Consider the following 56,944-nt stretch of genomic DNA (forward strand, 5'->3'; position numbering starts at 1 on the left):
GCCTGCGTATCGGCAACTACTGGAGTGGGAGACCCTCTGGGAACGTCGGTTCGCCGCCCCACTCATACTTCATTTCCACCCCCCGACAGCAACCGCTGTCGAGGGGTGGCTCACATTGCAACCGGGGTGTGGTGACGCTCCCTTCCGTCCTCGAGAGTGACAACCCGTCTCGAGAGGAATGGATCGCCCCGAGAGCGGAGCAGTTCGAAGCGGACGACGGCGATGTACCGTCGAAGATCACGGTTCGAGCCGGTGGGAAGCGGAGTACTCGATCGCCGCGTCCCGATCACGAGGGTTCGGTTTCGCGTCCGCACGCGTGATCACCTGCCACCGTTCCAAATATTTTTGGCATGAATATTATTCAACTGTGTCGTCAGGCTATACTATGGACGAATGCGACGGCGAGTGGTTGAACACGGTTTTCGAGCTGTTGGCATCCTCGCGTCGACGGTGTCTGTTATACTACCTCAAGGACGTCGAGTACGCGACGGTCGACGAACTGGTTCACGAGATCGCGGTCGACGAGGAAGGGATGGTTCCCGAGTCCGTCGACGACACGAACGAAATAGAGCTGTCGTTGGTTCACAACCACCTTCCTCGTCTCGACGCCCACGACGTCGTCGCATACGAAAACGACACGAGGTGCGTGGTCGTCGATGACGGATTCGACGACGTTCGAGAGACGATCGAACGGAGCATCGCGATCGAGGACGGGAGCGTCGCCGCGTCCGAGTCGTAACCGGTCTCGGATCGGTGGCCGACTCGAGCGGTGTCTGCAACCCGTTCGGGCGGCCGAGAGTAGTCGCGCGATAGCGAGAGTGACGGTGGACGGTCAGTCGGTTCGCCGCGATCCGTCGCTCGCCGATTCGCCCCGTTCGTTCGGCGATGGAGAAACGCCGTCGAGCGACGCGGTCGCGTCGTCGGATCCGTCGTGACGTATGGCTCAGTTCGTCGCACGCGTCGGTCCGGGACAGGTGTTTTTCTTTCGATCGGAAACGACCGGATGCGCCGATCGCCGCTTTCAGAATCGCCGTCGGCGTAGCGTCGGCTCCGTGACGAGGCCGGTTCCGGACGAAAGCGTAACGCGATCGCTCTCAGGTATCGAAGGTGTCACCCGGAACACTAACGTCCAGCGTCATCCCGTGGCGGCGTGCCGCGTCGGCTGGCTAACCCTCGTGCCGGGCGGGGGAACTGATCGGTTCCCCGGCGATTGTGTCGCGCGCCCGGGTTCGCCGTGCCGTCATCGCACCCGAATGGGTCAGCTCGGACGGGGACTAGAGGCGCGCGTTCCCTCTAGGGATGGGGTCCGTTTAACGCTTTCAGTCGCCGAAGGAATGCGATTCGAGGACGGTCCCTCCCGATCGGGCGAGTCACGGTATCGTCGACGCCTCGGGGTTGTCTTATCACGGTAAACGACTATACCGCCGCGGATAGTCCACTCGATTGGCGTGAGAGCCAGGCGGGGCGAACAACTCGCAGCCAGAGCGCACGTATCGAGTGTCGCCGACCCCGACGGCGGCGTTCGCCCTTTTCGCGTCGTCGTTTCGAAACCGACAGCGGGCGGGCCGTTCGAGTCCGGGGTTTATTCGGCTGGACGACGTACGACCCCATCTCGAGGTCATTTCCGTGGACGGCGAGAACGAGCGCGCTGCGGCGAGATGTACGCGGTGTGGAGAGATCGGTATCGTACTGGTCGGTCCCGACGGGACGTTCGAGCCGATCGGTCAGCCCGAACTCTGTTCGTGTGACGGACGGACGCTCCGGATACTCGAGCGGACGCTGGACGATCCCGACGACGGTTCGTAATCCGAGCGAACGGGGGTCAGTAGACGTACTCGTCCTCCGCGAGCTGAACGTAGCGTCCCTTTCGGTACGCGAACTTCCGTCGCTTGTACGCGGCGAGGATCTTCGTCGCGTCGATGCCGGCGGAGTATCGCTTCGATACCAGGACGTTGTCCCCGTTGTCACCCTGCATGTCGTTGACGACGCCGAACGCCCAGTCCCAGTCGTCCGGCTCGTAGTCGGCGACGATGTCCGCGAAGGCGACGTTCCGGAGAACTTCGTCACCGATGGCCTCCTTCCAGCGGCGATTGTACCGTCCGATCGAATCGGTCGCCGCGAGTCTGCCCGCGATCTTCCCGGATCGAACGGCGACGTGATAGCCGCCCTCGTGAAACGCGGAGGTCGTCCCCATCGCGCCGCCGACGACCGCGATGTTCGCGCCGACGGGGGAGTCGATCGGTCGAGTCGAGGAGATCGGATAGGTTTCGGTGCCCCGTGATTTCCCGCGATCCTCGACGAGCGGAAAGTCCGTCTCGACGTCGTACTCGTCGCCGTACTCGAGTTCGAGAAGCCGGGAAACGTACTCGGAGCCGGACGGAATCCCGTCGTCGGTCGGCTCGAGGAGTTTGTAGGCGTCGGGGTTGTCGACGTCCGCCAGGTCCATGCCGATCGGCATCGTCAGGCCGACGCGGGCGACGGTGCCGTCGTTCGGAAACACCCAGGGGTAGGCGGTTTCGCCGGGCATGTACCCCCACCAGAATTCGAGCCAGTCGGAGTCGAAGACCTCCTCGGGAAACTCCCGATACTCCTGGTAGGCGATGTGGTTGGCCTCCGGGGGTGAGAGATAGTCGGAGACGCTCCGGCCGGGTGCCGTGAACTGATCGAGCGCCTCGAGCGTGATCCGTCGTTGCGGGCCGTCCGCGAGGACGACGTACTGCGCTTCGAGCTGGTCGCCGTTCGAGAGCGTCAGCGTGTGCGTCGGTCCCCGAGACCCGGAGGCGCGGAGATCGGTCTCGAGGTCGGAGACGCCGGTTCCGACGCGGAGGTCGGCTCCCGCTTCGGCCGCACGCTCGTGGAGCCAATCGTCCATCCGGGCGCGATGGAAGGTGTAGCCGAAGTTCGGATAGCTCGCGTCGATCCCGGTCGTCGTCAGTTCGACGGCGCTGTTGGGGCCGACGAATCTGGTCCCCTCGAGTTCCTGGAGGATAACGTCGTCCGGGATCTCCTCGTAGTCGAAGTCCATGATGTCGATCCAGTAATCGAGCATACCGGCGGCGTCGGTCGAATCCGGACCGAGTGCTTCCCGATCCTCTCGAGGGACGCCCTGTTCGAAGAGGACCGTCTCGGCACCGTAAGCGGCGGCCTGTTCGGCCGCCGACGTACCCGCCGGGCCGCCACCGACGATCGCGACGTCTACGCGTTCCATACACCGTGAGCACTCAGCCGGCCGTATTAAACCGCATGAAATTCGTGCCGGCTCACAGTTGCCGTTCGGCGAGGCTCGTGCGGCGGCCGATCGGACGCCGAACGCGCGGGACGAACGCTTTTGGCGCGTCCGCTCGAGGAGCCGAACATGACGGAACGCGAAGATCCCGTCGAGTCGGACCGGAACGCGAGAGCCGACGGCGGCGACGCTGGCGACGTGCTGGTGCTTCGAAAGGGAACGCACGGAATGCCGATCGAACGGTACGCGGACGCGCTTCGCGAGCGGCTTCCGGATCAACGCGTTCGGCTCGCGCGCACGCCGGACGCGGAACGCGAAGCGATCGCGAACGCCGAGTTCGTCACCGGGATGGTACTCGAGGAGCGAGTCCTCGAGGAGGCGACGGAGCTTGCGGTGTTCGCGTGTGCCTACGCCGGCACGGGACACCTGCCGCTTGATCGGCTCGCCGAACGAAACGTAACGGTGACGAACGCCTCGGGGGTTCACGGACCGAACATCGGCGAACACGTGGTGGGGGCGATCCTGCGGTTCACTCGACGATTTCACGTCGGTGCGCGACGCCAGCGCCGCCGTGAGTGGCGACACTATCAGGCCAACGAACTCGAGGGCTCGACGGTTACGATCGTCGGACTGGGTGCGATTGGCCGCGCGGTCTGTGATCGGCTCGAGCCTTTCGGCGTCGAGACGATCGGCGTTCGGTACTCGCCGGAGAAGGGCGGTCCGACGGACGAGGTCATCGGCTTCGAGGACGATCCGTTTCACGCTGCGCTCGCGCGAACCGACTACCTGGTGCTCGCCTGTCCGCTCACGGAGACGACGCGGGGACTGGTCGACCGGGCGGCGTTCGTCACGCTCGACCCGGGCGCGGTGGTGGTGAACGTCGCGCGCGGGCCGGTCGTCGACACCGACGCGCTGGTCGACGCACTCCGGTCGAACTGGATTCGAGGCGCGTCGCTCGACGTGACCGACCCCGAACCGCTCCCCGAGGAGCACCCGCTGTGGAACTTCGGGAACGTCCAGATCACACCGCACAACGCGGGCCACACGCCGATGTACTACGAGCGGCTGGCGGACGTCGTCGCGGAGAACGCTCGCCGGTTCGCGGCCGAGGGTGCCGACGCGACCCTCGAGAACCGGGTTCGACTCTGAGGCGAGTCGAGTTGCGCTCGCGTCGGTCGTACGACCGTTCGACACCGAAATCTCGCGCAACCGGCGGGGAGGCGGCGTACACTTTTTCAAGTGCTGTCCCGAATCGGCTCGCATGGACGCGATGGATTCGCACGCGCACACGCTCGAGTCGACGATCGACGATCGAACGACCCCGCTGACGGAGGGGGTACTGTGACGTTGACGTTCGACGGCACGGTGGTCGTTCCCGTCGCCGATCCGGACGACGGCGAACGGACGACGGCGTCGCTGGCTCCGTATCTCACCGAGACGAGCACCGTCGTCGTCGTCAACGTCATCGAGAAGGCGGGCGGTGGGATCGACAAAGCGCCGATGGGACAACGAAAGGAGTACGCCGAAAAGATCTACGAACGCGCACAGCGCTCGCTCGAGGAGTCGCCCGCGTCGGTCGAGTACGACACGCTGTACGGAACCGACGTCGTCGAGACGGTCTTCGACGAGGCGACCGACAGAAACGCCGATGCGGTCGCGTTCACCCCGCGCGAGGGAAACCGGCTGGCGGAACTGCTCACCGGAGACGTGGCACGCCGGATGGTGAAGGAGGCGACGATTCCGGTCGTCGCACTCCCACAGCAGTGACGACCGAAAACCGATTCGCGAGTCGAAAACGCGGGTAGCTAGAGGTAGCCGTTCTCGAGCAGCAACTCGCCGTTGAGCACGCTCGCGCCGGCTGCGCCGCGGATCGTGTTGTGTGCCAGACAGTTGTACTGGAGGCCGAACGTCGACTCGCGGAGGCCGCCCGCGGCGATCGCCATCCCGTCGCCCAGCGTCCGGTCCATCCGCGGCTGCGGGCGGTCGGGTTCGTCGAAGACGTGGATGAGTTGCTCCGGCGACGAGCGGAGGTCGAGCGACGGGTACGCCCGCATGGCGTCCGCCGCGTCGTCGACGGAGAGGTCGTCTTCGGTCTCGACCCAGACGTTCTCGAGGTGGCCGTCGATCGTCGGAATCCGGTTACACGAGGCGGCGACCTCCACCTCGTCGTGGGTGAGAGATGCGCCGTCGAACTCGCCGAGTAGCTTCCGGGATTCGGTCTCGAGTTTGTCCTCCTCGCTGCCGATGTAGGGGATCGCGTTGTCGATGATCTCCATCGACGTGACGCCGTCGTACCCCGCGCCCGACACCGCCTGGAGCGTCGCGACGTGGACCCGCTCGAGGCCGAACTCGGCCAGCGCCGCGAGCGTGGGGACGAACGTGATCGTCGAACAGTTGGGATTTTTCACGAGCGCGCCGTCCCAGCCGCGCTCGTCGCGCTGGACCTCGAGCAGATCGAGGTGTTCGGCGTTGACTTCGGGGATGACCAGCGGCACGTCGTCGGCCATTCGGCTGTTCGAGGAGTTCGAGGAGACGACGTAGCCGTCCTCGCAAAACGCCGGTTCGACCGCCGATCCGACGCTCGAGGGAAGCGACGAGAAGAGGAGATCGACGTCGTCGGGAACCTCGTCGGGGTCGGTCGCCGTGACGGTCATCTCCGCGATTTCCTCGGGGATGGGGCTGTCGACGCGCCACTTCGCCGCCTGTCCGTACGTCTTGCCCGCGCTCGATTCGCTCGCGGTCAGTGCAGCGATCTCGAACGCCGGGTGGGGCTCGAGAAGCTGAATCAGTCGTTGTCCAACGGCACCGGTTGCGCCGAGTACGCCTACTCGTACTGCCATTTTCCGCCATTCGGAGGCGTGCGCGCAAAACCGTTTGGATTTCCGCCGAAACGCGACGACCCCCGCGTCGGCGCGACCGTCGGCCGGAACCGACCTCGATGCCGATACCGATTCCGACGGCGTTTCGGCGACCACCATCGCAGGCGACGAGCGCCACGGCGCGGATAGAAGGGATTAAGAAAGCGGAGCGGAACATAGCGACCGATGATCACTCGACAGCTTCGACGGAGCGTCCGTTCGGAACCGGCCGAACGCGCCTCGACCCGAATCGCTCGTCGACCGCACGCCGTCGCCGACCGCACGGGGTGGACGCGATGACGAGCACCGCAGCGAACCCAGGCGAGTCGGAAACGGGACTGCTCGAGACGCGATTCAGCATCGGTGCCACGGTGCTGGCGGTGATCAGCGTCCTCGTCGCGATCCTCATGGCCTGGACCGGCTTCCAGGGTGACGAACTCCTGATCGTCGGAACGGAGATGAACGTCGTCACCGGAATGGCCGGCTCGATGCTGGCGCTGTTCGTCGCCGTCGTCGCGCTCGTCGCCGCGGTGTACATGGAACCCGGCTTCGACCACTGATACGGCCTCCTGTAACGATGCACCGGTGGCCCCGCGCCCCGTCTGCGGCGTCACCGGCAACGTCGTACACTGGTCCGTGTGACCGACTCGTCCGACGTTCGTTCTCGCCGCGACGCACCGCCTAACGCCGAGTCGCGTCACTCGAGGCGGTCGCATTCCGACGACGCGAACGCCGTCGCTGCTCGCGATCGACGAACTCGAGAGCAAGAGTCGTACTACGCCGGAATCTGCGCGCTTTTCTTTCGGGTGACGTAGCCCGCGATCCGGTTGCGGACGCCCTTGGATTCGACGTTGGTGAGCTTGGATACGCTGTCTTTGTTCTGTTCGAAGTCGGTCGTGAACGCGTCCGGGTACCGCTCCAGGAGGAGGTTCCCGGTCTTTTTGACGTAGGCCGGTTTAATTGCCATACAGAACGGTTCCGTCCAGAGGCTCTTAATCCCTTTCTCTTCGGCGTGCGCCCGCGAAGTCGCCCGAACGGTGTCGCCATCGTTCCGGCGGGCCGCGGTTCGCCGAGGACGGGGTAACGGCCCGACGTCCGTCCGATCTCACCACTTCACCACTCGGCGTGCTCGCGCACGCGCTCGAGGGCCGTCCGTTCGCGCGGTCCGCCCGCCCGCTCGACGACGGACGCGCAGTACTCGAGACGATCGCGGAGGTGCGCGTCGTCGTAGCCTTCGACGCCGAGCCTGGAAGCCGCGACCGTCGCCTCGACGACGGCGCTGAACCCGCGGTCGATCGTCGGAACGCGCTCCGCGACGACCGCGGTCTCGACCGGCTCGAGCGTCCACGTCTCCCACTCGGTCCCGTCCTCGCTCCCCGAGTCGATGGGGGAAACGGCGACGCGGACCCAGGCGCTCGCGCTCTCGAGAACCGGCTCGTCGACCTCGTGAATCGACAGCGCGGCGTCGGTGAAGGTGACGGGATCGTCGACGAACTGGACGAACCCCTCTCCCCGTCGGTGGAAGTTTCGCCGGGTGCGGGTGTTTCCCCACGTTCGCGCGGTGACGGGATCGCCGGCGAACACCCCGAGCGCGGCGGCGTTCCACCGGTCGTTGGGACCGAGCGTCGTCACCACGGTTTCGGTGACGCCCGAGAGCGCGACGGGCCACGCCACGGTCTCGGCGGCGTTCGTCCCGTCGGCCTCCCGTTCGTCGCCGGTTGCGACGTCGTCGTCGCTCCCGTCGCCGGTCCCCGCGTCGTCCTCGCGTGCGCCGCCGGTCACACCTCGAGCACCTCGCGTTCGAGCGCGACGAACAGACCGGCGGCGGTGACGTCGGCCGTGGTTCCCGGGTTGATCCCGCGCTCGACGAGTTCGTCGGCGAACGACTCGACGGCCTCGCGATCGGTCCGGACGGCGTCGCGCTCGGACAGGTCCGCGGCCCGGCGGCTGACCTCTCGGGCGACGTCCCGGCCGTGCTGTTTCGCGACCAGCGTGTCGGGCCGATCCGCAAGCAGCGAGAGAAAGACCGCAGCCGACCGGTCGAGCGCCGTTCCGTCGGCCGACGCCAGCCGCTCCGCGGCGGTGAACGATCGCTCGAATCCGCGAACCCACTCGCGGGCGACGTCGTCGCCGGGCACGCCCGCCGCGAGGACGTCCAGCAGCGTCAGACCGCGCTCTTCGAGCGCCGGGATCGCGTCGGCCCCCCGTCGGACGTCGAGTGGCTCCATCTCCGCGGGCGGCTCCGAGACGAAGACGTCGACGCGTTCGAACGCGCTGTAGAACGCGGCCGCGTCCGCGACGGTCGTCCCCTCGACGACGGACTCGACGACCGGCGGCGAGAGATCTTCGGCGGCGGCCCGGACCAGCGGAACGAGCAACAACAGCGCGCCGAACTGGGTGTTTCCGCCGCGCTGGTCCGCCATCCCCGCGACGGCTCGCTCGAACGCCGGTCCGACCGCCGCTCCGTTTTCGGCCATCTCGAGGCCTCGCTGTGTGCCGATCGTTCCGGCGAGGAAGTGTTCGAACCGCAGGTCCTCGAGGTCGCGCCGCCGGTCGACGTTTCCGGGTTTGGGCGTGCCCGCGACCTCGAGCAGAAGCGCCAGTTGCGCGTTCTGTGCTGGCGTTCGCATGTGTACCAGTGGGATGGCGGGGGGCTTAGCGTTGGGGATGTACGCACCGGAAGCGACCGCCGCCGGCTCGTCGGGTCGACGCTCGACCACCACGGCTAAAGGGTCGCCATCCCAACCACCGTCGATGACCGACGACGGCGACGCGTGGGCGCTTCCGGACGACCTCGAGGCGGTGCGGGAGCGACTGATCGAGTGGTACGAGGACGACCACCGGGAGTTTCCCTGGCGTCGGACCGACGACCCGTACGCGATCCTCGTCAGCGAGGTGATGAGCCAGCAGACCCAGCTCGGCCGCGTCGTCGAGGCCTGGTCGTCGTTCCTCGAGCGCTGGCCGACCGCCGCGGCGCTCGCGGCGGCCGACCGGGCCGACGTCGTCGGCTTCTGGACCGATCACAGCCTCGGGTACAACAACCGGGCGAAGTACCTCCACGAAGCGGCCGCGCAGGTCGAATCGGAGTACGACGGCACGTTCCCCGAGACGCCCGCGGAGCTCCAGGAGCTGATGGGCGTGGGACCGTACACGGCCAACGCGGTGGCGAGTTTCGCGTTCGACGCGGGCGATGCGGTCGTCGATACGAACGTCAAGCGGGTCTGCTACCGGGCGTTTTCGATCCCGGACGACGACGCGGCGTTCGAGACGGCGGCGAACGAGCTCATGCCGGAGGGGCGTTCGCGGGTGTGGAACAACGCGATCATGGAACTCGGCGGCGTCGCCTGCGGACAGACGCCGCGCTGTGACGAGGCGGGCTGTCCGTGGCGCGAGTGGTGCGACGCCTACGCGAGCGGCGACTTCACGGCCCCAGACGTTCCCACCCAGCCCAGCTTCCAGGGGAGTCGACGGCAGTTTCGCGGCCGCGTGATCGGGACGCTCCGGGAGTACGACGAACTCGAGATCGATACGCTCGGTCACCGAATCCGGGTCGACTACGCGCCCGACGGCGAGTACGGACGCGAGTGGCTCGAGGGGATGCTCGCGGACCTGGCCGACGACGGCCTCGTCGACGTCGAAACGCGGGACGGCGAGACCGTCGCGCGGTTGCGACGGTAGCCGCCGGTACGGTTCGAAGTCGGCGTGCAGAGACGCGATCGAACGATCCGAGCGGTCAGACGAGGAGAAACGCCGCGATCGCGACGGCGATGAAGACGGCCTTCAGTCCGGTGTTGACGAGGATCACTTTTGTTCCGAACTCGGCTCCCCAGATGCCGTACTGGAACGGAATCGAGCGTTTGACCGTTCCGACGGTCAGCGAGATCAGGCTCCCGATCAACAGCGTGACGACCGCCTCGGCGGGCGTGAACACGTCGCCGATCATCGGGGCGATCGCCACCGCGCCGCTGGTCGGGTCGACGGTCGCCACGAGAACTACCGCCACCGCAGCACCCGGCAGCCCCACGAGCGAGGTGAGCGGCTCAGCGACCGCCGTCATTCCCTCGAGATCGACGTACTCGAGGGCCAGAAAGACCAGCGAGTAGACGATCGCCAGCCGCGGCAGAATCGATCGAAGCCGGTCGACGGTCTTCTCGCCGGCGCGACGAAGCGTTTCGCGGTTCGTCCGGGACTCGTCCGCGGGTTCGTCCGGCTCGAGCGCGCCTGCGTCGTACTCGTACCCTCGCAACAACACCATCCCCGCGAGCAGACCGACGACCGAGATGGCCAGCGAGATGCCGGCTCTCGCGCCGACGTACATGAGTCCGGCGTGGAGGCCGAGGATCGGAATCAGAACCGGCCCGTAGTAGGTGAAGACGTGCTGGACGAACCCGAAGAACGTGTTGACGACGACGGCGATCAGCGTCGCCCGATCGTCGAGCAGCCCGGACTCGCGAAACTCCGCGAGCATCCCGTAGCCGGCGGTGACCGAGACCGCGTTCGTGAGGATGGCCGTTCCGACCTCGTCCGGCAGGTTGGCCGGTTCGGTGAGGTATCGGCCGGCGCGGGCGACGGTCTCGACGAGTCCGAACGCCACCGCGACGTTGGCGATCCCGACGCCGATTCCGATCAGCGCGGAAATCGTCAGGATCCGGGGGACCGCCTCGGTCAACAGGACGGACGCGATCGACTCCACGCGTTCCCGTTTCGATCGCCGATCGAAAGATCCACCGACTCGTCGCCGACTCCCGTCGACTCGAGCCGATCGGCCGCGGTTCGATCCGCGGCGAGCTGACACCACCGGCGTTTTGTCGCTTCCCGTCGACGTCCGAGCTATGACCGACGTTCACGTCGCCGCACTGTGTGGGAGCCTCCGAGACGACAGCGTCACGCGGACCGCGCTCGAGCGGGCGCTCGAGGCGGCCGACGACGCGGGAGCCAGCACCGAGTTGATCGACCTCCGGGAGTACGACATCCCGACGTTCGACGCCGACCGAAGCCGGGAAGACGCCGGCGAGGCGGCGGTGCTCGCCGAGCGTCTCCGGAAGGCCGACGCGATCGTCCTCGGCACGCCGATGTACCACGGCTCGTACGCCTCGCCGCTGAAAACCGCCCTGGATTACTGCGGTTTCGACGAGTTCGAGGACAAGACGGTGGGACTGCTCGCGGTCTCGGGCGGTTCCTTTCCGGTGACCGCGCTCGAGCATTTGCGGTCGGTCTGTCGATCGTTGAACGCGTGGGTGCTCCCCCACCAGGCGGCGGTTCCGAACTCGAAGTCTGCCGTCGACGGCGACGAGTTCGCCGACGCGAAACTCGAGCAACGGGTCGTGACGCTCGGCCGACGGGCGGTCCAGTACGCCTCGATCGAGCCGGATCCGGACTCGTTCGAGAGCGACCAGAACGTCGGCGCGGCCGGCAAGTAGTCGCCGACGCGGAAGCCGCCCGGCGGCGGGCGGATCGCGGTCAGGTTTCGATCAACCGACGGAATCGCCGCTGATGAGCGACGAACGCGAGGAGTCCGAACACCACCGCGCCGAGCTGGACCGGCTCGATCCGGAGGACGACGGTCGTGATCTCGAGGGAGATCGGCGGCGAGACGATCGCCGCGTCGACGAACCAGACGGAGACGAGCAACACGGCTCCGCCGACGGCCAGCAACGTGGCCGAGAGCACCGACGCGACGGAGGGGCGGACGGGCGACCGGAGCTCGAAGACGCGCCGTTCGAAGACGAACTGGGTGGTGAGAACGCCGACGAGGATCAGCGTGGCGATCGCGACGCCGGGGACCCCGCCGATCCACTCCGCGACGTACAGCCAGACGATCCACCCCGCGGTCAGCGCGAGCGCGGCGCCCAGCCGGTGCGGTCGCAGGAGATCGGCCGGCTCGTCGATCGCGACGCCGACGACGCCCGTTCTGAGCAGCGAGCCACAAAAGAGGATGCCGAGGCCGGCGAGAGCCGTCGACGTCGAGCGGGATCCGACGACGAGGCCGAACCACAGACCGACGGCGATCGTTTCGATCAGCGCGGCCGTAAGCGCCACCGTGACCCCTACGACCCGGTGACGGGTGGTTCGGCCCATGATCCCTGGCTGTCGGATAACGCTCATTGGCGCGGTATTCGCGCACGTACCGTTTCGTTATGCAATTCGTTACCAGTGCGAACTCCTCCCCTTCGTGACTTTATACCGCGTTAAGACCCTGTTTCTTCGCGCGCTCGCGCCGACGGCGATCGACTCGGCGTCGTTCGGCCGCAGCCGGAACCGAAGGGGCAGATCGCCCGCCTCGATCGGGTTCGGTCGCCAGCGCCGCGTCCGCGCGCGACGAAATACCGTATTTCTATCCGAAGCGTTCGGGTAACCGGACTATACTCCAGGCTGACAGGCGACGGTTCGTCGAAACGTTGGACAGAATTATGTACGGCGATGTGGTCGTGGCGGATTATGCCCGAAACGGAACAACAGGACAAGACGCTGTCCGAGCTCATCGTAAAGGAAGCGGTCGGAAAAGGTCTCGACACGCCGCTGCGTGACTCCATTCTCGAGGCCGTCGAGGAGGAAGAGTCGGGTCGAGCCGGCGGTCGGCTGTCGATCGCGGGGGCGGTGTTCGGTCTCGGTGCGGCGATCGGATTCCTCGCCGGCCGGCACGCGCCCGCGCTCGAGGAGACCTCGATCGAGGAGATCGAGGAACCCGAGATCATCGAAACGATGGGCGGAGACGACGAGAGCGAGGAGGTAACGGAGGTGTCGGACGAGAAAGCGGACGCCGACGTCGAAGACGACGCGGGCTCCTCGAGCCGCCTCGTCCGGCTGCTGGTCGCGCTGGGCGTTCTCGTCGGGATCGCGCTCGCCCGCCGCCGGCTGATGGGCGAAGAGGAAGACGAGTGGGAGCCGATCGAGGAGTTCGAGCCGGCGACGACGATGGAAGCGGACGACGAGTCGGAGGCCGACGCGGAGTCCGAAACGGAAGACGAATCGGGAGCCGAAGCCGACGTCGAGACGGAAGAAGAGTAACCCGTTTTCGGATCGAGTCCGGGGAACTCGTCCCGTTTTTTCGCTTGAACCGTCGGACGGAATCCGGCGAAAACGACCCCTCGGTACCGGTGGCTGGAAACGAGCCGTCGGTACCGGAGGCTAACGAACTGTCAGTACCGGTGGGTATCGATCGAGCCGTTTCGACGCTCCGCTGGCGGTTTTTCGGCTCCGTCGCGAGCCGAATCCGCTGACGAAGGAGCTAAGGAGCCGACGCCGACAGTGTGAATCCAATGGAGACGACCCATCGCGTCTTCGTCGAGGACTCGCGCGACCTCTCGACGCTCGAGGACGATTCCGTCGAACTCGTCGTCACGTCGCCGCCGTACCCGATGATCGAGATGTGGGACGACCTGTTCACCCGGCTCGATCCGGCCGTCGAAGACGCCCTCGAGGCGGGCGACGACCGCGGCGCGTTCGAGGCGATGCACGCCCAGCTCGAACTCGTCTGGGACGAGCTCGAGCGCGTGCTGGTTCCGGGCGGAATCGCGTGTATCAACGTCGGCGACGCTACCCGATCGGTCGACGGCAGCTTTCGCGTGTATCCGAACCACGCCCGCGTCCTCGAGGCGTTCGAGTCCCGCGGGTTCGATCCGCTCCCGGACGTCCTCTGGCGCAAGCCGACGAACAGCGCCGCCAAGTTCATGGGCAGCGGGACGCTGCCGCCGAACGCCTACGTCACCCTGGAACACGAGTACGTGCTCGTCTTTCGAAACGGCGGCGAGAGCCGGGACTTCGAACCCGGGGCGGACCGACGGTACGAGGCAGCCTACTTCTGGGAGGAGCGAAACCGCTGGTTCTCCGACGTCTGGACCGACGTCCGCGGGGAGCTGCAGGACCTCACGGAGGACGCGACGGACGACCTGCGCGATCGATCGGGTGCGTACCCGTTCGAGATTCCCTACCGGCTGATCTGTATGTACTCGGCGTACGGCGACACCGTCCTCGATCCGTTCTGGGGCACCGGAACGACGACGCGTGCAGCCATCTGTGCGGCTCGAAACTCGGTCGGATACGAACTCGAGGAGGCGTTTCTCGAGGCGTTCGACGACGGCATAGGCGAGATCGCTGCGCTGTCGCGTTCGGTCGGCCGCGCTCGCCTCGAGCGCCACCGATCGTTCGTCGAGCGTCGACGCGAGGCCGGCGACGTACCGGGCTACGACGCGGAGCACTACGACACGCCGGTCGTCACGAAGATGGAACGATCCCTGCGGCTTCGGGAAGTCTCGTCGATCGAGGGGGAGTCGGGACGCTACCGGGTCGAACACGAGCCGCTCTCGGTCTCGAGCGACTGACGGCGGGGAGCCGGTTCGTCGAGGCGGTGGATACCGAAAAGGCGGTCGAGACGAACGGACGTCGTCGGAACGGTCGGGCGGACGATCGCACGCGAGCGCTTTTGTCGATCGGCGAGAGTAACGCGGGTATGGACGATCCGTACGATCTCGACCGGTTCGACTCCCGACGCTCGACGGTGTACGCGAACCGGGGGATGGTCGCGACGAGCCAGCCGCTGGCCGCGCAGGCGGGGGTGTCGATCCTTCGGGCGGGTGGAAACGCCTTCGACGCCGCCGTCGCGACGGCCGCCGCGCTCAACGTCGTCGAGCCGACCTCGACGGGACTCGGCGGCGACGTGTTCGCGCTGTATCGGACCGCCGACGGCGACGTCGGCGCGATGCGATCCAGCGGTCCAGCCCCGCAGGAGGCGACGATCGAGAACGTCACCCGGGCGCTCGAGGACGTGGACGATCCGGGGCGGTACTATCCCGACTCGCGCGGGTACGCCGTCGACGGCGACGATCCCGAGTCGTCTCTCGAAATGCCGTTTCTCGGTCCGCACGCGGTGACCGTTCCCGGTACCGCCCGCGGGTGGGAGGCGACCGTCGGCGAACTCGGGCGGCTGACGCTGGCCGAGGTGCTCGAGCCCGCGATCGAGTACGCGCTGGAAGGGTATCCGGTCTCGCCGGTGATCGCTCACTACTGGCGGACCGCCGAGGAGCTGTTCACCGACGAGAACGCCAGGGAAGCGTACCTGTTCGACGGGCGGTGTCCGAAGCCGGGCGAGACCGTGACGCTGCCGCTGCTGGGCAACAGTCTGCAGACGATCGCCGACGAAGGAGCCGACGCCGTCTACGAGGGCGAGATCGCGGACGAGATCGTCGAGACGATCAGATCGAGCGGCGGGTTCATGAGCCACGACGATCTGGCCGACTTCGAACCCGAATTCCTCGATCCCGTCAGCTCGAGCTACAACGGCGTCGAGGTGTACGAACTGCCGCCGAACAACCAGGGACTGATCGCGCTCGAGGCGCTGAACGTCGCCGAAGCGATCGACGCGGGCGAGGAGGCCTACGACTCTCCCGAGCGCGTGCACGCCTTCGCCGAGGCGACGAAGCTCGCGTTCGTCGACGGCCACCACTACGTCGCCGATCCGGAGTACGAGACGGTTCCGCCGCTCGCGTCGAAAGCGTACGCTCGAGAGCGCGCGCGAGCGATCGGCGACGAGCCGATTCGAGATCCGCAAGTGGGCGTTCCGAACGCGAACGCCGAAGACGCGGACACCGTCCTGTTGACCGTCGGCGACGAGGAGGGGAACCTCGTCTCGTACATCAACTCCCGCTTTGCGGGCTTCGGCAGCGGGCTCGTCGCCGGCGACACCGGAATCGCGCTGCAAAACCGCGGCGCGTCGTTCTCGCTCGATCCAGACCATCCGAACAGCCTCGAGCCGGGGAAGCGGCCGTTCCACACGCTCGTCCCGGCCGTCGCGAAGCTCGCGGACGACGACTGGCTGGCCTTCGGCGTGATGGGTGGTTACATGCAGCCCCAGGGCCACGTCCAGGTGCTTTCGAACCTGATCGACTACGACATGAGCCTGCAGGCCGCACTCGACGCGCCGCGGTGGCGCTACCGCGAGGACGGCGCGCTCGCCGTCGAGGAACGCCTTCCGAACGCGGCGGCGCTCGCGCGGATGGGTCACGACGTCCGCGTCTCGCCGCCGGTCGTCTTCGGCGGCGCACAGGCCGTTCGCCGGCGCGACGGGACGCTCTCGGGGGCCACCGAGCCCCGAAAAGACGGCGACGTGATCGGCTACTGACCGGGGCGAAGCTTTTACCGCTCTCCGAACGCAGCGGACGTATGAACCGCAGCCCCGGGACGTCCGAGCAGTCCCCGATTCGCGCGCTCGTCGTCGGCACGCCAACGTGGGCGCGGGCCGTGACGACGACGCTCGAGGACGGTGCAGTCACGACGGACGGCGGAGTCCGGTCGCTTTCGGAACTCGGTCGCGGCGCACTCGAGTCTGCCGACTGTCTCGTCACCGACGACCGCGACGTTCTCGCGGCCCTCGACGGTCGCCTTCCGGTCGTCTACGCCGCCGACGAGCGCGAACTCGCGGACGAGGCGGAGTCCGGCGGCGTCGATCGGCTCGTCGACGCCGGGGCGGTCGAGATCGTTTCGGCCGAACCGGACGGTCGGCCGTTGCTCGAACACCGCATTCGACGCGCGATCGAGTGTGCACCGGGAGGATCCGTCGCCGATCGCCGCGCCGACTGGTACCGGACGCTGCTCGGTCACTCGTCCGACGCGATCGTCGTTCTCGACGACGAGTACCGGATCACCGCGACGGGGCCGACGGTCGAGTCGGCCGGGCCGTACGGGGACGAAAAGCGAGTGGCGGTCGCGGTCGACCAGCTTGCCGTCCTCCGCGCGCAGCCGGGCGACGGTCGCGGACTCGCCCTCGATGGCGGCCCCCAGGACGTCGACGGCGCGCTCGTCGCCGACGGACTGGACCGCCTCGCCGCCCTCGCCGTGGAAGGCCTGGACGGCCTCGAGTCGGTCCCGGAGGTTCGCCGCTCGTTCGAAGTTCTGTTCCTCGGCGGCGGTCTCCATCGCCCGGCGAAGCGGATCGGATAGAATCCCCGTTTCGCCCTCGAGAAAGCGCTCGACCGCGGTGACATCCTCGCGGTAGCTCTCGCTGTCGATTTCGCCCGTACAGGGGGCGCTACACAGGCCCATCTCGTAGTCGAGGCAGGGCCGATCCCGGTTGGCGTACTTGTGGTCCGAACAGCCCCGAACTTCGTAGCTCTCCCGGAGGGCCTTCACGACCGTCTCGACCTGTCCCATGCTGGTGTAGGGACCGAAGACCGTCGCGGACTCGGCCGGATCGCGCGTCACCTCGATCCGCGGCGCGTCGTGGTCGGTGAGCTGGACCATCGGGTAGGACTTGTCGTCCTTGAGCCGGACGTTGTAGCGGGGCTGGTGGCGCTTGATCAGGTTCGCCTCGAGCAACAGCGCCTGCGTTTCGGTGTCCGTGACCGCGATCTCGAGGTCGTCCGCCCGGTCGACCATCCGCCCGATCCGCGCGCTCCGCGGGTCGGCGTACGATCGGACCCGACTCCGGAGGTCGACGGCCTTCCCGACGTAGAGGGTGGTTCCGTCCTCCCGGAACTGGTAGACGCCGGGCTCTCGCGGCAGCGACCGTATCCGGTCTCGAACCCCGTCGGCGTTCATCGACGGCCCTAGGGCGTCGGCGGCTTTCAGCCTGACTCATCGCGGTCGGAGTCGAGTCGAGAGTCGGCAGGATTCGACTCGAGTCGGGAACCGTCGACGTCGGGGCTGGGGTCGGACGGCCCACGGAACTCGTCGGCCTCGCGTCCGGGCTCGAGTCGGTCTCCGCCTTCGCGTTGGAGTCCCGGGTCGTCGAACGGATCGTCGGAACTGCGCTCGTCGCTCGCGAGCGAATCGGCCGAGGGCTCCGGTCGGATCGCCTCGTCGAGTTCGATCGCGACCCCGCCGACGTCGTCGACGCGCGAGACGGGGAGTTCGACGTCGTCGTCGCCGTCCACCTCGATGACGAGACGGCGGGAACGCGAACGAACGTAGAGCGCGGCGAAGACCGCGGCGAGCGCGAGGGCGAACGCGCCGACGAGGACGACCGCGAGATCGACCAGTGCGAGCGTCGCCTCGATCGTCTCGAGCGCGCCGCCGACGGGACTCCCGTCGTCTCCGGTCGCACCGTCTCCGTTCTCGAAGCCGGCGTCGGGGACGAGGTCGGCGAAGCGAAACAGTCGGCTCACCGCGAGCGCGCCGATCCCGACCGCGCCGGTGACGACGGCCCGAATGAGGTGGCGTCGAGCCGCGACGGTTCTAACGGCCACCGTCCGCACGTTCGGCCGATCGATCGTTCGAAACGCCGGTCCGGAGCCACGGGGCGTGAACGCGAGCACGCGGTGGGTCGTGACGACGAGCGTCGCCGCGCCGCACTCGACCCGTCGCTCGACGGCCTCGCCGTCGTACAGCAGCTGATCGACGCGGGCTGTCCAGGACATCGGCTTCGCTTGCCGATCGGCGTTCGAACGACAAGTACGTCCGGGCCGACTCGAGGGGGCGGCGGGCGAGCAGACTCGAGGACAACTGGCGCGGGCCGACTCGAGGACGATCGTCACCGGGGCGACGGCTCGAGGGGACGGGCGACCGATCGGGGTCGAGGCCGCGGGTCGGCCCGACCGACTCGAGATCGCTCGATTCGGATCGAAACGGCGATCGGTTGGCTCACGGGCGTCGAACGACGGAGATGTTGTACAGCGTAAACCGAGCCCCGCCGTCGCGTCCGTCGACGACGTCGACAGTCCAGCCGTGGGCGTCGGCGATTGCTTCGACGATCGCGAGGCCGAACCCGGTTCCCTCCGTCGAAGTCGTGTAGCCGTGATCGAAGACGTCCTCGCGCTGGTCCGGATCGATGCCGGGGCCGTCGTCTTCGACGAAGAGGACTCCCTCGTCCCAGCCGATTCGGATGGTCACGGTCGCGTCGTCGCGTCCGTGCTCGATCGCGTTCCGAATCAGGTTCTCGAACAGCTGACAGAGTCTGTCGCCGTCGGCTTCGATCGTCAGCTCCTGCGGGTACTCCTCGACGAGGCGCGCGTCGGTCGTGTCGACGTAGTGCCAGGCGTTCGAGACGACGGTTCCGAGCCGGACGGGGCAGGGGTCGTCGACTGTCCGGCCCTGACTGGCGAGCGTCAACAGGTCCTCGACGAGCGACTCCATGCGACGGTGTGCGGCCACGACCTCTTCGACGTGATCGGCGACCTCGGGGCTCGAGGCGAGCTCTCGCGCCAGCTCCGCGTTTCCCTGTGCGACGGTTAACGGATTGCGGAGGTCGTGAGAGACGACGCTGACGAACCGCTCGAGCTGTTCGTTCTGTCGGGTGAGTCGACGCTCGCGGCGTTTGCGATCGGTGATGTCGGTGTAGATGCCGTACCCTTCGACCGCGCCGTCGAAACTCGAGACGATGACCGGCTGAAAGATGAACGTTCGTCGCTCGCCGCCTGCGGTCAGCCGTTCGATCTCGACGCCGCCGTCGGCGTCGGACCGAAACCAGACGTCTGTCGCCTCCGAGCGCGCCTCCGCGGGGGCGATCAGTTCCGGCAGCGATCGGCCGATCGCCTCGTCGCCGTGGCCGAACGTCTCCGTGAACGCCGGATTGATCGCCGTGACGGTCGGCTCGGCCGCCTGGAACGAGACGGCGACCACCGGATCGGCGATCTCCTCGACGAACGTGTCGAACCGTCGCTGGGCTTTCTCTCGGACCTGAATCTCGTTGGCGACGATCTCGAGGTAGCCGTCGGTGTTCCGGGCGATCGTCTCGCAGATGTCGGCGATTTCGTGACTGGAGTACGACGCCGACGGCTCGATGTTCAACTCCGTCAACGCGTCGTCGACCAGCGACCGCGCTTTCTCGACGCCGACCGTCTGGCCAAACGTCGAGACGAGTTCGTCGTGATCCATCACTCCGGAAAGAGGAGGGCGACGGTCGTCGTGTTGTGGTAGCCGCTGAACTGGCCCGGACCCATACAGATCTCGCCGTACGTTTCGAACCCGACGAACGGCAGCGAGAGTTCGGTCGCCATCTCCTCGACGGCCGCGTCGAACTCGTCGCCGAGGACGATCCGCCGGCACGCACAGTCGTAGATGAAGCCGCCGGCCATCGTCACGTCGCCGGCGTCGGCGAGCGCGCGTCGAATCGTCTCGCCGGCGGACTCGATCTGGGCCTCGGGACGTCCGTGCATCACGCGCAGAACCGTTCCTTCGGGAACGTCGACGGTGAAGTGCATCGCGCCGTCTTCGTCCTCGATCCACGGCCAGCGCATCTTGTACTGCGTTCCCTGATTGATGCCGAACTCGAACTCACAGAGGATCTCCTGTAACAGCGTCTCGCTGGCGTCGAGTTCGTCGATCTCGAGATCGAACTCCGACCGAACGGTCTCGCGGACGGCGTCCTTCCAGACCTCGAACGCCGGCTCGCCGTCGAGTTCGTAGACGGTTGCCCCGTCCGCACGCGTGACCTCGACCGGCTCGGAGAGCGGTTCGTGTCCGTGTGCCACCGCGACCGCGGGCCGTTCTTCCGCGCCGATCAGCCCCAGGACGACGCCGTCCTCGACGACCTCGTCGTCGTGAAAGACGTACGTCGCCTCGAGCTTGTGGTCGTCGGCCGCGGAGCCGCCCGCGATGGACACTTCGGGACCGAGCTTCTGCTGGCTGATCAACGCGAGCTTCTCGCCGACGCCGCTCAACCCGTCGTGGAGCGTAATCGCGGCGGCGTACGGATGATCGTCGAGCGCGTCCGGCAGCTCCCCGATCGCCTCGCGGACGGCTCGAGAGACGTTCTCTCTGAGTCCGGTTCCGAGCCCGGTGTAAAACGAGAGCGTCTCGCTCGCGACGAGTCCGACGGCGACGCCGTTGCCGACGGCGTTCTCGGTGAACGAGCCGTTGGCCGAACAGCCGATGAGCTTCGCGTCGGGGCCGATCACGGAACGCACGTCCGCGAGCACCCGATCGAAGTCGTAGTCGACCGGACAGAAGACCTGGCAGAAGTCCACCCGTCCCCCCGGAAGTTGTGCCAGTGCCTCCGTCGCGGCCCGTTCACCCGGATTTCCTTCCGAGTCAGTTACCAGTGCGGTACCAACGGATGTGGACATGACCACAATTGGGTCGGCTCGCTAATTGAATGTTTGGTTGGTAGACAACTTGATCGAAACGATGAACGTCAGGGCCGCGTTACAGCGGTAGCGAGAGATCCCGCCTCGAGTCGACGCGGTACTTTCTCGGCGATCGCCGTCCAACGACCGGCTATGAGCGACTCGACGGAGCGATGCTGGCTCGTCGAACGCGAGTTCGGCCAGCGGAACGTGGTGAGGATCGTGTACGCGACGACCGACGGCTCGCGCTATCACCGCCGGGAGCGATCGACGACCGCGCTGCAGACCGGGTCACCCGTCACCGCCGCGGTCGACGTTTCCGAAGCCGACCTCCAGCCGGTGGAAGACGACGACACCCGGGACCGGTACGCGACGGAGGCCGAACGAACCGCCCGACAGTACGATCCCGACGAGCCGATCTAGCCGATTTCGGTTTCTTCCCCCGCCCGAAAGACGTATATTATCGAGCGCGAGTGACAAACCTTATCGGGAAACGGCGTGTCCTCACAGCCATGCCCGCTATTCGAGTCGACGGACTGACCAAATCGTACGGTCAGACGCTCGCCCTCTCGGACCTCTCGTTCGAGGTGCACGAGGGCGAGGTGTTCGGATTTCTCGGACCGAACGGTGCCGGAAAGTCGACGACGATCAACGCGATCCTGGATTTTATCCGCCCGACGGCCGGTCGGGTGGAAGTGCTCGGAATGGACGCCCAGAGCCACAGTCGCGACATTCGCGCGCGAACCGGCGTCCTCCCCGAGGGAGTCGAAACGTACGACCGCCTTACCGGTCGCGAACACCTCCAGTTCGCGATCGATTCGAAAGGGGTCGGCGACGATCCCGAAGCGCTCTTGGAACGGGTCGGTCTGCTCGACGCCGCCGACAAGAAAGCCGGGGGCTACTCGAAAGGGATGTCCCAGCGGCTCATGCTGGCGATGGCGCTCGTCGGCCAGCCGGAGCTGTTGATCCTCGACGAACCCTCCACCGGACTCGACCCCAACGGCGCACGCGAGATGCGACGCATCGTCAGCCAGGAGAACGAGCGAGGCGCGACCGTCTTCTTCTCGAGTCACATCATGGAACAGGTCGAGGCGGTCTGTGACCGCGTCGGTATCCTGCGCGACGGCGAGATGGTCGCCGTCGACTCCGTCGAAGGCCTGCGAGACTCCGTCGGCGGTGGCGAGAGCCTCCGGGTGACGGTCGATCGAATCGACGACGACGCCGTCCAGGCCGTCCGATCACTTTCCGACGTCTCGAGTGCCGCCGTCGACGGGAAGGAGCCGCCGACGCTCGTCGTCCAGGTCGACGGCTCGAAGACGGCCGTCCTGAGCGAACTCGAAGAGCGCGGCCTCGAGGTGCGGGACTTCTCGACGACCGAAGCGTCGCTCGACGACGTCTTCCAGTCGTACACCACGGATCGGGAGGTGAAAGCGCGATGAGTTCCGAAACCGAAACGGGAGCGGCCGCCGGATCGACGGCGGACTCGCCCTCGAGTTCGATCAACCTCGAGAGCGTCCGCACCGTCGCGAAGAAGGACTTCCAGGACTCCATGCGGTCGTGGGTGTTCTGGGGCCTGAGCGTCTTCTTTTTCACGCTTTTGGTGACGATCACGGGCGTCATCGCCTACTTCGGGGAGGACATCGCCGCCCAGGGTGCAACGACGGACGTCCTCGTGGGCCTCGTCAGCGAGATCACCAGGCTCATCATCCCGCTGATCGCGCTGGTGCTCGGCTGGAAGGCCATCGCCGGCGAGCGCGAGACCGGCAGTATCAAGATCCTCCTCTCGCTTCCCCACTCCCGAAAGGACGTCCTCCTCGGGAAGCTGATCGGCCGCTCGGCGGTGTTGGCGATCTCGCTGACCGTCGGCTTCGTCCTCGCCGCCGTCGTCGTCGCCGCGTTGCTCGGCCAGTTCGACGTCGCGGACTACGCCGGCCTGCTCGCGATGTCGATCCTCTACGGAATCGCGTACACGAGCATCGCCGTCGCCCTCTCGTCGCTGACGCGCTCGACGACGATCGCCGGCGCGGCGATGTTCGGCGTCTTCGTCCTGTTTTACGTCGTCTGGAACACCCTGTCGAACGTCGTCTGGCTCCTGGCCAGTCGGGAGATCCTGTTTTTCGACACCGTCACCTACACCACCGAGATCCAGGGCCAGTCGGTCGAAGTCGAACGCCACCAGGACTGGGTGTACTTCCTCGTCAACATGGACCCCGGCGAAGCGTTCCGGAGAACGCTGACGCTGATCACCGACGCCGACCTCATCGAGCTCCAGGTCGAGCTAAACGCGGAGATGTTCGGCGGCGAGTTGCCGTTTTTCCTCCAGGACTGGTTCTCGTTTCTCATCCTGCTGTTCTGGATCGTCGTTCCGATCGCGATCGCGCTCTACCGGTTCGATCGCGTCGACCTCTGAGGAGCGCGATCTCGGATCGAACCTCCGTGATTTCGACGTGACCGAGATGTCGTACGTCGTCGCCGGTGCGACCGCGGACGGGCGCGGCCACACCGAGAACCAGCGGTAGCGTTCCGTACGAGAGGACGCGACGACCGGTCGTACGCGGCATCGACGCGCGATTCGACGGAGACGACGATCGAGGCGACCGAACGGTCACGAACGGCGACCGGTGGTGAGGAATTTACGGCCGCGCCTCGAGTGGACGCCCGTGACCGACTGCATCTTCTTCGGCGGCAAAGGCGGCGTCGGGAAGACGACCTGCGCGGCGGCGACCGGAGTTTCGCTCGTCCGGTCGGGCGACGAGACGCTCGTCGTCTCCACCGATCCGGCGCACTCGCTCGCCGACTCGCTTTCCGTCGCCGTCGGGTCGGAGCCCACGAACCTCGAATTCGACGACCAGTTCGGGACGGACTCCGACGGCGAACTGTGGGCCGTCGAAATCGATCCCGAGACGCGCCGAGACCGCTACGAACGGCTGGCACGGGCGTTCGCGGCCGACCTCAGGAGCGCCGGCGTGCGTCTCGAAGACGCCGACGTCGAGCGTCTCTTCGACACCGGAACGCCGGCCGGCGGCGACGAACTCGCGGCGCTCGATCTCCTCGTCGAGTACGTCGACGACGGTCGCTGGGACGTCGTCGTCTTCGACACCGCGCCGACCGGCCACACGCTCCGGCTGTTCGAGACGCCGGCGGTGATGGGGTCGACGCTCGAGACGCTCCGCTCGCTCGGCGGACAGGCGCGGCGAATCGGAAACGCGGCTCGGACCGCGGTGTTCGGTCCGATGTCGATGGTTCGCGGACGCGACGACGACCTCGCCGACTTTCAGGCGCGTCTCGAGCGCGCCCGCGAACTGCTCGTCGATCCCGGGCAAACGGAGTTTCGCGTCGTCACCGTCCCCGAACGAATGGCGATCGCCGAGACGGAGCGCCTCGTTGCCCGTCTCGGCGAGGCGGGCGTTCCCGTCGAGCGCCTGATCGTAAACCGGGTGTTCGAGGGGCCGGCGGACGGCTGCTCGCGGTGTGCGTCGCGTCGCGACCGCCACGAGCACCGCGTCGGCGAGATTCGGGAGTCGTTTTCCGATCTTGAGATCCAGACGCTCCCGGACCTCGAGGGGGAAGCGCGAGGAATCGAAGCGGTCGCGACGATCGCCGATCGGCTGGCGACGTAGACGCCGGAACGTTTCGTCCGTTCACCGGCGACGGCCACTTACGCACGGTCCACGTCGAGCCCCCGCTCCGCGAGCAACTCGCGGAACTCGTCTTCCTCGAGTATCGCCACGTCGTTCGCCTCGGCGTCGTCGCGTTTCGTCCGGCCCGGGTTCTCGCCGACGATCAGGTAGTCCGTGTTACCGGAGACGCTGCTCGTCGCGTTCCCGCCGTGGGCCTCGACGACGTCCTGGGCTTCGGCGCGGGTCACTCCCTCGAGCGAGCCGGTGAAGACGAACGTCAGCCCCTCGAGTTCGTCGCCGCCCTCGCCGTCCTCGAACGCCCGCGGCGAGACGTGCTCGAGCACGTCGTCGACGGCAGCCGCGTTGGCCTCGCTCGCGAAGAACTCGTGGATCGTTTCGGCGACGGTCTCGCCCACCTCGTCGACGCTCTCGAGGCGATCCGGGTCGCGTTCGGCGGCCTCGCGGACGGCCTCGAAGGTTCCGAACTCGCGGGCGAGTTCCCGGGCCGTCGTCGGACCGACGTGGGGAATGCCGAGCGCCGAGAGGAAGTCGGGTAGCGACGGCTCGCGGGCGTCCTCGATCTCCGAGCGCAGGTTGTCGGCGCTCGTCTCGCCCCACCCCTCGAGGTCGGCGAGGTCCGCGCGCTCGAGTTCGTAGAGGCCGGCGACCGATCCGAGGAGGTCGGCGTCGACGAGTTGCCGGACGCTCCGCTCGCCGAGTCCCTCGAGGTCGAGGCCGTCGTCGCTCGCGTAGTACTCGATGGATCGCCGGAGCTGGGCGTCACAGGCCAACCCACCGGTACAGAACGCCATCGGCCCGTCGCGTTCGATCGCGCTGTCACAGACCGGGCAGCGCTCCGGGAGTTCGTAGTGCCCTTCGCGTCCCTTCTCGACGACCTCCTCGACGTAGGGGATCACGTCGCCCGCCCGCTGAACGCGGACGGTGTCGCCGACGTTGACGTTCTTCTCGGCGATCTCCTCTGGGTTGTGCAGGCTCGCTCGCGAGACGGTGACGCCGCCGACGTCGACCGGCTCGAGCAAGGCGACGGGCGTCATCCGTCCGGTGCGACCGATCTGGACCGCGACGTCGACGATCGGCGTCACCTCCGCGCGGGCGGGGAACTTGTAGGCGAAGGCGAAGCGGTCGTGTCTGGCGGTGCGGCCCAGTTCCTCGCGAGCGTCCCGGTCGTCGACTTTGATCACGACGCCGTCGATCTCGTAGTTCAGGTCGTCGCGGACCTCGAGCAGTCGGTCGCGGTAGTCGATCGCCTCTTCGATCGTTTCGGCCACCTCCACCCGGTCGTTGACCCGCAGCCCCCACTCGGGGAAGCGCTCGAGTTCCGCGCGGTGGCTCTCTTCGAGGTCGCTGGCCGCGAGCACGTCGAAGAAAAAGACCTCGAGCGGTCGGTCGGCGACGACCGAGGGATCGAGCTGGCGGATCGTTCCCGCGGTCGCGTTTCGCGGGTTGGCAAACGGCTCCTCGCCGCGTTCGATCCGCTCGCGGTTGTGCGCCTGGAAGGCGTCTTTCGGCATGTAGACCTCGCCGCGGACCGCCAGAAAGTCCGGGTGATCGCCGTGGAGACGCTGGGGAACGGAACCGATCGTGCGGGCGTTTCGGGTAACGTCGTCGCCTTCCCGCCCGTCGCCGCGGGTGACGGCGCGCTCGAGGCTGCCGTCCTCGTAGACGAACTCCATCGAGACGCCGTCGAACTTTGGTTCGCAGACGTACTCGACGTCGCCCCCGTGCCCGCTTGCGCGCAACTCGCGGCGAACGCGGTCGTCGAACTCGCGCACGTCGTCTTCGTCTCCGCTCTGGTCGATCGACAGCATCGGCGCGACGTGTTCGACCGTCTCGAACGCCTCGAGGGGCTCGCCGCCGACGCTTCTGGTGGGGCTGTCGGGATGGGAGAGGTCGAACGCCTCCTCGAGTTCCTGCAGTCGGGCAAACAACGCGTCGTAGGTGCGATCGGCAACGATCGGATCGTTCTCGACGTAGTACCGGCGGTCGTGTTCGCGAACGGCTTCCCGGAGCAACTCGACGTGCTCGCGGGCCCGCTCCTCCGAGAGTTCCTCGACCGGTTCGAAGTCGGTCGGCGGATCCCGGAGGTAGGGATTGTCTTCGTCTGCGCTGTCGGCGAGAGACATTCGTTGCTCGAGGGTTACGGTGCGGGCCCGTTAACGTTACCGTCGTTCGCCGCCGCCGCGACCGCTATCTCCACGGGCTGTCGCCGACTTCGGCACGGATCGTCGGCCCGACCGCGATCCGGCAGTCGGCTCGAGGCACCGCGATACACAGCAGGACGTAGCCGTCGGCCCGCTCGCCGTCCGTGAGTGCCTCGGGCTGGCGTCGGTAGTCGAACGCCGCTGCGGCGTCGATCGGTTCGGCCGACTCGCGACCGTCAGGAGCGTCACCTCCGACGGCAATCACCCGACCCACGCAGGTCGTACAGGTACCCTTCCGGCAGTCGGAGGGGAGTCGGATTCCCTCCCGGAGAGCCGCGTCGAGTACCGTCTCCCGGGGATCGACCGCGACGGCGTCGGTTCGGCCGTCCGGCCACTCGAGGGTCGCGTCGTATCGGGTCATTTCGACGTCCCCGCCGTCGGTCGTCGGTCGTTTGGTCGATCCATACCGGTGTTACGACGGACGGCACAAAAAGTCCGTTCCGAGCGATCGCGTCCACCCCAACCCGATCGTGCCGTCTCGTCCGAACGGAAACGCCGACACCCAGTATTTACCCGCCCCCACCACGTAGGGGCGAGTAGATGGGACAGGGAACGGAGTACGGGCTGGTCGATCTCGAGGAAGTCGACACCCCCGGCGACGAGTGGGAGGAGATCGACGTTTCGGACACCGAGGCCGACCGGATCGCCCGCAAGCGCGACCGGGAGTTCGAGCAGTTCGAGAAGCGGATCAAGGACGCAGACCAGTTCAAAGTCGAGCAGTCGGTGTTCGACGATGCGACCTTCGCCGCGCTCTACAAACTCGTCCAGGACGGCTACGTCGAGGCCTTCGGCGGGCCGCTCTCGACGGGCAAGGAGGCAAACGTCTACCACGCGCTGGGCGACGACCGCGAGGTCGCCGTGAAGGTCTACCGGATCAACGCCTCGAACTTCCGGCAGATGCGTGACTACTTGGAGGGCGACCCACGGTTCGAGGGGCTGGGGGGCAAGAAGAAAGACGTCGTGCTCGCCTGGACCAAAAAGGAACTGGCGAACCTCGATCGCGCGAGGAAAGCCGGCGTCCGCGTTCCGGAGCCGATCGCCGCCGAGCGCAACGTCCTGGTGATGGAGTACATCGGCAACGAGGAGGGCCGCGCGCGACGGCTCGGCGAGGTCCACATCGAAAATCCCGAGACCGCCTACGAGGTCATGCGCGAGTACATGCGCCGGCTCTACTCCGCCGGGATCGTCCACGGCGACCTGAGCGAGTACAACGTCGTCTTCGACGAGGGACAGCTCGTCATCATCGACGTCGGCCAGGCCGTCACGGTTCACCACCCAAACAGCCGCGACTTCCTGGAGCGCGACTGCGAGAACGTCGCGAATTTCTTCTCGCGGCAGGGACTGGACGCCGACCCCGACGAGCTGCTCGAGTTCGTCACGAGTCCGGAGCCGGACCCGTCGCGAGGGTGACGCGTCGGTGCGTCCACGCCGCGATTTTCGGCCCTAGTCGGCGAGCGAGAGGACGATAACCGCTCGCGTTCCACCGAGGCTCGGGTCGGCGTCGATCCTGAACGTACCGCCGGACTTTCGGACGACGAGGTCGACCATCCAGAGCCCGATGCCGGAGCCGTGCTGGAGGTCGGTCTCCTCGCCTGCGTCGAGCGCATCGATCTCGTGGCCGTCGATGCCGGGACCGTCGTCCGCGACGACGATCCGGACGCGGTCGTCGACCACGCGCGAACGGAGTTCGATCCGGAGTGGACGAGAGGCAGCGCCGTGGACGATCGCGTTCTGTAACAGCTCCTCGATCGCCCGCTCGAGGCTCGGGTGGGCGACGACGGAGAGGTCGGACGGCACCTCGTTGTCGATCGCGACGTCCGATCGGGCGTCGTAGCGTTCGGTGTGTCGCTCGACGATCCGGCCGAGTCGGATCGGCTCGTCGACCGTCTCCGTGTCGATGACCGACTCGAGTTCTTTCGCCTTCTCGCTGTGGCTGAGGAGACGATCCGCGTCGGCCAGGATCGCGTTCGCTCGCGCCGCGAGGCGGTCGTCGTCCGCGCGGTCGCGGATGAGCTCGGCGTTTCCGCGGAGGGTCGTCAGCTCGTTTCTGATGTTGTGTCGGAACACCCGCGACAGCACCTGCTTGAGCAGGTCGAGCTCTTGCTCTCGTTGTTTGAGTTCGGTGACGTCCCGCAGGACGAGCAGCGAACCGGTGACGACGCCTCCCTGTTCGATCGGGCGGACGTCCATCGTGAAGTGTCTCGTCTGTCCGTCGTCGTCGATCGACACCGGCGTTCCGCTCGCTCGCCCGCGCTCGTACTGCTCGAGGACCGACGGATACTCGCGACAGAACGTCGAGAGCGGCGTTCCGATACAATCGCGCTCGGGTCCGAACAGTCGACGAGCGGCCGAGTTGGCGTCGACGATCGTTCCCCGGGCGTCCACCGAAATCATCGCGTCGGGCATCGTCTCGACGGCCGTTCTGCGGCTGACCGGAGCGAGCGCGAACAGCTGGTATCGAAAGAGCGCGAGTCCCCAGAGTCCGGTCGTGACGAGAAACAGAAGCGGCGTCAGGTCGACGTACGCGGGGATCGCGTCCACGTTCCGAAAGAGGTGGGTGTTGAGCGCACCGGGAAAGCCGATAGCCCATCCGGCCAGCAGCAACAGGATCTGGCGTCGATGATTACCGACGGCGGAACGCAGGTCCTGTGCGAGGACGCCGGCGGGGATCATCACCAGCGTGACCGCGAATCCGATGTGGACGATGTACCACGGACCCAGCACGAACTCGCCGATTCCGGCGGGGTTCGCCGGCGTCTCCGGCGCGAGCACGAGGTGGTGCCAGGGGTTCGTCGCGGTGAGGACGACCGTGAGCGCCGGGACGAGCAACACCGCCGCGAGGTGCGAGCGTTTCAGCGAAATCCGTCCCCGTCGAGTGTACTCCCAAACGAGCAACGGCCAGCCGAGCATCACGAAAATCTGGAACAGGTGGCGGATCGTCGTGTTGACGAACACGGGCATGACCGCCGTCGGCCAGGTGATCAGCGCGAGCTGGATCGACCAGCCGACCATGCCGATCTCACAGAGGAAGAAGCCTCGGGCGCCGGGTTTCCCCCGGTTTCGAAACGCGTAGGCTGCTACCCCCGCGATCGGCACGGCACAGATCACCATCAGAAACGTCATCGACTGCGCCGCGCTGGGCATGCGGGATCACTCGAACGACTATCATACGCACAATTATAGGTATGGGCCGGTCAGTCCGCGCGAGACCGCGTTCGGTCGATCCTCGCGAGGACGCCGTCGGTCAGCCATCGGCGTCCCGACCGGTCGGCCGCCGCCGTCCCCGAACGCATTAGTGGCTCGCTCTCGCGCACTCTCCCATGAACATCGGAATCATCGCGGACACCCACGACAACGTAGCGGCGGTCGAGCGCGCGATCGAACTGTTCGACGCGGCGGGCGTCGAGGTCGTCGTCCACTGTGGCGACTTCGTCGCGCCGCCGGTGATCCCGCACTTCGAGGGGTTCGAACTCCACGGCGTCCTCGGAAACAACGACGGCGAGATCGCCGGCCTCGAAGCAGCGTTCGACTCGCTGGGCGGCGAGAGCGAACTCCACGGGCGGTTCGCGAACCTCGAGTTCGACGGCCTCTCGTTTGCGGTGTTACACGGAGAATCCAAAGCCGAGGTCGAAACGCTCGCGGCGGCCGAGACCTACGACGTCGTCTGTTACGGCCACCACCACGAACGAGAGTGCACGGAACGCGGCCGGACGACGCTGGTCAATCCTGGCGGGCACTTCCCCTCGATCCCCGCCGATCACCGGACGGTGGCGATTCTCGACACGCTCTCGGAGAGCGTCCGGTTCCGATCGGTGCTCGAGGCCGAAGGCGACGCGGCGGGCGGACCAAGCGCTTAACCTCGCCGAGCGAGTACCGGAGCGTATGCAGCACGTGAAGATTCCGCAGGAGCGAATCGGCGTTCTCATCGGGGAGGGCGGCGAGACGATGCGCGAGATCGAGGCGGAGGCCGAGGTGCGACTCGACATCGACTCGGAGAACGGCTCCGTCGCGGTCGAAACCGTCGGCGATCCGGTCCGCGGCCTGAAAGGCCCCGAAATCGTCCGCGCGATCGGTCGCGGCTTTCCGCCCGAGGACGCATTGCGGCTGCTCGACGACGAGATGATGCTGTTCGACGTCGTCGACATCGACGCCGCATCGCGCAACAAAAACGACATGAAACGCCAGAAGGGCCGTCTCATCGGCGAAGCGGGCCGAACCCGCGAGCTGATGGAAGAACTTTCGGGTGCGTCGGTCGTCATCTACGGCTCTACGCTCGGCATGATCGGCACCCCAGAACAGGTCGAGGCGGTTCGCAGCGCCGCCGAAATGCTCTTAGACGGCGCGCCCCACGGCGCAGTCTACTCGTTCCTCGAGGAGCGCCACAACGAGATGAAACACCAGGGGATGGAGTACCACCGGTTCCCCGGCAGTCAGTCTTGACCGTCGCGACGCGTCTCGTTTCGAGCGGGTTCCGATCGAGTTCGAGAACCATCCGGGCGAGGACTTCGCTCGAGCCCCCCTTTCCCGTCTTGCGATTATCGGTAGCCCACTCCGAAACACTTATATAGAATAGCAATCAATCTTTCCTTGACTATGGCACAACAGATGGGTAACCAGCCCCTCATCGTTCTCTCGGAGGACAGCCAGCGTACCTCCGGCAAAGACGCGCAGTCGATGAACGTCCAGGCCGGAAAGGCCGTCGCCGAATCCGTACGGACCACCCTCGGTCCGAAGGGAATGGACAAGATGCTCGTCGACTCGACGGGCAACGTCGTCGTCACGAACGACGGCGTCACGCTCCTCTCGGAGATGGACATCGACCACCCGGCGGCCGACATGATCGTCGAAGTCGCCGAGACCCAGGAGGACGAGGTCGGCGACGGGACGACGAGCGCCGTCGTCGTGGCCGGCGAACTCCTCAGCCAGGCCGAGGACCTCCTCGAGCAGGACATTCACGCGACGACGCTCGCACAGGGGTACCGCCAGGCCGCCGAGAAGGCCACCGAGGCCCTCGAGGAGATCGCGATCGACGTCGAGGAGGACGACGACGAGATCCTCCACCAGATCGCCGCCACCGCGATGACGGGCAAGGGCGCAGAGAGCGCCCGCGACCTGCTCGCCGACCTCGTCGTCAACGCGGTCCAGTCGGTCGCTGACGAGGACGGCATCGACACGGACAACATCAAAGTCGAGAAAGTCGTCGGCGGCTCCATCGAGAACTCCGAACTCGTCGAGGGCGTCATCGTCGACAAGGAACGCGTCTCGGAGAACATGCCGTACTTCGCCGACGACGCGAACGTCGCGATCATCGACGGCGATCTCGAGATCAAAGAGACCGAGATCGACGCCGAGGTCAACGTCACCGACCCCGAACAGCTCGAGCAGTTCCTCGAACAGGAGGAAGCTCAGCTGCGCGAGATGGCCGACGCCATCGCCGACGTCGGCGCCGACGTCGTCTTCGTCGACGGCGGCATCGACGACATGGCCCAGCACTACCTCGCCCAGGAAGGCATCATCGCCGTCCGTCGCGTCAAATCCAGCGACCAGTCCCAGCTCGCCCGCGCGACCGGTGCCCGTCCGGTCTCGTCGGTCGACGACCTGAGCGAGGACGACCTCGGATTCGCCGGCAGCGTCGCCCAGAAGGACATCGCCGGCGATCAGCGCATCTTCGTCGAGGACGTCGAGGACGCGAAAGCCGTCACGCTCATCCTCCGGGGTGGCACCGAGCACGTCATCGACGAGGTCGACCGCGCCATCGAGGACTCACTCGGCGTCGTCCGGACGACGATCGAAGACGGCAAGGTGCTCGCCGGCGGCGGCGCACCCGAAGTCGAGCTCTCGCTCGCCCTGCGCGACCACGCCGACTCCGTCGGCGGCCGCGAGCAGCTCGCGGTCGAGGCCTTCGCGGACGCACTCGAGGTCATCCCGCGAACGCTCGCCGAGAACGCCGGGCTCGACCCCATCGACTCGCTCGTCGAGCTCCGCGCCGACCACGACGGCGGCAACGAGGCCGCCGGACTCGACGCCTTCACTGGCGACACGATCGACATGGCCGAGGAGGGCGTCTACGAACCCCTCCGCGTGAAGACCCAGGCGATCGAATCCGCCACCGAGGCGGCCGTTATGCTGCTTCGCATCGACGACGTCATCGCCGCCGGCGACCTCGCGGTCTCCGACGACGACGATGACGAGGACATGCCCGCCGGCGGTGCCGGTGGCATGGGCGGCGGCATGGGCGGCATGGGCGGCGGCATGGGCGGCATGATGTAAGCCCGGCCGAGACCACCCAGCCACTCAGCGTCGATTTTCACCCTCTCGACTCGGTTCCCGAGATCGAATCAGTTTTTGCGGCGATGCCCGACCCCAGCGAGTGGGATCGCCGTACCACGCCGTCTCTCGAGTGTCCGTCCACAGCGCGGGTGACGGAGCGTCGATGTCACGTCCGCCGCCTGACCGGGGACCAGGGAACCGCACTCGCTCAATTACACCTAAGTGAACTCCCGAAAAATTCGTCCGCATGAACACGCTCCTCCTGGACAGCGGTGCCGTCGACGAACACGCCGACACGGCGGCCGTCATCGACGCCGTCGAACGCGCGTTCGAGGCGTTCGAACGAGGCCGAACGCAGATGCCCGCGAAATCGTACGTCGACCTGCCGCAGTACAACGGCGACTTCCGGTCGATGCCCGCGTATCTCGAGACCGACCGGTGGGACGCGGCCGGACTCAAGTGGGTCAACGTCCACCCCGACAACCCCGTCGATCACGGCCTCCCGACCGTCCTCGGAACGATGATTTACTCCGACCCCGAGACGGCTTTTCCGCTCGCGATCATGGACGGCACGACGCTGACGATGAAACGGACCGGCGCGGCGGCCGCGGTCGCGACCGACTACCTCGCGGTCGAAGACGCCGCGTCGCTCGGCATCGTCGGCGCGGGCGTCCAGTCGTACACCCAGCTCGAGGCGATCGGCGAAGTGCGACCGATCGAGGAGGTCGTCGTCGCCGACAAAGACGACGGTCGCATCGAACGGTTCGTCGAGGCGTTCGGCGACGTCTACGACGTCCGCGCCGGCACAATCTCCGAGGCCGGCCACTGCGACGTGCTCTCGACGGTGACGCCCGTCGAAGAACCCATCGTCGGACTCGAGGACGTCGGTGCGAAGACGCACGTGAACGCGATCGGTGCCGACGCAGCGGGCAAACACGAACTGGCCGACGAACTGTTGACGGCGGCGACGATCGTCATCGACGATCACGAACAGTGCACCCACTCCGGCGAGATCAACGTTCCGTACGGTGAGCGAGTGCTGACGGACGCGGACATTCACGCCGAAATCGGCGAACTCGTCGTCGGATCGAAGCCCGCGCGAACCGACGAGACCGGGATCACGGTGTTCGACTCGACCGGGCTCGCGATCCAGGACGTCGCCGCCGCACACGTCGTCTACGAACGAGCCAGCGACGCGGGCGGCGGTCTCGAGTTCGATCTCGTCGGCGTCGGACGGCCGTCGGAGTCGAACTAACTCCGGTGGCTCCACCCTCTACAGCCTCGTCGAACTCGAGGTCGCGATCGATCGATACGCTACAGCCACCGGGGAATCGATCCCGTCATCGCGAGTTCGTCGCAGTAGTGGACGATCGGCTCGTCGGCCGGCACAGGCAACCCGTTCGCCTCGAACATCGTGTTCTCGTAGATCGTCGCGTCGGCCGGTTGAAGCGGCCACGGATCGTGTGCGATCTCGCCGGTGAGAACGGTCCCGTCTCCGGGCGCGTAGAAGCGCCGGCGCTCCGTGAGCCAGTACTCGAGCGTCCCGGGTTCCGGACGGAAGACGCCACCAGTGGGTCGGTACGTCGCTGAAAACCGGACGGGCGCGTCGACGTGGCCGCCAGCACCGCGGACGTTCCCTCCTCGCGTACTCGAAAACGCGACCTGCGTTTCGTCGGAACCGACTCGTATCCTGGCGGAATGAACTGGCAATCGCGTCGATCGACCGACCAGCGACGCGATCAGCGGACTGGCCACGTCGACGCTGAAGAAAAACAGTCCCGGATCGCCGCGGTATCTCACGTACGTTCGGACGTTGAGCTCGGGAAACGCGGCTCTGAACGCCGACGGCGATCCGCGAATTCCGGCGTTCGTGAGCACGAACGGCACGACGCCGATCCAGGCCCGCCCATCGCGCGTCTCGAGCGTCAGTCGACCGGGAACGTGCGGTCGAACGGCGTCCGGGTCGACCGGCCAGTGAGCGAACAACCCGTGTCGCCACGTCATCGAAGCGACGTGGGGCGTCCTGGAGAGCGCTCGTTCGTCCATCCTCTCTCGAAACTGATCCGTACGTTGCTCGGTCATCTCGAGTAGTAGCGCGTCTATCCGTCGTACACCGAGCAGACGCATAAAATGGTTCATCAACTATCAGATTCGATGGAGGTTCGACGGTCCGAAAATCGGAGACGAGAATCGACGCATCGTAGTTAATATTGTAGCGTTAGAGTTTAAATATAATAGCGGGTTTAGTGGTTCTATAGGTAATAACCAGCAGTGAAGAGTAGTACGCTCGCGAGCTGTTCGGAGTGTGGCGGGAGGGTACGGAAATCAGGGACTGAGACCGTCTGCGAAGACTGCGGCCTCGTGGCGGGGGAGGACGCCCTCGACCGCGGTCCCGAGTGGCGGTCGTTCGACGACGCCGATACCGACAAACGACGAACCGGCGCACCGCTCACTCGCTCGAGACACGATCGAGGACTCTCGACCGAGATCGGGTACGGATCCGGATCCAGTTCGTACGACGCACGGCTAACCGGCCGAAAACGACGCCAGATCGCTCGCCTCCGACGCGAACACAATCGCGCACGAATCTCCTCGAAGGTGGAACGAAACCAGATCTACGGCTTCGCAGAAATCAGGCGGATACACGCGTTGCTCTCGCTTCCCGACGACAACAGGGAACAGTCCTGTGCGCTGTTCGAGTCCGCACAGTCGGAAGGCCTATTCCAGGGCCGATCGCTCGAGGGGTTCGCGGCCGCGTCGGTTTATGCGATCTGTCGGATCCGCTCGATCGCCAGAACGATCGACGAAATCGCGGGCGTCGCCCGGGCCGACGAGGACGAACTCAAAGTCGCCTACGACGCGCTGAATCGGGAACTCGGCCTTCCAACCGGCCCGATCGATCCCGCACAGTACCTTCCGCGGTTCGCCTCGAAACTCGACCTCGAAACGGACGTCGAACGACGCGCTCGCGAACACGTAGCGGCGTTGCTCGAGGAGGGACTGATCGGCGGTCGAAATCCGGGCGGCGTCGCCGCCGCCTGTCTCTACAAGGCGGCCCGCGACCGTTCGGAGTGGCCGTCGGTCACACAGGCCGACGCCGCGGACGTAGCCGACGTCTCCCCGGTGACGATCCGTTCGACGGTGACCGAACTCGACGAGCGGTGACCGATCGGCGGGCGGGACGATGACGGTGTTCGAGCGGTGGCTCCGCGTCGACTACGTCGTCCGCAGGGCGTCGGTACTCGGTTCGTACACCTCGCCTTTCTGTTTGAGTTTCTCGATCTCGTGTTCGGCTTTCGACTGGTCCATGCCGACTTCCTCGGCCCGCTCGAGGACGATGTCGACCGGCGCACCCTCGTCGTACTCCTCTTCGATGTCGGCGATGAGTCCTTTGAGGTTCTTGATCCGGTCGCGCTGGGACTTCGAAGTGCCCGCCTCGACGATGTCCGCGTCGAACTCGCCGGTTTCGGGATCGACGCCGATATCCTGCAGGCACGAGCGGACGATCTCGACGACGTGCTCGGCGTCGGACTGTTCGACCGTATCGGACAGGCGAATCCGAGCGCTCGCCTCCGAGAGCCGAACCAGCGCCTCGAGTTTTCGCGCCGTAACCGGAATCGGCGCGTCCTCGTCGGTCCCCTTCGAGCGCAGGTCGACGTAGAAATCACGGATGGTCTCGCGGGCCTCCTCGGTCATCCGCGGATGACAGTTCTGTTTCGCGAACGCGATGTACTTCCGCAGGAGGTCCGCGTCGATGTCGGGATCGACCGTCTCGGTCATCTCGTCGATCTCGTCCTGGCTCACGTCGAGCGAGGCCATCTGCTCACGCTGGGTCGTCAACTCGCCCGCGTAGTTGGTCGTCAAGATGTGTTCTGCGAGATTTCTGTCTTTCTCCTCGTCGGGCTGGTCGGTCACCGTAAAGATCAGGTCGAACCGCGAGATGAGTGCCGGCTCGAGGTCGATCTGCTCGCTGATCGGCTCGTAGTGGTCGAACCGGCCGTACTTCGGATTGGCCGCCCCGAGCAGCGAACAGCGGGACTTCAGCGTCGCGTTGATGCCGGCCTTCGAGACCGAAATCTTCTGTTGTTCGAGGGCCTCGTGCATGGCGGAACGATCTTCAGAGTTGTGGACGACCATGCCGTTCGCGATGAAGTTGTGGGTCCCCTCTACCGTGAGGTCGTACACGTAGTCGAAGTCGTGGTCATCGTCCCGTCGAACGCTGACTATTTCGCTGGGTTCGACGTCACGGAGGCCCGGATTCGCTGGGTTAGTGGTTGCGGTACCGCCGTCTGCGGCAATCGAGGGCGTGCCACAGGGCACGAGCGTTCGGTCACCTGCCTCGAGACTCGAAGCATCCCGCTCGACAATCGATCCGTTCTGGTAGACGAAAAACGGGTGATCGGGAGTCGATCGGAGTCGCTCTCCGCTTTCAGTGGTAACGTCGATCAGCTCTGTCGGTGTTTCGTACTGGTGGACAGCAGTTACGGGCCGGTCGACGATCGCTCCGGTCTCAGTCATCGTTCGAACGGAGAAATCCACGTCCCGGATCGTCCGGCCGTTCTCGAGTTCTTCGATCGAACCGTCTGCTACCGCATCATGTGCTAATTCCCGGATTGGTTTGATTCCATTACCAGCATGTACTAATGTATCTCCAGTGACACACCGCATCTTATCCAGCTCGTCGACCGCCGCGATCCCCTGATCCGCGAGAACTAACGCGCCTGCCTCGAGGGTCCACTGCTGTCCGTCGCCGAAGTCGTCCCGGACAGCAGCGGCGGTAAGCCCCGCCGAGGACGAACCCTTCCCGGAGGTGTAGACGGATCGAGGTGCAATATTCTGGATATACCCTAGCATCTGAGAGTTGTGCGAGATAACACCGTTCGAGACGTAGTTGTGGGTTTCCTCGACCTCGAGGTCGTACACCCAGTCGTCATCGGGTTCGAGCGTCTCCAGCGACGCAATTCGATCAGTACCAGCGGCGGCCGCAACCGTGATTCCGCCGTCAGGGCGGACACGTTCCGCCGAACGAGTGTGTGGGTCTATAGCCGGCGCAGCGACAGCAATCGCATCACCGATGTCGAGTTCCTCTGCACGGGTCGCTTGAAAGCCCCCAGCAGCATCGACGAACAGTGGATGCGATGGCGTCACCTCGAGTTCGCGGCCGCTCGAAGTTCGTATTCGATACATCTGTTCGGGCGCTTCTCGCTTCCACACTTTGATCGCACGCTGGGGAGCAATCGAACCGTCTTTCTGGAGAGACGGAACCTCGAGATCGACCTCGTCCCACCAGCCGTCATCGATCGGTTTCGGATCGTCGAGGTTCGACTCGACGAGCTCTCGAATCGGAACGGTTTTTCCGTCTGCGAGGGTGACCTTCGTGTCCCCGCGAACACACTTACCAGTACCCGGATCACCGATAAGGAGCATGTGCAGATCCCCGCGGATCCTCGAGCCGTCGGGCAACTGTTTCGTAACCCCCGAAAAGAGCTGGAAGATCATGGCGAGTTTCTCCTGTTCGTAGCCGTAGATCGAGGGGGCGATAGAGCCGACCATCCGCTCGTAGACGTCGTCCTGATTGGAGATCTCGTAGATCTTCTTTTTGTCCTCGTCGGTGATGTTCATGTCCTCGAACTGCTCTTCGTCGACTTCGACGGAGATCCCCTCCATGTAGAAATCGAAGACGGGAGATTTGTCCTGGCCGTCGCTCTGTTGCTCGAGGCGTAACACGCCGGTCGCGGAGACGTTGTCGCCGGGCGTGACCTCGCCGGTGATGTCGTCTTCGACGTGGACGTCGAGCGACTGTGGCGTCTCGCCGCCGCGAAGCCCCTCGGGACTTTCCTGAATGCGGAGTTTCTGGGAGTCGACGAACTCGGACTGGTCGAAGTTCACGCGAAACGGTCCCTGTCGTTCACAGCCCTGACACTCGTGGGGTTCCTGGAAGTTACCGCTGGACTGAGGGACGCGCGTGAGGGTGCCACAGAGCTGGCACTCGAAGGCGGCCTCCTCGATTTTGGGACGGACGTCGGTCGCCTTGCGGACGATACCACGCACCTGAACCAGGGAGTTCATATCGCGTGCGCGAATCTCCCGGATTTCGGGCGACTCCGTCTCGGGGAGATTTCGAATGCGGACGTGCGCCTGACCGAGGCTGACGTCGATCGGGAGGTCGTAGAGTCGAAGCGCTTCTTCGGCGTAGCGCTGGAGCTGTTCCGGCTGGTTCAGAAAGTCGTCCGCCAGATCGGGATCGAAGCGGTAGAGGTCTTGCCAGTCGATCGAAAGCGAGCGTTGCTCGTTTGGATATCGCTGGGCAAGCTGTTTGATCGCGTTGTCGTAGTAGTTCCGGAAGAACTGCTCGAACGCATCGACGAGTTCAGAATTTCCCGCTTGCGCCATTGCACTGTTGTTCGGCTCTCATCGGGTATAAATGGTGGCAAAGCGGGACGAAACTGAACGGATCGAGTTCGGGCCACGTCGAACTCGCCGCTCGTCGTCACCCGAACCGATCGGGGACGAACACGCCGTTTGCTGTATCCCTGTCGAGTACCGTGGCCACGACGGAGACGTTCGATTTCAATCCGTATGTATCTACACCCAAGCTGATTTGGTCTTCACAACTGACAATCCCGACCGGGCGGTGAGAGATTCCGCTCGGGGCGACTTCGAGTGCAAAGCGAGAGGGCCGGAATCGTCTGCAGGGGAAGTCCCGTCGCAGCGACTGCGCCGTCGGTCGAAACCGGCGTTGGATCCGGAACAGAACGCGCGTTCGATCAGTGACTCGCGTAGCCGGCGTCGGTTCGGCGAACGAGGTTCTTCGAGGTGAGCGACGTGAGTATCGGCAAGAGCGTAAGCTTCGAAAGGCCGAGAAGCTGTTGCAGGTCGGTTACGGTCGCTTCGTCCGTCACGAGAAGCGTCAGGTAGACGAGTTTCGCCTGCGGTGACTCGAGATCGTCCGGCACCGCTATGGATTGTTCAGTCGTGGACATCATCGCACACGAGACGCCAACGACGGAGCACATAAATGTTGGATGAGAAACGTGTGCACACACCAGTCCGCTCGAGGACGATCGAACTCGTCCCGAGGGCGTTTCCGCGGTACGCCGTGTGAGAGAAAACCACTTTCAAGAAAACCCTCACGAGTGAGGCAGTGTGCCTTTCACGGTGAGTTCATAACTGCCGACTGGTCTCACGGCAACCTGTGCCTCTGACACACCATTCCAGTGGGACCACTTCTTGCGGGCCGCGCGTTCTCGGCTCTCCACCACCGAACTCTCCACCTCGAACCGAGACGGAAAGAGACGTCACCAGATCCGGTTACGAAACCGCCACCTCGAGTGCAAGCCGGGCGAGGTGGGACGGCACTACCGGCGACGGTAGACGTGTGGAGTACGAGGCGACCGGGACGAAGGAGCTGGCGTCGCTCACGGAGTTACTCGCGACGAACCGGATAGAACCGCCCGAAATTCGAACCACGTTTGAGAACTGCGCTTCGCGCAGAACCTCTCTCTGTCTCAATCCGGTCACTTTCCAGTAGCTGGCGCTCGCGAATGTGCTCGCAGTAGCAATATGGGATCTCCCGGCATTGAATTAGGCTGTTTTCACGGTGCAGTACGGCGTAGATACAGAGGAAGGTGGCGCGGTACATCCAGACGCGTAGCGTACCCGGTTTCGGACGACCCTGCAGCGACGAGAACAGCGGTTGTCGACCGTGTTTATCTTGCTTATTGTGACGGATGATCTGGACGAACGTCGAGATCGTCTCGCACACGCGTTCGTTCGACGCGACGACTCGCTCAGCATCTGGTTTGTTCTTCAGCACTGTATTGAACAAGCAGGAATTCAAACAGTAGAGGCAGGTTGATTCGGACACCAACATGGGAAATATTAAAAACATTTATGTGCCCATATGATAATTATCCAATTGGTATAGATTTCAATAATATGAGTCGTCGAAGAATAATATCGCCAAGTGCATCTGCCATCGCCGCTGGCGGGTTGTTTTCTGGCTCTGCACTCGCATCAGATAGTCCGGAAGAAGAACCCACACTTTCTGAGTTGTATAAGGCGGTCACAATCAACGATGGAAAAGCAAAGGTGAAAGCAAATACTACACACGAAGGAATCACCATCCGAGGACAGGACGGTACGGTAGCAGCTGAAATCACTCCCCAGTACCTTGTGGAGGAAATTAATAAAGCCATAGATGACGGTTATCTAAAAGCAAGGGAGAAGGCTGGAGAGATCATGTTCGAAACTACCAATAAAGGAAACCAGATGATCGAGAAATTCGAACAGAAAGCGTCCCGAAGTACTACACAATCTTGTGGTGTTAGTAAGGTGGACGACGAGCATGTATATCTAAACAACACCGACACCAACGAGATCCAGTTTGGTCTGCAAATGGGGTCTGGGACGGGCGTGATCGCTGCCGCAATCGCTGGATATGCGGGTACTGGGATAGGTGCCGTAATTTTAGCCGTCGCTGCAGTCCTCGTCTCCTTAGGGGCCTCGCGTGTAGGCACGAGAAACCATGGGTGTGGTATCATAGTTGACGGTGAAGATGAATTCATAGAGCCGCAAGACTGCCTGGAACCATGCTGAAGGGATAGCAATATACACTACATAGACACCAAAATGTCGTTATGATCTCTTCTGGAATTGTAACAATCTATATGACATCACCAGCATTTCGCCAGCATGTCAAATGATAAAAGGGAGTTTCTCCAGAAACCGGAACGGCTGGATACGTCTTTTCGCGTAATAGCTGGTGCGTACGTGGCAGCGCTGATCACCCCGACACTGTTGCTCAGTATCGTAGAGCAGTTCAGGTTGAGCAATGAATTACTCGTGATCGGTGTATTCGGAGCAATTGGAACAACCATAGCTGCTGGCGTAGCTTGGCAAGTCGCTCACTTGGGAAAGATAGTTATCTTGCTCAACAGGAGTTGGATGAGCTGGCTACTTCCTCTGATAGGCATCGTACCGGTATTTGTATACTTTTCTGATGTGATTCGGTATCCTGCGTATATAATCGTCAATCCCGAAGCCACAACTGTAGAGAGTCTCATCGGATTTCTCGGATTCATTTTTGGGCTAGCCACTGTATGCCTGGGAGAGTTGCTTGTCAGCATGGCCCGCAATCGAGTGGCGAACGCGATGATTGACGACAAAGCAATCGATATCGAGTGGAAGGCCGGTTGGACGTGGATCGATCAATTCAAATTGCTGTCTGGAATGGTCGTTTGTACCAGTTTCTTCGTTGTGATGATTATCGGTTATTTCGGATGGGTTGAAGCCACTTTCTCCAGGGCCGTAATTGTTCCCGTCGGTATGTTACTCGTTGTACTAATCCTGATTGCTAACAATACATCCTCGAAGCGAACCTATCGTATCACGTCTGATGGACTAGAACAGCGTGGATCAGTTCAGTCACGTCTGTTCACACCATGGGAAGACATTGACGGGTTCACCGTAACCAACCGCACAATTGTTCTCCACCGAAAAGGACTTCGGCCCAATATTCGATTCTCCCGGCGGGATGTCAGACTTGATGAACAAAAGATAATCACAAAGTTACAAAAATATACCAAGCAGCGGAATGCATCGCACAACGCTGTTCAATTTGAAGATTGAAGGAGCGAGGTGGCCTATCGGGCGACCTCACGGATCGTGTCAGCCGTGATCGTCGTCAGTAGATCGGGGGCTTCTCAAGTACCTCGGCCCAGAACGCGAGCGTCGTCTGGAACCACCCCTCACCGAGCGCTCGAACCATACCTCGTGACATCGAAACCATACACTTCCCAATTGTTTGTCAAGAATGGGCGAGAGACCGCACCGTCGGACGTACCCCCGTCGATAGCCGCGACTGATCGGTCCGGCTACTCGAGATCGTCCGACCTCGAGAAATCACCGGGAATCACCTCCCGAACGAGGCGGTGTCTGGACGGGGTTGTGCCGAACCGGTTTGATGGTCTGAGTAAAACTGCCGCATAAGGGTTGCGCAACCCTTATTTTCGCTATGGGATCGCCCGGATTTGAACCGGGGTCACGGGCACCCAAGGCCCGAAGTATACCAGGCTAACCCACGATCCCGTATCATCCGTTTCGGGCGCACGTCATAAAGGGTTTCGTTCCGGTCCGAACGGTTTTGGCTCTCGGCGCGAAATCTCCGGTATGGTTACGGGACTCGAGATTCTGCTGTTGGTCCTCGTCCTCGCCGCCGTTCTCGGTGCGTCGACGCTCGTCCAGACCGTCAGACCCTTCATCGTCAACGCGGTCGTCGGCCTGATCGTGTTGTTCGTCGCACAGGCAGCGTTCGGACTGCCGATCGCCGTGACGCCGGTCGCGCTCGTGATCGTCGCGATCGGCGGCTTCCCCGGCTCGCTGCTGGTCATCCTGCTGGCGCTGTTCGGTATCGCGTTCGTTCCCTGATCGGTTCACAGGGAGCGTCGTCCGTCAGGTTCGTACAACCGTCCGGCCGCGATCCCACGCACGTCGGGACGACAGCCCGGCTCATACGGTTTACTGTACGTCAGTACCGGCGCACCCGCCGCCCGGGTCGCAGGTGCGCCGGTACATCGGTACAGCAATCCGTATCACAGGTCGGCGTCGCGCAACTCGATGTCCGCGACGAGGTCGTAGGGGTGGGCGTCCTTCCGGATGCCGTCGAGGAGCGCGAACGCCTCGCCGGGCTCCAGGAAGTGCTCCGTCACGACGCGCCCCAGCGGCGTCGGTTCGAAGCCGTCGATGAACTCGTACTGGAGCAGTTTGCCGACGGCGTGTTTCGTCGGAACGTCGCCCAGCATCCGGTCGTTGAGCGCCTTCGCGGCTTTGCCCCCGACCGTCACGTTCGCGAGCGTCTCCTCGACGGCCGCGGCCTCGTCGTAGTGGGTCATCACCGACTCCATCTCGCCTTTCAGGAGCGTGAACGCGACCTCGTCTTCGGTCATCTCCATCGAGTTGTGGTACGAACAGTCCGGTTCGACGAGGACGTACACTTTGCCCTCGTCGTGGTAGTCGGGACGACCCGCGCGACCGAGCATCTGGTGGAACTCCTGGACGGAGAGCCACTCGATGCCCATCGCCAGCGAGTCGAAGACCACCTGCGAGGCCGGAAAGTCCACCCCGGCCGCGAGCGCCGCCGTCGTCACGACGGCGGCGAGGTCCTGTTCGCCGAACCGGCGTTCGACGCGCTTGCGTCGCTTGTAATCCAGCCCGGCGTGGTACGGCGCGGCGTCGTACTCGAGCTTGCGCGAAATCTCGTGACACCGCCGACGCGAGTTGGTGAAGATGATCGTCTGTCCGCGATATCCCTTCGAGGATTCGGTGTCGAACTCGCGTTTGACGAGTTTGTTCGCGACGCGGACTTTCTCCTGGCCGTCGGCGAAGGTGACGTGGCGTTCGATCGGGACCGGCCGTTCTTCGAACTCGATGAGCGTCGACTCGAGTGCGCCCGCGAGCTGTTCGGGGTTGCCGACGGTCGCCGACAGGTAGATCCACTGGGCCCCATCGTAGCTCTCGACGCGTCGTGCACGTCGTTCGCAGGTGTACTTCAGCCGCGAGATGAGTCCATCGAGGCGGTGGCCCCGTTCGTCCTCTTTGAGGGTGTGGACCTCGTCGATGACGACCGTTCCGACGTCGCCCATCTCCTTGCCGGTCCGGAGGGCGTGGTCGATCCCCTCGTACGTGCCGACGATGACGTCGGCACCGGGATCGAACTGTGCGCCGTCGTCGTTGATCCGGCTCGCGCCGACGCGGATGGTGACGTCGACGAGGTGGCCGTACTCGTCCCGGAAGTCCTCGTACTTCTGGTTGGCGAGTGCGACGAGCGGGACGAGAAAGAGCATCTTCCCCTTTCCCTTCAGGACGCGGTCGAGACCGGTCATCTCCCCGACGAGGGTCTTTCCGGTCGCCGTCGCGGAGACGACGAGCTGATCGGTGCCCTCGAACAGCCCGTTCTCGACCGAGAGACTCTGGACCGGCAGCAGCGTCTCGAATCGGTCCTCGAGCAACTCCTGTAGGTCGGGGTGGACGTCCAGCGAGTCGACGCGGACCGGATCGACCTCGTCGACCGTCGCCGAGATCGTATCGAACTTCGTGAGGTCGGGATCGAGCCGTCCTTCGAGCAGGTTGACGATCCGATCCAGGTCCTGGACTTCGAGCATGAGCTCCTCCAGTCGCTCTTTGGCCGCGCCGGTGACCTGGCCGCCGCCGCTGTAGGAAAGCTGGCGCTCGAGTTCCGTCCGGGCGCAGTCCCGACAGATCCAGTCGCGATCGTCTTTGATCGCGGTGTCGGTCGTGATCGGCGAGTACCGCCCGGCGGAGGCGCAGTACCGACACGTGCGGACGGTCTTGGTCTTGTCCTCGAGTTGGTATCCCGAGAACATCTCCGTGAGTTCGCGCCGGGCTTCGGGGGAGGTCTGCTCGGACAGGCGAATCCGGCGCGCGCGGCGGGCGAGTTCGACGAACTCGTCGGGCTGGCGCGGCTCCTCGCTCGAGTCCTGTTTGAGCCGGAACTTGGCGGGGCGGGGGCCCGCCGACGTCTCGGAGAGACCGAGTTTCGCACGGAACAGCCGCTCGCCGTCACGCATGACGACCACGAGGTAGTCGTCGCCGGTCTCGTGACAAAAGATCGTCTCGACCTCTTGGACCTGCTTCGACACGGTACTCGATAGTGCGGTACCGTACTTGAGCGGTTCGGACTCGGTCGACGATCGCGTTCACGGAGCCTGTGCGGCCGGCGGACGAGGAACGATCTCGTCGGCTTTCGCTCCGAAGGTCGCCTCGAGTCGACGGCGGGCGACCGACCGTTCGGCCGCGCCGTAGGAGTCGAAGTGCCACTGAGCCCACAGTCGCGCCGCCCACTCGTCGTCGACGTACAGACAGTGACAGGGGATCGACTCGAGGCCGGCGACGTGGCTGGCCCATATTCGTTTGTGGCCGTTGAGGACCTCGAACCGGTCGTCGCAGTCGCGGACGAGCGGGATCGGATCGGGGCGTCCGCGGTCGCGGATCTCCTCGATGAACGCCCGGTTCTTCGATTCGACGAAGTTCCGCGCGTGGTACGGCGACGGATCGATCTCGGACAGCGGGAGTTCGGTCGGTTGCATCGTGTCGACCGTCCGGAGCCGACGCGACGGAAACGCGTAGTACGGAACGCCGTCCCGGTTCAGCCAGTCCACCAACATCGGGTATCCGCCGGAGTAGTTCGGGTACTCCCGCGTGAGGGTTTCGCGGTAGACGACGATGACGACGCGGTCGTCGTCGGGATACGCCGGATTGTCCGACGCGAGCGTTCCCCTGCCGCTGACTACCCACTCCGTCGCCGCCATCGGCGGAACGTTGATCACGACGGCCTCGTTCGGAGACGGGTCGTCCCTGTCGACGACGACGTCGCCGTTGTCGAAGGGTGGGTCGTCGAACCGATCTCCGGCAGGCATTTATTACCCACCTATTCGAGTAGATTTCAATAAAGCTTTTTGATTCACTATGTCGAAACCCACTCCATCGAAAGGCGGCTGCGGACGACGGAATCCGTCGGCGAGAACGGCCGTTACCGGGAATCGTCCGCCAGGAGTTCGATCTCGTCGTCGCCGTTCGGGACGGCACAGAGGAAGGCAGCCGCCCCCTCGCCATCGTTGCGGTACCAGTGGACCGTCCCCGCGGGAATCAACAGCGAGTCGCCGGCCTCGATCTCGTACTCCTCGTCGCCGATGCCGACGACGTACTCGCCGGAGAGGACGTACTGTTCGTGTTCGACGGCATTGGTATGCTTTGGAACCTCACAGCCGGACTCGAGGACGAACCGGCGGATCGCGAAGTTCGGCGCGCCGTGATCCTCGTTTACGAGAACGCCCTTCTCGAGGCCGTCGGCTGCGTCGACGGGTTCGTACTCGATCTCGTCGCCGAAGCGGATCAGCGGCTCGGGCTCCGTACCGGAGTCTGTCATGCTCGTACGTGGGTGACGACGGCTACTAAACGTTCGCTGCTCGAGAGCGCCGTCGCTGATCGGTGTAAAATACTGCAGTCAAGTGCCGATACCGCTGTACGAATCCGCCTTACAGGCGCTCGACGTTCGTCGCGCGCGGGCCCTTGGGGGCCTGCTCGATGTCGAACTCGAGCTCCTGCCCTTCTTCCAGGTCCGGACCGCCGATGTCTTCCATGTGGAAGAACACGTCGTCGTCCGCGTCCTCAGTCTCGATGAATCCGTAGCCGCCAGTGTCGTTGAAGAAATCAACGGTTCCTTTCGCCATTGCTTCTAAAGAGAGTTGCTGGACACGTATAAATACTCCGACTTTGCCTCGCCGTGTCGACCGATCGTCGCTCGAAAGCGCACTCGAGACGGCCCGAGACCGTCGATAGAGACGTTAGACGTCTTCGCTCTCCTCGAGTCGATGGACGGTGATCGAAACGAAATACACCAGCATAAACAGGACGAAGCCGCCGACGAGACCGGCGAGTTCCCTCGTTCCGACGCCGCTCGGACCGACGGCAGCGAGCGCCGCGACGGCGGCGACGAACACGCCGATCGTAAAGGCGCCGACCGCGTAGTAGAATCCGGTGTCGGACTCGAAGTACGATCGCATCTGAACGGACGACTGTTTTTCGAGCGGGGGTAAAACGGTACCGAGAATCGGCGGTCGCGGGCGGGAACCGTCGGCTCTCGAGGAGGGTCGATCAGTACAGCAGGCTGTGGACGGTCGTCTCGTAGCCGTCCGGCAACAACTCGGCGATCGCGTCGGGGTCGGTCTCGCCGTTGACGTTGACCAGATAGGCCCGACCGTCCTCGTTCCCGTAGACGCCCTGAAAGTCGTAGACGAATCCGTAGACGTCGACGGCGTCGGGAACGTCGTCCGAGGCGCGAAGAAACGAGGCCTGGCGGTCGACGTTGTACTCGACGAGCTGGTTGATCACCATCTCGTCGTCCGCGTCGGCGTCGACGAGCCCGCTCTCGAGGCCCTCCTCGACGACCGGGACGAGCATGTCGACCCACTTGTCGACGCCTCGCGGTCCCGGCGGTTCGTCTCCGGTCGCCACACGGTAGGCGGCGGTGACGGCACCGCATCCGGTGTGGCCGACGACGGCCGCGGCGTCGGTCCCCGCGTGGTGGATCGGGTACAACACGCCGCCGTCGACGATCCGCGTCCCGTCGTCGTCGTCCCAGACCTGGTTGCCGATGTTGCTCGGCGTGAACACCGTACCGGGATCGTCGACGCCCCACATCCGCTCCTGTGGAACGCGGGAGTCGGAACAACAGACCGAGACGACGTCGGGATGCTGGCCGGTCTTGACCGACGAGAAGTACGCCGACGGGAGCTCGTCGACGTGGCGTTCGTTGCCGGCGAGTAACTCGGAGAGAACGTCGCGGTCGTCGCGGTCGGAGTCGTGGTCGTCGTTCGCGTCCATACGTACACACGGATGGACCGCGATCAAAACAGTTACTTTTCCGTGAGACGGTCCGATTCGGATCGGTTTTCCAGGTCGAATCGCATCGAACGGCACGCTCGAGGGGTGGGAGCGGCCTCTCAGTCCGTCAGTCCGTAACCGATCTTGAACAGGTAGACGTCGATCGCGAGCACGACGGCCGTCAGCGCCGTGAGAACGGCGAGCGAAAGTAGCGGGGCAACCGCCGCGTAGGCCGCGGGTGCGATCTCGAGCATGTCGGAGTAGCCGAGCAGCCCGTACCGGACGCTGTCGACCATGTAGACCATCGGATTGAGGAGGGAGACGTACTGCCAGAGGGGATCGAGCATGGTCAGCGAGTAGAAGACGGCGCCGAAAAAGACCAGCGGGCGAAGGATGAACTGGTTCATCACGGTCAGATCGTCGAAGTCGCGCGCGACGAGTCCGCCGATTATGCCGAGCCCGGAAAACAGCGCTGCGACGACGATCATCGTTGCGACGAGAAACAGGCCGTTCTCGACGCTGATGGGAACGAACAGCCGGCCGATGATGGCGATGATGACGCCGACGATCAGCCCGCGAACTGCACTGGCAGCGACGTAGGCGAACACCATCTCCACGTACGAAAGTGGCGAGGTGAGCGTCTCGTGGATGTACTCGTTCCAGCGGCCGTGAAAGATCGAAAACGAGGCGTTTTCGAACGCGTTCGAGATCGTTCCGAGAACGACCAGTCCAGGGATGAGAAAGAGGATGTAGCCGATGCCGGGCACCGGCTCGTCGATCCGGCCGCCGAGGATGACCCCGAAGACGGCGAAGTAGAGGACGTTCGTGATCGCCGGCGGCATGAACGTGTTCTTCGGCCGGCGGACGAACCGCAACAGTTCGCGACGGAACAACGACCGGAAGCCGACCGAGAACATCAGGCGATCCCCTCCTGTTCGCGCTCGGCGCTCTCGTTGCGTCCCCGTCCCGACGACTCTCCGTTCCGTCCCGCGCCGGCGTCGCCGGATTCGTCGCTCGAGGCGTCCGACCGCGTGACCGATCGGTCCTCGCGTTTGGTCAGATCGACGAAGATCTCCTCGAGCGACGTCCGCGTGATCTCGAGGTCGGCGATTTCGTGGCCGGCCGCCTCGAGGTCGTTGAGCAGTTGCGGTGCCGTCGACCCGCCGTCGTCGACGCGCACGTCGAGACGGTCACCGACCACCGACGCCTCGTGGGCGTACGGGCCGACGTCGGGCGTCGTCGTCGGCGGCGACTCGAGGGTGACGGAGATCGTATCCGTCCCCCGTCGTTTCAGTTCGTCCGGCGTCGCGACGGTGACTTTCCGGCCTTCGTTCATGATCGCGACGCGGTCGCAGAGTCGTTCGGCCTCCTCGATGTAGTGGGTCGTCAGAAGGATCGTCGTCCCCTCGTCGTTGAGTTCGGTGACGAGCTCCCAGAGGTCGTGGCGGAGCTGGACGTCGACGCCCGCCGTCGGCTCGTCCAGGATGAGCAGATCGGGCTCGGTGACGAGCGCTCGCGCGAGCAACAGTCGTCGCTTCATCCCGCCCGAAAGCCAGTCGAAGCGTTCGTGGCGCTTGTCGTAGATACCGACTCGCTTGAGAACCTCGTCGGCTCGATCCGAAGCCTCGTCCTCGGGGACGCCGTGGTAGCCGGCTTTGTGCATCAGCACTTCCTTGATGGGGAAAAAGCGGTCGACGTTGAACTCCTGGGGAGCGAGCCCGATCGCGTCGCGGGCCTCGCGGTACTCCGTCTCGACGTCGGCGCCGAAGACCCGCGCCTCGCCGTCGGTCTTGCGGACGAGACCGACCAGCGTGTTGATGAACGTCGTCTTGCCCGCGCCGTTCGGCCCGAGTAGCCCGAAGAACTCACCTTTCTCGACGGTCAGCGACAGCTCCTGGAGAGCGCGCAACTCGCCGTAATCCTTCACGAGATCGACGGTCTCGATGGCCGGTGGCATCGACGGATTCTCGGCTTCCGCCGCGGTTAAGAATGTTGATCCCGGCACTCCGGACGCCGGTTCAGAACCGATCGTCGACGATCAGTCGGCGGTTCGGGGCTGGCCGGTAAGTCCGACGGCACCGCTTTGCTGGACGATGTTGAACGCGGTCATCAGATCGGACCGCGAGATCAGACCGACCAGATCGCCGTCCTCGACGACGAGCAGCCGGCCGATGTTGTCCGACTGCATCTGTTCGATCGCAGTCATCGCGTCGGTGTCGGGCGAGATCGTCTTCAGATCCGTCGTCATCACCTCCTCGACGGTGTAGGCGTCGCGCTCGACCGGCTTGATGTCGCGGGCGTCCGACAGCGTGACCAGTCCGACGAGCCGTTCCTCGAATCCGGAGCTGTCGATCACCGGGTAGCCGGTGTGGCGCTCGGAGAACATCCGCCGGACGAGTTCCGCGACCGACGTCTCGGGCCCGACGGTGTGGAGATCGCTCGCGGGCGTCATGACGTCGGCGACGGTGACGTCCTGGAAGGCGGCTTTCATCGTCACCTGCTGGGCCTCGCTCGAGGCGGCGATGTAGACGAAGAAGGCGACGCCGATGAGGATGATGTTGATCGGCGGAATCAGCCCGAACAATCCCATGACGACCGCGAGGAACTTTCCGACGCCCGCGGCCTGCTGGGTCGCTTTCGCGTACGGTCGCGAGCGCGCGAGAAACGCCCGCAGAACCCGGCCGCCGTCCATCGGAAACGCCGGCAGCATGTTGAACCCGGCGAGTGCAACGTTCAAAATCGCCAGGTACGCGAGGACGAACCGCGTTCCGTCGAGGGCCTCGGGCGTGACGAGAAACAGCGCGTACGAGACGATGCCGACCAGCACGGAGACGATCGGGCCGGCGATGGCGATCGTGAACTCCTGTCGCCAGTCTTCGGGCATCTCGGAGAGTGCGGCGATCCCGCCGAACAGCCAGAGCGTGATCGAGTCGATCGGAAATCCGTAGTGCTGAGCGGTCAGCGAGTGGCCGAGTTCGTGGAGGACGACCCCCACGAACAGCCCGATCGCTGCGGCCAACCCGACGGCGTACGGAATCCACCACTCGGCGGTGAGCGCGTCGACGTCGATCCCGGCGTTCATACTCGCGTTGAGAATCCCGATGACGGGCTCGAGCTGTATCCCGATGAGATACGCGAACAGCGGGAGCACCAGCAAGAACGTGAGATCGAGTTTGATCGGTATCCCGAACAGCGACCCGATCCGGAAACTCTTCATCATACGAAGTCCTTCCGGTGGAACGACCTTAAACACGCCGCCGATGCGCTTGCGGTGGCGCCCGCGAGCGACGCGAAAGAAGTCCGATCCAAACGTTCGGCCGAACTGCCGGTCCGTTTCGATCCACAACGAAACGGACACACTGATCGGCCGGGCCGTTCTCGGGATCGTTTCGACACCAGATATTAATACACCTTATATCGAGTTTCGATCGTCGTGACTCGAGGAAAGCGGTCACTCGAAAGACAGTTGTTCGCAATCGCGAGTCGCGTGATTCGCCGGGCACGGGCCAATCGCCGAACGGGATTCGCGTCCGACGCGAAGAACGTATCGAGCGGGTACGGCGGGCTATGCGAAGGGATGGCGTACACCACGGGCGAACGATCCGTCGTGCGAACGCTAATCAATACATATAATGCCAATTAAACAGATTAGTCAACATCTATTCTATCCCCCATAGAGTTATACGTGAGGTTCTCGTCGATACTGCTATCATGGCAGAAGGGCAACTCGCGACCGACCAAATCGGTGTGCTCCCGTCCGAACTCGACTCACCGCAGGGGAAACTCGTCTACCTGTACCTCGATGCGACCGAGGGTGCGACGGTGAGCGATCTCAATCAGACGCTGGCGATGAGCAAGCTATCGATTCTGAGCGTGCTCAACTCGCTGACGAGCGAAGAGCTCGTCGAAAAGCGCGGACGCGAGTACGTCGTCGTCGGATGAACTCGCGTCGGCTCTCGCCGGGACTCGAGTACGCACTCGGACGTCCGCTCGCGTCGCGACGCGCCCGATTCCGGCGGTCGAACGCCGCGTACGCGGTTCGAAGGCTTTATCCGCACGGTAGGCTTCCGTTTTCGTAAGTAATCACAACCATGTCCGACAAACCCGCCTCGATGTACCGGGACATCAGTAAACCGGCCTACACGCGCCGCGAATACATCACTGGAATCCCCGGTTCGAAGATCGCACAGCACAAGATGGGCGACATCAGCGCAACGCCCGACGACTACCCGATCCAGATCAGCCTCGTCACCGAAGAGGAGGTCCAGATCCGCCACGGCAGCCTCGAGGCCTCGCGGCTGTCGGCTAACCGACACATGCTGAAAAACGCCGGCGAGGGTAACTACAAGATGATCCTGCGCAAGTTCCCCCACCACGTCATCCGGGAGAACAAGCAGGCGACCGGCGCAGGTGCAGACCGCGTTTCCGACGGAATGCGCCAGTCGTTCGGCAAGATCGTCGGCACCGCGGCACGAATCGACAAGGGCGATCGTATCTTTACGATCTGGTGTGACGTCGACGACGCCGACTTCGCCAAGGAGGCGTTCCGTCGCGCGTACAACAAGATCACGCCACCGTGTCGCATCGTCGTCGAGAAGGGCGAAGAAGAGCTGATCGCCTAGAAACCGGCTTTTACACCCGTTCGTTTCGCGCCGACAGCAGCGAAGCGGCCGTCCGAGCGTCGTCACTCGAGAGAGGATCGGAACGCACTCGCGCGTCTTTTTGGAGTCGTGGACTCGGTCACCGGACGCGGATCGGGTGGGTGCCTCGGCCGTCTCGGGCAGCTTTTTACCGCTCCCCTGCCGACTCCCGGGTATGATCGATCTCGCGGTCGCCAACGCGAAGCAGACGTTCCGGCGGATGCGCGAGCCGCTCGCAGAGCGCGGCGTCCGCGTTCACCACGTGCCCGCGAGCGAGCGCACGGTGGATCTGACCGATCCGCCGTGGTCGCCCGGGGAGTTCGACGTCGGCTTCGTCTATCCGGGGCGGCTCATGGAAGGTGGCGTCGCCGACGCCTTCCTCGAGGTTCCGTGGCTCAACGACCACGACGCCGTCCTGACCTCGCGGAACAAAGCGGAAGTGCTGGCACGACTCGAGCGGGCCGACCTCCCGATCCCGTCGTCCGTCTACGTCTCGAACGACGTCGACGAGTCGGCGCTGTCGGCGGTCTTCGAGCGGTTCGAGCCGCCCGTGGTCGTCAAGCCGAACTCGACGACCCGCGGCGTCGGCGTGGCGAAGGCCCACGACCTCGACTCGTTTCTGGGGATCTGTGACTACCTCTCGCTGGTTCACGACTACCGCGCGACCGGCGACCGATCGTTTCTCGTCCAGGAGTACCTCCCCGACGCCGTCGACTACCGGGTGATGGTCCTCGAGGGTGAGTGCGTCGGCGCGGTCGAGCGTCGCCTCCCCGACGAGGCCGTCGCGGACGGACAGTGGAAACACAACGTCCACCGCGGCGCGGAGGCGACCGGCGTCTCCCTGCCCGAGACACACCGCGAACTGGCCGAAGCGGTCGCCGCCGAACTCGAGATCCCGCTGGTCGGCGTCGACCTCCTCGAGACGGACGATCGGCTGGTCGTCAACGAGACGAACGCCCGGCCGACGATCGACGACGAGACGAAGTACGAGCCGGGATTCTACGATCGGCTCGCGGGCGCGATTCGATCGGCGGCGGCCTCGGACGACCGAGCGCCACCGTAGCATCTCGTGCGAACAGTGTGGGAGGGTTCGGTCGCCGGATAGTCACAGGGGGCGTGCGAACTGTCTCCGATACGTTTTCAGTGTGAAAGCCGGAGCCGATCGGTTCCATCGGGCCGCGAGAAAGCGAGTCGGCGGTGCGATCGTCAGGGGCCCGGCTCGTCGCGATTAGGAACGGAAAACGACTGTGACCGCGACGGTCGGGTTACTCGAGGCTGATGTCGGACGATTCCTCGGCGGATTCGAAGACGACCTCGAGGACGCCGTTGTTGAAGGTCGCGGAGGCGGTGTGTTCGTTGACGCGCTGGGGCAGCGAGAGGCGCTCGTCGTACTGGTGGTGTTCGCCGCCGGCGGAGATCGTCAGGGTCGTGCCGTCGCACTCGAGGTCGATGTGGTCTTTCGCGACGCCGGGAAGGTCGGCGACGACGCGGATCTCGTCGTCGGTTTCGTGAATGTCGATGTGCGTGTCCATTCCGAATCCCGTCTCGACGCTGCTCGAGGAGTCGAAGTCGACGTTCGTATCGGCTCCGCTCATCATCTCGTTCATCATTCGCTCGATCTCGCGGAAGAGATCGTCGAAGGGTTCGTCGCGGTCGTCTCGTCGCATGGGTGTGGGTAAGGAGGGGAGGTGCAAAAGCTTTCCCCGAGCGAACCCGCCGGGGAATCGAGCGAGCGCGATCGACGCCCGTGCGAGTTCGGAGTTCGCCAGTCAGCGGTCGACCCGGTGAACTACCCCGGCCTACTCGGCGACTTGCGCCGTCTCCTTGAGGCAGGAGCTTCCTATTTCGACGACGCGACTTGCAGACACCGAAAGCGTGTCCACAGCGGTCGCAGTCTCCGCAGGCGTGTCTTCGGAGTGAACCACTCCTAGGCGGTTCCAACCGCGTTGTTGGATGTTGAGTGCCGCGTTCCAGTCCCGATCAAGTTCGAAACCGCAACTCGGGCACGAATGCTCGCGGGCCCACAGCGGCTTCGCGGTTTCCGCGCCGCATTCAGCGCATTCTTTCGTCGTACCTCGGGACTCGACTTCCACGACGTGACAGCCGTTCTTCTCGCCGTGGTGTTCGAGGATGGTGAGGAAATCGTGCCAACCGACCTCGTGCTTGTTCCGAGCGTTCTGCGGGGATTCGAGCATTCTCTTCACGTTGAGGTTCTCGACGAACACCGCGTCGTACTCTGTCGTGTAAAAATGCGCAAGCTTGTGCTTGAAATCCCGCTTCTTGTTCGACATCCTCGCATGGATTTCAGCGACGCGGCGGCGCTGTTTCTCCCAATTGTTCGAACCTTCCTGCTTCCGCGACAGCGACCGCTGTTCGCGTTCGAGGCGCTCGCGGTCACCGGACAGGGCGAGCCGCTTTACCAACCGCCCATCGCTGTCGTGGATGAAATTGAGGACGCCGAGGTCGAGCCCCACTGTGTCTTCGGCGTCAATGTCGCCGGGCTCGGGTTTGGCTGGCGTGTCGGTTTCGATGGTGAACGACGCATACCACACGCCCGTTGGGTCTTTCTTCAGCGTGACTTCCTTGATGGTGTCGTGGTCAGGAAGGTCGCGGTGCATCCGAACTGGAATCGTTCGGGTTTCACCTTCGAGTTTCTTCAGCCTCAGGAGTGCGTGTCCGTCTGGGCCACTCTTCTTGTCGAGTTCGAAGCCCGATTGCCGGTACGTGAAACTCCTGGACTCACGCGGTGACTTCCAGTTCAACGACCCCACGTCGTAACCTTTCGCTTTGAGCTCGCCGAGGCTGTTGATGTTGTCGCGGATTCGTTCGACGGCTTTCTGCAAGACGGTGGAGTACACTTTGGTTAGGTCAGTCCACCAGTCTTTCAGCGCAGGGAGCGTGTCGCGGACCATCCAGACGCGTTGTCGGAGCGTGCCAGCGTCTTCGGGAATCTGGTTGAACTCGCGGAGCGCGTGGTTGTAGAGTTGCCATACAGTGTCGCGTTGCCAGTCCATCGCATCCCGTTGCTCTTCAGTAGGAAAGAGTCGGTAGCGTGGACTGTACTTCATGCGACGTGGCTCTTGCTACGAGTTATCGATAGTCAAGGACTCTGATTGAAGTCGCTTGCAACTCGTGCGGGCGCTGTATCCCCGCCCTACTCGATCGGCTCCACCTCGCTCCTTGAGGACGGGGGCTTAGCGCCCTCTCTTTCAGCTAATCCGCGGTCTGGCGATCGAGGGTCAGATCCTCGCGGCCCCGAAGTCGACCGAGACCGATGCCGAGCGTCTCGTTCGTGAGCGTTCGGCTCTCCGGACCGGTGAGGTGGCCGGAGATCGCACGGAGCGCGTCGACGTTCTCCGGCACGACGTCGGACTCCTGGTGAATCGCCTGCATGCAGTAGAGATCTCGTCCCTCGAGCGTGATCGACTCCTCCCAGATGCAGTTCTCCCAGACGTCGCCGCGGGGACGCCCGGCGTCGAGTGCGAGATCCTTGAGCGTTCCCGCGCCGTCGATGCCCGCGTAGTCGGGGATCAACAGCAGGCGGTCCTCGGCCCGGAGTCGGTCGCGAACGTCGGAGACGTCGTCGGGAACGTCGTCGAGGGTGACGTTGACGGCGTGGACGTGCATCATCGTCGTCGGAACCTTCAGCCCGATCGTGTCGATATCGAGTTCGGGGTAGACGGTCTGGACGTCGGGACCGTGGTGGGAGG

General features: G+C 64.6%; 54 protein-coding genes, 1 tRNA gene and 1 pseudogene (1 of these 56 cut by a window edge). 26 read left to right on the forward strand and 30 right to left on the reverse strand.

Features of this window, described 5'->3' with window-relative positions:
- The first annotated feature begins 385 nt into the window (after positions 1–385).
- Together EA472_RS08380 and EA472_RS08385 are read left to right on the forward strand one after the other, a co-directional pair.
- Positions 386–739, forward strand: a complete 354-nt coding sequence (locus EA472_RS08380) for a DUF7344 domain-containing protein (protein ID WP_124191066.1) — start codon at positions 386–388, stop codon at positions 737–739.
- A gap of 887 nt (positions 740–1,626) precedes the next feature.
- A complete protein-coding gene (locus EA472_RS08385; RefSeq protein WP_243637808.1) occupies positions 1,627–1,806 on the forward strand; it encodes a hypothetical protein in 180 nt (59 codons plus the stop codon).
- 16 nt (positions 1,807–1,822) lie between these two features.
- Here the strand turns inward: EA472_RS08385 and EA472_RS08390 are convergent, their stop codons facing one another.
- Positions 1,823–3,208 carry an NAD(P)/FAD-dependent oxidoreductase gene (locus EA472_RS08390; RefSeq protein ID WP_124191067.1) on the reverse strand — a complete coding sequence of 462 codons (1,386 nt, stop codon included), beginning with the start codon at positions 3,206–3,208 and terminating at the stop codon, positions 1,823–1,825.
- Positions 3,209–3,454: 246 nt separating this feature from the next.
- Between EA472_RS08390 and EA472_RS08395 the strand changes: the two genes are divergently transcribed.
- Both EA472_RS08395 and EA472_RS08400 read left to right on the forward strand, forming a co-directional pair.
- On the forward strand, positions 3,455–4,375 hold the full coding sequence (locus tag EA472_RS08395) for a D-2-hydroxyacid dehydrogenase (protein WP_243637818.1): 921 nt from the start codon (positions 3,455–3,457) through the stop codon (positions 4,373–4,375).
- A gap of 192 nt (positions 4,376–4,567) precedes the next feature.
- A complete protein-coding gene (locus EA472_RS08400) occupies positions 4,568–4,993 on the forward strand; it encodes a universal stress protein (protein ID WP_124191069.1) in 426 nt (141 codons plus the stop codon).
- Between the two features lie 38 nt (positions 4,994–5,031).
- Here the strand turns inward: EA472_RS08400 and asd are convergent, their stop codons facing one another.
- Entirely contained in the window at positions 5,032–6,066 is a 1,035-nt protein-coding gene (gene asd, locus EA472_RS08405; RefSeq protein ID WP_124191070.1) for an aspartate-semialdehyde dehydrogenase, read from the reverse strand.
- Positions 6,067–6,380: 314 nt separating this feature from the next.
- Between asd and EA472_RS08410 the strand changes: the two genes are divergently transcribed.
- Positions 6,381–6,644, forward strand: a complete 264-nt coding sequence (locus tag EA472_RS08410; RefSeq protein WP_124191071.1) for a hypothetical protein — start codon at positions 6,381–6,383, stop codon at positions 6,642–6,644.
- 215 nt (positions 6,645–6,859) lie between these two features.
- Here the strand turns inward: EA472_RS08410 and EA472_RS08415 are convergent, their stop codons facing one another.
- The 3 genes from EA472_RS08415 to EA472_RS08425 form a co-directional block, all read right to left on the reverse strand.
- Positions 6,860–7,051 (reverse strand): 30S ribosomal protein S17e, encoded by a 192-nt coding sequence (locus EA472_RS08415; RefSeq protein ID WP_124191072.1) that lies wholly within the window; start codon positions 7,049–7,051, stop codon positions 6,860–6,862.
- Positions 7,052–7,197: 146 nt separating this feature from the next.
- Positions 7,198–7,866, reverse strand: a complete 669-nt coding sequence (locus EA472_RS08420; RefSeq protein ID WP_207891140.1) for a DUF447 domain-containing protein — start codon at positions 7,864–7,866, stop codon at positions 7,198–7,200.
- On the reverse strand, positions 7,863–8,714 hold the full coding sequence (locus EA472_RS08425) for a triphosphoribosyl-dephospho-CoA synthase (protein ID WP_124191073.1): 852 nt from the start codon (positions 8,712–8,714) through the stop codon (positions 7,863–7,865). The genes EA472_RS08420 and EA472_RS08425 overlap by 4 nt, the downstream gene beginning before the upstream one ends.
- A gap of 124 nt (positions 8,715–8,838) precedes the next feature.
- On the opposite strand from EA472_RS08425, the gene EA472_RS08430 reads away from it, so the two are divergent.
- The gene (locus tag EA472_RS08430; RefSeq protein ID WP_124191074.1) at positions 8,839–9,762 is read left to right on the forward strand and encodes an A/G-specific adenine glycosylase; all 924 of its coding nucleotides are present in this window, start codon (positions 8,839–8,841) and stop codon (positions 9,760–9,762) included.
- A 55-nt stretch (positions 9,763–9,817) separates the two neighbouring features.
- Here the strand turns inward: EA472_RS08430 and EA472_RS08435 are convergent, their stop codons facing one another.
- Complete coding sequence (locus tag EA472_RS08435; protein WP_124191075.1) at positions 9,818–10,777, reverse strand: nucleoside recognition protein; 960 nt, start codon at positions 10,775–10,777, stop codon at positions 9,818–9,820.
- Between the two features lie 139 nt (positions 10,778–10,916).
- On the opposite strand from EA472_RS08435, the gene EA472_RS08440 reads away from it, so the two are divergent.
- Positions 10,917–11,504 (forward strand): NADPH-dependent FMN reductase, encoded by a 588-nt coding sequence (locus EA472_RS08440; protein WP_124191076.1) that lies wholly within the window; start codon positions 10,917–10,919, stop codon positions 11,502–11,504.
- A 40-nt stretch (positions 11,505–11,544) separates the two neighbouring features.
- On the opposite strand, the gene EA472_RS08445 is transcribed toward EA472_RS08440, so the two are convergent.
- Positions 11,545–12,189, reverse strand: coding sequence for a hypothetical protein (locus tag EA472_RS08445; protein WP_124191077.1), 645 nt, complete (start codon positions 12,187–12,189; stop codon positions 11,545–11,547).
- A 333-nt stretch (positions 12,190–12,522) separates the two neighbouring features.
- On the opposite strand from EA472_RS08445, the gene EA472_RS08450 reads away from it, so the two are divergent.
- The 3 genes from EA472_RS08450 (at position 12,523) to EA472_RS08460 (ending at position 16,201) form a co-directional block, all read left to right on the forward strand.
- Entirely contained in the window at positions 12,523–13,092 is a 570-nt protein-coding gene (locus tag EA472_RS08450; RefSeq protein WP_124191078.1) for a hypothetical protein, read from the forward strand.
- A gap of 251 nt (positions 13,093–13,343) precedes the next feature.
- The gene (locus EA472_RS08455) at positions 13,344–14,405 is read left to right on the forward strand and encodes a DNA-methyltransferase (RefSeq protein ID WP_124191079.1); all 1,062 of its coding nucleotides are present in this window, start codon (positions 13,344–13,346) and stop codon (positions 14,403–14,405) included.
- A 128-nt stretch (positions 14,406–14,533) separates the two neighbouring features.
- Entirely contained in the window at positions 14,534–16,201 is a 1,668-nt protein-coding gene (locus EA472_RS08460; protein ID WP_124191080.1) for a gamma-glutamyltransferase family protein, read from the forward strand.
- Between the two features lie 560 nt (positions 16,202–16,761).
- Here EA472_RS08460 and EA472_RS23400 read toward each other — a convergent pair.
- From EA472_RS23400 to EA472_RS08480, 4 genes and pseudogenes are all read right to left on the reverse strand, one after another.
- Positions 16,762–17,616: pseudogene (locus EA472_RS23400) on the reverse strand (excinuclease ABC subunit C); the annotation flags it as partial.
- A gap of 26 nt (positions 17,617–17,642) precedes the next feature.
- Entirely contained in the window at positions 17,643–18,434 is a 792-nt protein-coding gene (locus EA472_RS08470) for a hypothetical protein (RefSeq protein WP_124191081.1), read from the reverse strand.
- Positions 18,435–18,657: 223 nt separating this feature from the next.
- Complete coding sequence (locus EA472_RS08475; RefSeq protein WP_124191082.1) at positions 18,658–19,890, reverse strand: PAS domain-containing sensor histidine kinase; 1,233 nt, start codon at positions 19,888–19,890, stop codon at positions 18,658–18,660.
- A complete protein-coding gene (locus tag EA472_RS08480; RefSeq protein WP_124191083.1) occupies positions 19,890–21,080 on the reverse strand; it encodes an FIST signal transduction protein in 1,191 nt (396 codons plus the stop codon). The genes EA472_RS08475 and EA472_RS08480 overlap by 1 nt, the downstream gene beginning before the upstream one ends.
- A 153-nt stretch (positions 21,081–21,233) precedes the next feature.
- Here EA472_RS08480 and EA472_RS08485 point away from each other — a divergent pair, with 153 nt between their 5' ends.
- The 4 genes from EA472_RS08485 to EA472_RS08500 all read left to right on the forward strand — a co-directional run bounded on the left by EA472_RS08485 (position 21,234) and on the right by EA472_RS08500 (position 24,700).
- A complete protein-coding gene (locus EA472_RS08485; RefSeq protein ID WP_124191084.1) occupies positions 21,234–21,503 on the forward strand; it encodes a hypothetical protein in 270 nt (89 codons plus the stop codon).
- 89 nt (positions 21,504–21,592) lie between these two features.
- Entirely contained in the window at positions 21,593–22,519 is a 927-nt protein-coding gene (locus EA472_RS08490; protein WP_124191085.1) for an ABC transporter ATP-binding protein, read from the forward strand.
- Entirely contained in the window at positions 22,516–23,490 is a 975-nt protein-coding gene (locus EA472_RS08495) for an ABC transporter permease (protein ID WP_124191086.1), read from the forward strand. Before EA472_RS08490 ends, EA472_RS08495 begins: the two co-directional genes overlap by 4 nt.
- Before the next feature lie 250 nt (positions 23,491–23,740).
- Complete coding sequence (locus EA472_RS08500) at positions 23,741–24,700, forward strand: ArsA family ATPase (protein ID WP_124191087.1); 960 nt, start codon at positions 23,741–23,743, stop codon at positions 24,698–24,700.
- Positions 24,701–24,738: 38 nt separating this feature from the next.
- On the opposite strand, the gene ligA is transcribed toward EA472_RS08500, so the two are convergent.
- On the reverse strand, positions 24,739–26,844 hold the full coding sequence (gene ligA, locus EA472_RS08505) for an NAD-dependent DNA ligase LigA (RefSeq protein ID WP_124191088.1): 2,106 nt from the start codon (positions 26,842–26,844) through the stop codon (positions 24,739–24,741).
- A 64-nt stretch (positions 26,845–26,908) separates the two neighbouring features.
- Positions 26,909–27,283 carry a 2Fe-2S iron-sulfur cluster-binding protein gene (locus EA472_RS08510; protein ID WP_124191089.1) on the reverse strand — a complete coding sequence of 125 codons (375 nt, stop codon included), beginning with the start codon at positions 27,281–27,283 and terminating at the stop codon, positions 26,909–26,911.
- Between the two features lie 179 nt (positions 27,284–27,462).
- On the opposite strand from EA472_RS08510, the gene rio1 reads away from it, so the two are divergent.
- Complete coding sequence (gene rio1 / locus EA472_RS08515; protein ID WP_124191090.1) at positions 27,463–28,332, forward strand: serine/threonine-protein kinase Rio1; 870 nt, start codon at positions 27,463–27,465, stop codon at positions 28,330–28,332.
- A gap of 33 nt (positions 28,333–28,365) precedes the next feature.
- Here the strand turns inward: rio1 and EA472_RS08520 are convergent, their stop codons facing one another.
- The gene (locus EA472_RS08520; RefSeq protein WP_124191091.1) at positions 28,366–30,066 is read right to left on the reverse strand and encodes a histidine kinase N-terminal 7TM domain-containing protein; all 1,701 of its coding nucleotides are present in this window, start codon (positions 30,064–30,066) and stop codon (positions 28,366–28,368) included.
- Positions 30,067–30,242: 176 nt separating this feature from the next.
- Here EA472_RS08520 and EA472_RS08525 point away from each other — a divergent pair, with 176 nt between their 5' ends.
- From EA472_RS08525 to EA472_RS08540, 4 genes are all read left to right on the forward strand, one after another.
- Positions 30,243–30,779, forward strand: a complete 537-nt coding sequence (locus tag EA472_RS08525; protein WP_124191092.1) for a metallophosphoesterase — start codon at positions 30,243–30,245, stop codon at positions 30,777–30,779.
- Between the two features lie 25 nt (positions 30,780–30,804).
- Positions 30,805–31,362 (forward strand): KH domain-containing protein, encoded by a 558-nt coding sequence (locus EA472_RS08530; RefSeq protein WP_124191093.1) that lies wholly within the window; start codon positions 30,805–30,807, stop codon positions 31,360–31,362.
- Positions 31,363–31,527: 165 nt separating this feature from the next.
- Positions 31,528–33,192, forward strand: a complete 1,665-nt coding sequence (thsA, locus tag EA472_RS08535) for a thermosome subunit alpha (RefSeq protein WP_124191361.1) — start codon at positions 31,528–31,530, stop codon at positions 33,190–33,192.
- Positions 33,193–33,439: 247 nt separating this feature from the next.
- Positions 33,440–34,447, forward strand: coding sequence for an ornithine cyclodeaminase family protein (locus tag EA472_RS08540; RefSeq protein ID WP_124191094.1), 1,008 nt, complete (start codon positions 33,440–33,442; stop codon positions 34,445–34,447).
- A 59-nt stretch (positions 34,448–34,506) separates the two neighbouring features.
- Here the strand turns inward: EA472_RS08540 and EA472_RS08545 are convergent, their stop codons facing one another.
- A complete protein-coding gene (locus tag EA472_RS08545; RefSeq protein WP_124191095.1) occupies positions 34,507–35,274 on the reverse strand; it encodes a YqjF family protein in 768 nt (255 codons plus the stop codon).
- A gap of 189 nt (positions 35,275–35,463) precedes the next feature.
- Between EA472_RS08545 and EA472_RS08550 the strand changes: the two genes are divergently transcribed.
- A complete protein-coding gene (locus tag EA472_RS08550; protein ID WP_124191096.1) occupies positions 35,464–36,357 on the forward strand; it encodes a transcription initiation factor IIB in 894 nt (297 codons plus the stop codon).
- A gap of 51 nt (positions 36,358–36,408) precedes the next feature.
- Here the strand turns inward: EA472_RS08550 and EA472_RS08555 are convergent, their stop codons facing one another.
- Positions 36,409–39,585: a cell division protein gene (locus tag EA472_RS08555; protein ID WP_124191097.1), complete on the reverse strand. Its 3,177-nt coding sequence runs from the start codon at positions 39,583–39,585 to the stop codon at positions 36,409–36,411.
- Between the two features lie 374 nt (positions 39,586–39,959).
- On the reverse strand, positions 39,960–40,178 hold the full coding sequence (locus EA472_RS08560) for a MarR family transcriptional regulator (RefSeq protein ID WP_207891141.1): 219 nt from the start codon (positions 40,176–40,178) through the stop codon (positions 39,960–39,962).
- Between the two features lie 952 nt (positions 40,179–41,130).
- Here EA472_RS08560 and EA472_RS08570 point away from each other — a divergent pair.
- Positions 41,131–41,790 carry a hypothetical protein gene (locus EA472_RS08570; protein WP_124191098.1) on the forward strand — a complete coding sequence of 220 codons (660 nt, stop codon included), beginning with the start codon at positions 41,131–41,133 and terminating at the stop codon, positions 41,788–41,790.
- A gap of 96 nt (positions 41,791–41,886) precedes the next feature.
- Positions 41,887–42,822 (forward strand): hypothetical protein, encoded by a 936-nt coding sequence (locus tag EA472_RS08575; RefSeq protein WP_124191099.1) that lies wholly within the window; start codon positions 41,887–41,889, stop codon positions 42,820–42,822.
- Positions 42,823–43,208: 386 nt separating this feature from the next.
- On the opposite strand, the gene EA472_RS08580 is transcribed toward EA472_RS08575, so the two are convergent.
- Positions 43,209–43,281 (reverse strand) — tRNA-Pro (locus EA472_RS08580).
- Between the two features lie 81 nt (positions 43,282–43,362).
- On the opposite strand from EA472_RS08580, the gene EA472_RS08585 reads away from it, so the two are divergent.
- On the forward strand, positions 43,363–43,620 hold the full coding sequence (locus tag EA472_RS08585; protein ID WP_124191100.1) for a pro-sigmaK processing inhibitor BofA family protein: 258 nt from the start codon (positions 43,363–43,365) through the stop codon (positions 43,618–43,620).
- A gap of 164 nt (positions 43,621–43,784) precedes the next feature.
- Here EA472_RS08585 and EA472_RS08590 read toward each other — a convergent pair whose 3' ends face one another.
- The 9 genes from EA472_RS08590 to EA472_RS08630 form a co-directional block, all read right to left on the reverse strand.
- On the reverse strand, positions 43,785–45,851 hold the full coding sequence (locus EA472_RS08590; protein WP_124191101.1) for a DEAD/DEAH box helicase: 2,067 nt from the start codon (positions 45,849–45,851) through the stop codon (positions 43,785–43,787).
- A 57-nt stretch (positions 45,852–45,908) separates the two neighbouring features.
- The gene (locus EA472_RS08595; RefSeq protein WP_124191102.1) at positions 45,909–46,628 is read right to left on the reverse strand and encodes a ParB/RepB/Spo0J family partition protein; all 720 of its coding nucleotides are present in this window, start codon (positions 46,626–46,628) and stop codon (positions 45,909–45,911) included.
- 113 nt (positions 46,629–46,741) lie between these two features.
- Positions 46,742–47,137, reverse strand: a complete 396-nt coding sequence (locus EA472_RS08600; RefSeq protein ID WP_124191103.1) for a cupin domain-containing protein — start codon at positions 47,135–47,137, stop codon at positions 46,742–46,744.
- 109 nt (positions 47,138–47,246) lie between these two features.
- Positions 47,247–47,441 carry a cold-shock protein gene (locus tag EA472_RS08605; RefSeq protein WP_005554588.1) on the reverse strand — a complete coding sequence of 65 codons (195 nt, stop codon included), beginning with the start codon at positions 47,439–47,441 and terminating at the stop codon, positions 47,247–47,249.
- Positions 47,442–47,555: 114 nt separating this feature from the next.
- The gene (locus EA472_RS08610; RefSeq protein ID WP_124191104.1) at positions 47,556–47,774 is read right to left on the reverse strand and encodes a hypothetical protein; all 219 of its coding nucleotides are present in this window, start codon (positions 47,772–47,774) and stop codon (positions 47,556–47,558) included.
- A gap of 91 nt (positions 47,775–47,865) precedes the next feature.
- Positions 47,866–48,594, reverse strand: coding sequence for a carbonic anhydrase (locus EA472_RS08615; RefSeq protein WP_124191105.1), 729 nt, complete (start codon positions 48,592–48,594; stop codon positions 47,866–47,868).
- A 119-nt stretch (positions 48,595–48,713) separates the two neighbouring features.
- Positions 48,714–49,511, reverse strand: coding sequence for an ABC transporter permease (locus EA472_RS08620; RefSeq protein ID WP_124191106.1), 798 nt, complete (start codon positions 49,509–49,511; stop codon positions 48,714–48,716).
- Positions 49,511–50,551 carry an ABC transporter ATP-binding protein gene (locus EA472_RS08625; RefSeq protein WP_124191107.1) on the reverse strand — a complete coding sequence of 347 codons (1,041 nt, stop codon included), beginning with the start codon at positions 50,549–50,551 and terminating at the stop codon, positions 49,511–49,513. The genes EA472_RS08620 and EA472_RS08625 overlap by 1 nt, the downstream gene beginning before the upstream one ends.
- Before the next feature lie 81 nt (positions 50,552–50,632).
- On the reverse strand, positions 50,633–51,814 hold the full coding sequence (locus EA472_RS08630) for a CBS domain-containing protein (protein ID WP_124191108.1): 1,182 nt from the start codon (positions 51,812–51,814) through the stop codon (positions 50,633–50,635).
- A 491-nt stretch (positions 51,815–52,305) separates the two neighbouring features.
- Here EA472_RS08630 and EA472_RS08635 point away from each other — a divergent pair, with 491 nt between their 5' ends.
- The 3 genes from EA472_RS08635 to EA472_RS08645 all read left to right on the forward strand — a co-directional run bounded on the left by EA472_RS08635 (position 52,306) and on the right by EA472_RS08645 (position 54,297).
- Positions 52,306–52,536, forward strand: a complete 231-nt coding sequence (locus tag EA472_RS08635; RefSeq protein WP_124191109.1) for a MarR family transcriptional regulator — start codon at positions 52,306–52,308, stop codon at positions 52,534–52,536.
- Between the two features lie 149 nt (positions 52,537–52,685).
- Positions 52,686–53,216 carry a 50S ribosomal protein L16 gene (locus tag EA472_RS08640; RefSeq protein WP_124191110.1) on the forward strand — a complete coding sequence of 177 codons (531 nt, stop codon included), beginning with the start codon at positions 52,686–52,688 and terminating at the stop codon, positions 53,214–53,216.
- Between the two features lie 193 nt (positions 53,217–53,409).
- Entirely contained in the window at positions 53,410–54,297 is an 888-nt protein-coding gene (locus EA472_RS08645) for an ATP-grasp domain-containing protein (RefSeq protein WP_124191111.1), read from the forward strand.
- 202 nt (positions 54,298–54,499) lie between these two features.
- Here EA472_RS08645 and EA472_RS08650 read toward each other — a convergent pair whose 3' ends face one another.
- The 3 genes from EA472_RS08650 to EA472_RS08660 form a co-directional block, all read right to left on the reverse strand.
- Positions 54,500–54,901, reverse strand: a complete 402-nt coding sequence (locus EA472_RS08650) for an Hsp20/alpha crystallin family protein (protein ID WP_124191112.1) — start codon at positions 54,899–54,901, stop codon at positions 54,500–54,502.
- Positions 54,902–55,033: 132 nt separating this feature from the next.
- Positions 55,034–56,302, reverse strand: a complete 1,269-nt coding sequence (locus EA472_RS08655; RefSeq protein WP_124191113.1) for an RNA-guided endonuclease InsQ/TnpB family protein — start codon at positions 56,300–56,302, stop codon at positions 55,034–55,036.
- Positions 56,303–56,447: 145 nt separating this feature from the next.
- A protein-coding gene (locus EA472_RS08660) for a type II glyceraldehyde-3-phosphate dehydrogenase (protein WP_124191114.1) crosses the window boundary here: on the reverse strand, positions 56,448–56,944 show its end. The gene runs 571 nt beyond the window's last position; 497 of the gene's 1,068 nt are visible here — the last part of the coding sequence; the start codon falls outside the window, past its right edge — the gene reads right to left on this strand; its stop codon occupies positions 56,448–56,450.

Source organism: Natrarchaeobius oligotrophus (genome assembly GCF_003841465.1).
GTDB lineage: Archaea > Halobacteriota > Halobacteria > Halobacteriales > Natrialbaceae > Natrarchaeobius > Natrarchaeobius oligotrophus.

Coding starts and splice junctions, on each gene's coding strand:
- EA472_RS08430 (WP_124191074.1), top strand. CDS start 8,839: ATGACCGACGACGGCGACGCGTGGGCGCTTCCGGACGACCTCGAGGCG.
- thsA (WP_124191361.1), top strand. CDS start 31,528: ATGGGTAACCAGCCCCTCATCGTTCTCTCGGAGGACAGCCAGCGTACC.
- EA472_RS08475 (WP_124191082.1), bottom strand. CDS start 19,890: ATGGATCACGACGAACTCGTCTCGACGTTTGGCCAGACGGTCGGCGTC.
- EA472_RS08485 (WP_124191084.1), top strand. CDS start 21,234: ATGAGCGACTCGACGGAGCGATGCTGGCTCGTCGAACGCGAGTTCGGC.
- EA472_RS08460 (WP_124191080.1), top strand. CDS start 14,534: ATGGACGATCCGTACGATCTCGACCGGTTCGACTCCCGACGCTCGACG.
- EA472_RS08640 (WP_124191110.1), top strand. CDS start 52,686: ATGTCCGACAAACCCGCCTCGATGTACCGGGACATCAGTAAACCGGCC.
- EA472_RS08525 (WP_124191092.1), top strand. CDS start 30,243: ATGAACATCGGAATCATCGCGGACACCCACGACAACGTAGCGGCGGTC.
- EA472_RS08620 (WP_124191106.1), bottom strand. CDS start 49,511: ATGTTCTCGGTCGGCTTCCGGTCGTTGTTCCGTCGCGAACTGTTGCGG.
- EA472_RS08380 (WP_124191066.1), top strand. CDS start 386: ATGGACGAATGCGACGGCGAGTGGTTGAACACGGTTTTCGAGCTGTTG.
- EA472_RS08600 (WP_124191103.1), bottom strand. CDS start 47,137: ATGACAGACTCCGGTACGGAGCCCGAGCCGCTGATCCGCTTCGGCGAC.
- EA472_RS08560 (WP_207891141.1), bottom strand. CDS start 40,178: ATGATGTCCACGACTGAACAATCCATAGCGGTGCCGGACGATCTCGAG.
- EA472_RS08650 (WP_124191112.1), bottom strand. CDS start 54,901: ATGCGACGAGACGACCGCGACGAACCCTTCGACGATCTCTTCCGCGAG.
- EA472_RS08615 (WP_124191105.1), bottom strand. CDS start 48,594: ATGGACGCGAACGACGACCACGACTCCGACCGCGACGACCGCGACGTT.
- EA472_RS08495 (WP_124191086.1), top strand. CDS start 22,516: ATGAGTTCCGAAACCGAAACGGGAGCGGCCGCCGGATCGACGGCGGAC.
- EA472_RS08625 (WP_124191107.1), bottom strand. CDS start 50,551: ATGCCACCGGCCATCGAGACCGTCGATCTCGTGAAGGATTACGGCGAG.
- EA472_RS08585 (WP_124191100.1), top strand. CDS start 43,363: ATGGTTACGGGACTCGAGATTCTGCTGTTGGTCCTCGTCCTCGCCGCC.
- EA472_RS08445 (WP_124191077.1), bottom strand. CDS start 12,189: ATGAGCGTTATCCGACAGCCAGGGATCATGGGCCGAACCACCCGTCAC.
- EA472_RS08490 (WP_124191085.1), top strand. CDS start 21,593: ATGCCCGCTATTCGAGTCGACGGACTGACCAAATCGTACGGTCAGACG.
- EA472_RS08440 (WP_124191076.1), top strand. CDS start 10,917: ATGACCGACGTTCACGTCGCCGCACTGTGTGGGAGCCTCCGAGACGAC.
- asd (WP_124191070.1), bottom strand. CDS start 6,066: ATGGCAGTACGAGTAGGCGTACTCGGCGCAACCGGTGCCGTTGGACAA.
- EA472_RS08595 (WP_124191102.1), bottom strand. CDS start 46,628: ATGCCTGCCGGAGATCGGTTCGACGACCCACCCTTCGACAACGGCGAC.
- EA472_RS08575 (WP_124191099.1), top strand. CDS start 41,887: ATGTCAAATGATAAAAGGGAGTTTCTCCAGAAACCGGAACGGCTGGAT.
- EA472_RS08425 (WP_124191073.1), bottom strand. CDS start 8,714: ATGCGAACGCCAGCACAGAACGCGCAACTGGCGCTTCTGCTCGAGGTC.
- ligA (WP_124191088.1), bottom strand. CDS start 26,844: ATGTCTCTCGCCGACAGCGCAGACGAAGACAATCCCTACCTCCGGGAT.
- EA472_RS08570 (WP_124191098.1), top strand. CDS start 41,131: ATGAGTCGTCGAAGAATAATATCGCCAAGTGCATCTGCCATCGCCGCT.
- EA472_RS08395 (WP_243637818.1), top strand. CDS start 3,455: ATGCCGATCGAACGGTACGCGGACGCGCTTCGCGAGCGGCTTCCGGAT.
- EA472_RS08630 (WP_124191108.1), bottom strand. CDS start 51,814: ATGATGAAGAGTTTCCGGATCGGGTCGCTGTTCGGGATACCGATCAAA.
- EA472_RS08645 (WP_124191111.1), top strand. CDS start 53,410: ATGATCGATCTCGCGGTCGCCAACGCGAAGCAGACGTTCCGGCGGATG.
- EA472_RS08555 (WP_124191097.1), bottom strand. CDS start 39,585: ATGGCGCAAGCGGGAAATTCTGAACTCGTCGATGCGTTCGAGCAGTTC.
- EA472_RS08455 (WP_124191079.1), top strand. CDS start 13,344: ATGGAGACGACCCATCGCGTCTTCGTCGAGGACTCGCGCGACCTCTCG.
- EA472_RS08610 (WP_124191104.1), bottom strand. CDS start 47,774: ATGCGATCGTACTTCGAGTCCGACACCGGATTCTACTACGCGGTCGGC.
- EA472_RS08540 (WP_124191094.1), top strand. CDS start 33,440: ATGAACACGCTCCTCCTGGACAGCGGTGCCGTCGACGAACACGCCGAC.
- rio1 (WP_124191090.1), top strand. CDS start 27,463: ATGGGACAGGGAACGGAGTACGGGCTGGTCGATCTCGAGGAAGTCGAC.
- EA472_RS08480 (WP_124191083.1), bottom strand. CDS start 21,080: ATGTCCACATCCGTTGGTACCGCACTGGTAACTGACTCGGAAGGAAAT.
- EA472_RS08510 (WP_124191089.1), bottom strand. CDS start 27,283: ATGACCCGATACGACGCGACCCTCGAGTGGCCGGACGGCCGAACCGAC.
- EA472_RS08545 (WP_124191095.1), bottom strand. CDS start 35,274: ATGACCGAGCAACGTACGGATCAGTTTCGAGAGAGGATGGACGAACGA.
- EA472_RS08635 (WP_124191109.1), top strand. CDS start 52,306: ATGGCAGAAGGGCAACTCGCGACCGACCAAATCGGTGTGCTCCCGTCC.
- EA472_RS08450 (WP_124191078.1), top strand. CDS start 12,523: ATGCCCGAAACGGAACAACAGGACAAGACGCTGTCCGAGCTCATCGTA.
- EA472_RS08390 (WP_124191067.1), bottom strand. CDS start 3,208: ATGGAACGCGTAGACGTCGCGATCGTCGGTGGCGGCCCGGCGGGTACG.
- EA472_RS08415 (WP_124191072.1), bottom strand. CDS start 7,051: ATGGCAATTAAACCGGCCTACGTCAAAAAGACCGGGAACCTCCTCCTG.
- EA472_RS08410 (WP_124191071.1), top strand. CDS start 6,381: ATGACGAGCACCGCAGCGAACCCAGGCGAGTCGGAAACGGGACTGCTC.
- EA472_RS08470 (WP_124191081.1), bottom strand. CDS start 18,434: ATGTCCTGGACAGCCCGCGTCGATCAGCTGCTGTACGACGGCGAGGCC.
- EA472_RS08605 (WP_005554588.1), bottom strand. CDS start 47,441: ATGGCGAAAGGAACCGTTGATTTCTTCAACGACACTGGCGGCTACGGA.
- EA472_RS08530 (WP_124191093.1), top strand. CDS start 30,805: ATGCAGCACGTGAAGATTCCGCAGGAGCGAATCGGCGTTCTCATCGGG.
- EA472_RS08655 (WP_124191113.1), bottom strand. CDS start 56,302: ATGAAGTACAGTCCACGCTACCGACTCTTTCCTACTGAAGAGCAACGG.
- EA472_RS08520 (WP_124191091.1), bottom strand. CDS start 30,066: ATGCCCAGCGCGGCGCAGTCGATGACGTTTCTGATGGTGATCTGTGCC.